Consider the following 56177-nt stretch of genomic DNA (forward strand, 5'->3'; position numbering starts at 1 on the left):
ACCCCCCCCCCCCCAACCCCCCCCCCGGGGGGGGCCCGGCGGGGGGGGGGCGGGCGGCCGGGGCCCCCCGCGGCCCCCCGGCGCCCCCCACCCCCGAGCGACGTGGCCATCCGCCCCACGGCGGCCACCACATCCGCCGCCGGGCAGCAGGGTGACCTCGGTGGGCTTGACGGCGAGGTAGTCGAACAGCCGCTCCTCGTCCGGATCGAGCCAGAGGAACATCGCCGGATCAGCACCTCGTCCCCCGGCTCCAGCGCGGGCGTTGAACGGCCCGCTCAGCCCCAGTTGCCGACCAGCGGCTGGTCCCCGGGGTTGCCGAAGACGCTGCCGTAGACGGTCAGCGTGCCCTCCCTGGCGGAGCCGTAGAAGGCCCGGTCGGCCCGCCGGTAGACGCCGACGGTGTCGATGCCGGTGCCGTCCCAGTCGCCCTTGATCGGGATGTCACCCGGGTTGCCGTAGCGGAAGGTGTGGTCCGCCTGGCCGCCCGGGGTGTTGGTGTCGCGCAGGTAGAAGGTCTGGGTCGCCGGGTCGTACGCCCCGATGGTGGTGCGCCCGCTGCCGCTCCAGTCGCCGACCAGCGGGGTCCAGCCCGGGTTGCCGTACGTCAGCGCGTAGGTGGGGTTGGCGTTGTCGTCGCTGAGGTAGAACGTCTGGTCGCCCGGCCGGTAGACGCCGATGGTGGTACGGCCGTGGCCGCTCCAGTCGCCGACCACCGGGATGTCGCCCGGAACGCCGAACACATACGAGGTGGTGGTGCCGTCGGCGCCCGGCAGGACGAAGGTCGCCGTGGCCGGGTGGTAGACGCCGACGGTGTCGGTGCCGGGGCCGTTCCAGTGGCCGGCCAGCGGGACGTCGTCGGGGCCGGTGAACAGCGGCGAGCTGCCGGAGGTGCCGATCACCACGTCGTTGTGGCTGTTCTCGGTGACGCTGTGATCGCCGGGCCGGTAGATGCCGACCCCGGCCCGGGCGGGCTGCGGGGTGGCGTTGACGACCGCCGTGCCGATGGCCTGCTGGCGCTGGGTGGTGAGCGGCATGGTGCTCCCCTGCTGGGCGTTGAGCCAGCGGAAGTTCTGTAGGTAGACGACCCTCGGGTGCTGCGCGGCGATGGCGCGGTAGTCGGTGTTGTTGCCGGCGATGACCGCGTCGGTGGCCGACTCGCAGCCGTTGACCCCCGGGATGATCGACTCCGGGAACAGCACCAGGTGCTGGTCGGGCGAGGCCAGCGCACCCTGGAGGGTGGCCAGGTCCTGTTCGACAACGGCGCGGCCCGGGCAGTAGTTGTCGAAGCCGACCAGGTCGACGCCGCTCGGTACGGGCGCGGTCAGGCGGTAGGCGTCCGTGGTGTAGGCGAGCATCTTGCCGGGGAAGGCGCCGTGCACCTGGTTGACCTGGGTCTGCACCTGGCCGGCGTCGAAGCCCTGGTAGTACGGCTCGTCGAGGGTGTAGATCGCGGAGAGCTTGTCCAGGTTCCCGCCGATCCGGGTGACCAGCCCGGCCAGCGCCGCCGGGGCGTCCGGGTTGGGCTTGTTCTTGCCCGGCCGGGTCGGGTCCGGCACCGCGACCTGCTTGCTGACGTCGATGACGCAGGAGGCGGGGCGGCAGTAGTCCAGGAACCCGGCGTAGCGCGGGTCGGTGAGGTCCTGGAGGACGAAGTTGTTCATGTTCGTCCAGGCCGCCACATCGGCGCTGTGGTCGACGCTGTTGTTGGTCGAGTCCGGGTCCATGATGTCGAAGTAGCCGTAGTAGTCGAGCCCTCCGAGCATGCTGACCCGCAGGTCGTCGGCCGTGGTGACGGTGCCGGGGGTGGCGCGCTGGGCGCCGAGGTGCACGTAGCCGTCGCGCGGCAGGGCGGCGGGCGTCGCACCGGTGAAGACCGTACTGCCGTTGACCGTCACGGTGGCCTGCCGGGCGGTGCCGCCCGTGAGGGCGAGCGAGACGTCGAAGCTGCCGCCCCCGGGCGCGACGGCGGCGGTGAGCAACGGCAGCGGCTGCCCGGCCTGGTAGAGCTTCAGCGAGCCGTCGGCCTGGACCTTGAGGCCGAGCGCGACGTCCTCGGCGTCCACCGCGCCGGTCGCGCCGGAGGCGTTGCTGACCAGCAGGGTGGCCGCGTCCGTACCGGAGGTGCGGCCGACGGCCGGGGTGAGCCGGGCGTGCACCGTGTACGAGCCGGACAGGTCGGCGGTGGCGGGCTTGGTCAGCCGCACGGCCGCGGTGCCCTGCGGGAAGGACAGCACGTTCGGCGCGGCCGGGCTGTTGACCTGCACCGAGCCCTCCGGGGGCGTCGCCGCCAGGCCCCTCCTGCCGGACACCGCCGAGTAGCCGGCCGACACCAGCGTGGGCTGGCGGGCGCTCAGATCGTCGTTCAGACCGTTGTCGGTACCCGCCGGGGCACCGTCGAAGGTGTCGACGAAGGGCTTGGCACCCGCCGTCGCGGCGGCGTCGATCCGGCTCACGTCGACGCCCGTGCCGTTGCCGTCACCGAAGGTCGTCAGCTCACCCGGAGCGGAGAGGTAGGCCCCGAGGTAGAGGAACGCGCTGCTCGGCCAACGGTTGACCGACGCCGGGCCCTTCACGGTGAAGGCCGTGCCGTTGACGGTCAGGGTGACGGCCTTGTCGGCGCCGGTCGACACCTTCAGCGCGACCGCGTACCGGTCGGCCGGCGCCACCGACCCCTGCCAGAACGGGGTTTCACCACCCCCGCCGTGGAAGAGCGACAACTTCCCGCCCGAGGTGACGGTCAGCCCCAGGTCGACGTCCCCGTTGGTCACGTACCCGGTCGCGCGGTGGCTGCGGCCGAGCACCACCGAGGCCCAGTCGTTGCCGGTGCTCTCCCCCACCGCCGGGTCGACCACGGTGGAGACGGTGTACGTGCCGTCGGCGTCGGCGATCACGGGCGCGCCGAGCATGACGGCCGAGACGCCCTGGGTGAACACCAGCCGGTCGGGCTGGTCGGCCGTGCTGACCTGCGCGGCCGCGGAGTCCGGGGGTGCCTGGGTGTCCCAACGGCCGGACGTCCTGGTCCAGGACACCGTCCGGGCGCTGCCCTGCTGGCGGGCGTCCAGGCCGACGTTGAGGCCGTGCAGCGGAACGGTGTTCAGCGACGGACTCTGCCGGAAGGAGTCCGCGAACGGGCCGGCGGCGGTCAGGTTCACGGGCGTCGGGGCGGACGGGGCCGACGGCGACGGCGCGTCGGCCGCCGCGGCCGGCCCGGCGGCGAGTCCGGCCGGGACGGCGGTGAGGGCGATCAGGGCGGCGGACAGCAGTCCGCGGCCCAGGCGGTGGGCGAGCATCACGGGATCAGCTCCGGATCGGAACGCAGGGACGGCACGGTTGTCTCCCCTTCGGGGCGTGGGCGGGCCTTCGGGGCGTGGACGGGCCTTCGGGGCGTGGACGGGCCGGTCAGCACCGGAGCGTGACGGTGCATCCGTCGAGCCCGATCCCCGACGCGGCCAGCGCGTCGGCCACGAGCAGTCGCGCCCTGGCCCGCGCGGTCTCGGTCGTGGCGGCACGGAGGTAGCAGACGATCCCGATCGCCGTCGAGTCGGCCCGCACCCGGAGGTGTTCCAGGGCGGTCTCGGGTCTCGCGTGGGCCCACAGGATGTCCTCCAGGGCGTGGGCCACGTCCTCCGTGGGTGGGCGCGGTCCCGTCAGCACCAGGGTGAGATGGACGGGGACCACCGGATCAGTCCCAGCCGATGCCGTACGGGGTCTGCGGGCCGACGGCGACGGACAGCAGGAACGCCCCGGTTCCGGACAGGGTGACGGCGGTGAACGCGACGGTGATCAGTCGGACGGCCTTGGACATGGCTTCCCCCCGGAAGACGGATGACGGATGACAGGTGCCGGGTGGCGGTCGGAGCCGGCTGCTCCGCACCGGTCGGGGCTCGGCGCCCGCGCCGCCCTCCCGGTGATCACCATCCTGCTGACCGGCGGCCGGGGGCGGAAGTTCCGGCCGCCGTCCGCATCCGGACCGGCCGGATCCGGACGGCGGCGGCCGCTCGCCGCCGCCGTGCGGAGTGGTCAGCGGAGTGGTCAGGCGGGCAGCGGCTTGACCCAGCGGCTCCACTGGGGTTGCGGGTGGTAGCCGGCCGCCTGCCAGGTGCGGTGACCGAGGGCGTTGTCGTCCAGCACCATCGCGTCGACCCGCCGGCCGCCGAGGGCGGCGAAGCGCTCCTCGGCGGCGGCCAGCAGGGCGGCGCCGATGCCGCGGCGGCGGTGCTCGGGGTCGACGGCGAGGCGGTAGAGGTGGCACCGCCAGCCGTCCCAGCCGGCGATCACGGTGCCGAGCGGGGTGCCCGGGTCCTCGGCCGCGGCGGCCACGAGGAGGCAGTCCCGGTCCCGGGCGAGCAGGGCGGCGACGCCCGCCGCGTCGTCGGTGATGCTGGTGCCCTTGGCGGCCCGGGCCCAGAGGGCGAGCAGGGCGGGGATCTCCTCCGGTACGGCGGTGCGCACCACGATCTTTTCGGTCATGTCGGCCTGTCTAGCGGGTTGCCCGGCGGCGCCGCCGGGAATTCCGCGCTGCGGACGGTCAGCCGAGCCGCCACACCGTGGTGGTCTTGACCGAGGTGTCCTCCAGGTCCGCCACCACCGGCACCTGGTACGCGGCCACCGCGGTGAACCGCTCCCGGGGCAGGTAGGCGCGGCCCGGGTCGCCGACGATCACGGTGGCGCCGCGGGCGGCGGCCCGTTCCAGGAAGGGCAGGAAGCGGGCGGCCATGGCGCGTTCGTAGAAGACGTCGCCTGCCAGCACCACCTCGGCGGGCGCGCCGTCGCCGTCCACCAGGTCGACCAGTGCACCGGCCACCCGTACGCCGTTGGCCTCGGCGTTGAGTCCGATCGCGGCGACGGCGTAGGCGTCGATCTCGGCGGCCCGGACGTCCTTCGCGCCGCGCAGCGCGGCCGCCACCCCGACCAGTCCGGATCCGGCCGCGATGTCCAGCACCGCCCGCCCGTCGACCAGTTCGGGGTGGTCCAGCACGTAGCGGGCGACCGCGACCCCGCCGGCCCAGGCGAACGCCCAGAACGGCGGCGGCAGTCCGGCCAGTCCGCGGTCGCGCTCGGTCGTCTCCCACAGGGCGATGGCGTCCTGCGCCATCTGGAGGCGGATCTCGGGCACGAAGGGCACGGGCGTCAGTTCGGTCTCCCGCAGGATGAACGCCTGATCGGTGTCTGGTCGATGAACTCGCAGCTCACTCGGCATGCCCGCAGCATAGGGCAGGCGTCAGGACCACCGGGCGCCGCTCACGCCCGGCCGCCCGCCCACCGGGCACCGCTCACGCCCGGCCGGCCGCCCGCTGGGTGCGCCGGGCCAGCGAGTCGATCACGACGGCGGCCAGCAGCACCGCGCCGGTGATCATGAACTGGATGGCGTTGCTCAGGCCCTGGATGTTCATCCCGGACTGGATCGAGCCGATCACCAGCGCACCGAGCAGCGCCGACCAGGTCTTGCCGCGCCCGCCGAACAGGCTGGTGCCGCCGATGACGGCCGCCGCGATGGCGTTCATCAGCAGGTTGCCGCCGCCGGAGGTCTGGCTCGCGGACTGGATCTGGGCGGCCAGGAAGAGGCCGCCGATCCCGGCCATGGTGGAGCAGATCGCGAAGACGCTGATCCGGATCCAGGAGATGTTGATGCCGGCCCGGCGGGCGCCCTCGATGTTGCCGCCGAGCGCGAACACCTGCCGCCCGTAGGAGGTGCGGCGCAGCACGAAGTCCAGCACCACGATGAAGATCAGGAAGATCAGCAGGGCCAGCGGCAGCCCCTTGTACTGGTTGAGCGTGTAGGCGGCGAGGAAGGCGATGACGGCCAGCAGCACGGTGCGCAGCACGATGTCGGCGGCCGGCCGGGAGGGGACGCCCGCGGCCTGCCGTCGGCGGGCGTCGATCAGCGAGGCGACCAGGAACAGCGCGACGCCGACCGCGGCGGTGCCGTAGGCGGCGATCTGCTGGCCGTAGATGGTGCTGTAGAGCCGGGAGACGATGTCCTTGCCGGAGAGGTTGACGGTGCCGCTGGCGCCGAGTACCTGGAGCATCAGGCCGTTCCAGCCGAGGTTGCCGGCCAGGGTGACGACGAAGGCGGGGACGCCGACCTTGGCGAAGAAGAAGCCCTGGATCGTGCCGACGATCGCGCCGCCGACGAGCGCGGTGATCAGGGCGACCCACTGGTTGACGCCGTTGCTGACGTTCAGCACGGCGAAGATCGCCGCGCACAGTCCGCTGACCGAGCCGACCGAGAGGTCGATCTCGCCGAGCAGCAGCACGAAGACCACGCCGATCGCGATCATCCCGGTGCCGACGATCTGCTGGGACAGGTTGGAGAGGTTCTGGGCGGACAGGAAGCTGCTGTTGAGGCTGCCGAACACCGCCCAGATCACGATCAGCGCCAGCACCACGGGCAGCGAGCCCAGTTCGCCGCTGCTCATCCGGCGGCGGAACTCGCCCAGGTAGCCCTTGACGCCCTCCTGGCGGACGATCAGCCGGGGGTCGACCGCGGGGATGGCCTCCGGGGCCACCGGGACGGGCGCGTTGACGCCGCCGGTGGGCATGCTCTCCTCCGGCAGCGGCGGGCGGTGGTGGCGTCCGGGTTCGTCGCCGGGGGCGTTCCCGGGGGTGTGGTCGCTCACTGGGAACCCTCCTGGCCGCGGGCCCTGCGGCGGGTCACGGCGTTGTCCGTGGCGCCGGTGATGGCCGAGATGATCTCTTCCTGGTTGGTGTGGCGCTTGTCGAAGACGCCGTTGTTGCGGCCGAGGCGCAGCACCGCGACGGTGTCCGCGACGGCCATCACGTCCGCCATGTTGTGGCTGATCAGGATCACGCCGTGGTCCTGCTCGCGCAGCCGCTCGACCAGGTCGAGCACCTGGGCGGTCTGTTCGACGCCCAGGGCCGCGGTCGGCTCGTCCAGCATCACGACCTTGGGCGAGCCGATCAGCGCGCGGGCGATCGCGACGACCTGGCGCTGGCCGCCGGAGAGCGAGGCGACCGGGATCCGCACGCTGGGGATGCGGATGGACAGGGTGTCCAGCAGCGTCCGGGAGCGCTTCTCCATCGCGACCTCGTCGAGGATGCCGAAGCGGCGGATCTCGCGGCCGAGGAAGAGGTTCCCGACCACGTCGAGGTTGTCGCACAGCGCGAGGTCCTGGTAGACCGTGGCGATGCCCAACTGCTGGGCGTCCTGCGGCCGGTGGATGCCCACCGGCCGGCCCTGCCACTCGATGGCGCCCTCGTCGGGCTGGTGTACTCCGGCGATCGCCTTGACCAGGGTGGACTTGCCGGCGCCGTTGTCGCCGACCAGGGCCAGCACCTCGCCGGTGTGCACCTCCAGTTCGATGTCGGTGAGCGCCTGGACGGCGCCGAACCGTTTGGAGACCCCGCGCAGGGCCAGTACGGTCTCACCTGCCACAGTGACCAACTTCCTTGCCCCGCCCCGGTGGTGGGGGCGGGGCGGTTCGGCTTCGGAGGGTGCTGCCGGCTTCGGAGGGCCGCCGGCGGCCGCGGTGCGGCCGACTACTGGAGGCCGGCGCTCTTGCAGGCGTCGGCGTAGTCCGGCGTGCAGATCTGGGCGACGGTGTAGAGGCCGTCCTGGACCACGGTGGTCTTGATGTTGTTCTTGTCGACGACGACCGGGGTGATCAGGTTGGCCGGCATCTTGTGGCCGCTGCCGTTGGTGACCGTGGTCGGCGCCAGGGTGGAGTCCAGGGACTTGCCCGCGGCCAGCGCGACGGCCATCTGCCCGGCGATGTCGGTCTCCGGCTTGAACGGCTTGTAGATCGTCATGGTCTGGGTGCCGGCCACGATCCGCTGGATGCCGTCGAGCTGGGCGTCCTGGCCGGTGAGCGGGACGCTCAGGCCGGCCGCCTTGAGGGCGGTCGCGACGCCCGCGGCCATGCCGTCGTTGGCCGAGTAGGCGCCGACCACATTGGCCCCGCCGATCGCGGTGATGGCGGCGGCGGCCTCCTGGTTGGCGGTGTTCGGGTCCCACTGGGGGGTGTCGTACTCCTTGCCGATCTTCAGCTTGCCGTCGATCGCGCTGTGCGCACCGGCCTTGAAGTCGGCCGCGTTGGGGTCGGTGGGCGAGCCGTTGATCATGAAGATCTCGCCCGAGCCCGACTTGCCTCCGACCGCCGCCACCAGGGCCTGGCCCTGGAGTTCGCCGACCTTGTGGTTGTCGAAGGACACGTACGCGTCGGCCGGGCCCTGGGCGAGCCGGTCGTAGGCGAGCACCTTGACGCCCGCGTCGTGAGCCTTCTGGACGGAGGACTGGATCGACTTGGCGTCCACCGCGTCCAGGATCAGCACCTTGTCGCCCTTGGTGAGGGCGGTGTCCACCTGGGTCTGCTGGAGGGTCGCGTCCTGGTTGGCGTTGTAGTAGTCGATCTGCGCCTCGGGTGCCAGCTGCTTGATCTTCTGCTCGATCAGCGGGCGGTCGAACTGCTCGTAGCGGGTGGTCTTGCTCTCGGGCAGCAGCAGGCCGATCCGCACCGCCCCCACCGCCACGGTGCCGCTCGCCCCGGCGCCCGCGGCGGCGGAGCCCGACGAACCGCCGCCCGACGAGGACTGCTTGGCGCTGCCGCAGGACGCGGCGCCCAGGCCGAGGGAGACCACTGCGGTCACCGCGAGGATGCGACGAAGCCCGATGCTCATGAAGATGCCTCTCCGGTCGAGTCCACCCCCTCGTCCTCCGAGTCTGGGAAGCATCGGCCGCCACCACGATCCCTGCTGCGCCGAACGGGTCCCGGGGCCGCTCGGGCGTCGGCCGCTCGGACATCGGCCGCTCGGCCGTCAGCCGTTCGGGCATCGGCCGCCGGGGGGCCGCTCAGGCGTCCGCCGCCGGGTCGGCCGCAAGGGGGATCGCGGCGGTGAGCCGGGCGCCGGCCGCGCTGGGGGTGACGGTGAGGGTGCCGTGGTGGTGGCGGGCGATGTCGCGGGCGATCGACAGGCCCAGGCCGGTGCCGCCGTGGTCGCGGGAGCGGGCGTCGTCCAGCCGGGTGAAGCGTTCGAAGACGCGCTCCCGGTCCGCGGGCGGGATGCCGGGGCCGTCGTCCTCGACGTCCAGCAGGGCCAGGCCGCGCGCCGGGTCGGTGGACAGCCGGACGTGCACGGTGCCGGCCGCGTGCCGCTCGGCGTTGTCCAGCAGGTTGGTGAGCAGCCGGCCGAGCCAGAGCGGGATGCCCTCGACGGTGACGTCCGGGGCGAGGTCGGTGGTGCGGCGGTGCGGGCCGAACGGGCGGGCCGGCACGGTGGTGGCGACCAGGTCGGTGAGGTCGATCCGCTGACGGGGGCGCTCGTCGGCGCCGCCGGCGTCGAGGCGGGCGAGCAGCAGCAGGTCGGTGGCGAGGTTCTGCAGCCGGTCGGTGTCGGCCAGGGCGCCGTGCACCAGTTCGGCGCGAACGGCCTGGTCGGGGTGGGTGTCGGCGACCTCCAGCTGGGTGCGCAGCACCGCGAGCGGGCTGCGCAGTTCGTGCGAGGCGTCGGCGATGAACTGCCGCTGCCGGCGGCCGGAGGCCTCCAGCCGGTCGAGCATCGCGTTCATGGTGGCGGCGAGCCGGGCGATCTCGTCGGCGGTGCCGGGTTCGGGGACGCGCCGGTGCAGGTCCTGGCCGGTGATGGCGTCGACCTCGGCGCGGATCGCCTCCACCGGCCGCAGCGCCTGCCCGGTGACCTTCCAGGTGACCACCACGCCGGTGAGCAGCAGCAGCGGGCAGGCGACGGCCAGCCCGGCCTGGGTGATGTCCATCGCCTCGTCGGCGGCGCGCAGCGAGGCGCCCGCGTAGACGGTGACCGGCCCGCCGGGGGTGTCGGCGGCGACGACGGTGAGCCGCTGGCGGTGGTGGTCGTAGAGCGGGTCGACCTGGTCGGTGGTGAGCGAGCCGGTGCGCGGTTCGGTGGCGAGGGCGGCGCGGCCGGCCAGGTTGGGGCTGGCCGCCAGCACGGTGCCGCGGGCGTCGACGACCTGGAGGAAGTCGGTACCGTGCCCGGTGTGCAGGACGGCCGGCAGCCGTCCCTGGAGGGCGAGTTGGGCGACCGATTCGGCCTGCTGTCGGGTGGCGGAGGCGGCCGAGGCGACCAGCTCGGCGTGGACCGCGGCGAGCAGTCCGGCCCCGGCCAGGGCAAGCGCGGCGGCCAGCACGGTTCCGGCCGCCGCGGTGGCCCGGGCGCGCACCGTACGGGGCACGAACCGGCTCGCCCAGTGCGGGAGTCGGCGCATCTCAGCCGCCGTCCGGGTCGAGCCGGTAGCCGGCGCCGCGCATGGTCTGCAGGGCGGAGCGGCCGAAGGGGGCGTCGATCTTGCGGCGCAGGGCGTGGACGTGCACCTCGACGATGCTCGGGTCGGCGTCGTGGCCGGCGTCCCAGACGTGGTCGAGGATCTCGCGCTTGGAGACGACCGTCCCGGCGCGGGCGGCCAGGTGCTCCAGGATCGCGAACTCGCGGGCGGTCAGGTGGGTCGGGGTGCCGGCCCGGGTGCAGGTGCGGGCGTTGGCGTCCAGCACGAGGTCGCCGAGGGTGTGCAGCCGGGGGCGCTGCTGGTCGACCCGCCGGTGCAGGGCGCGCAGCCGGGCGAGCAGGACGACGAAGGAGAACGGCTTGGAGAGGTAGTCGTCGGCGCCGGTGTCCAGGGCCTCGGCCTCGTCCCACTCGCCGTCCTTGGCGGTGAGCATCAGGATGCCGGCCCGGCAGCCGCCCGCGCGCAGCCGGGCGCAGACCCGGTAGCCGTTGAGGCCGGGCAGCATGATGTCGAGGACGATCACGTCGTAGGGGTGGCGCTCGGCGAGGGCGAGTCCCTCGGGGCCGTTGTGGGCGGCGTCGACGGTGTGGCCGTCGGCCTCCAGTCCGCGCCGCAGCGCGGTGGCCATCCGCTGTTCGTCCTCCACGACGAGTATGTGCATCCGCTCAGGGTGCCAGGTGATCGTGAGCGATCTCGTCCGGGCTCGGATCGCCGCTCACCATTTGCCGGTCGGGCTTAAGCGGGGGTTCAGGTACGGTCCGCCATGATCGCCGGGCGCGGAGCGCAGCGCAGCACTTCCAGGCAAGGAGTACGCCCGATGACCGATCCCCTGTCTCCCGGCACCCCGTCGACCGGCGAGGAGCCGGAGCTCCCCGAGGTGCCGCCGCTGACGGCCCGGCGCCGTCGCGCGGCCCGGCTGCGGGCCTGGGCGGACGGGCGGGAGCGCCGGCTGGCGGCCGGGGTGGTGACGGTGGCGCTGCTCGGTGCGGGCGGGCTGGCGGTCGCCGCGGCGGCCCACGAGGGGCACGGGGAGGGCGGGCGCGGGCACCGCGAGGCGGCGGCCCGGTCCGAGGACGGCCACGGGTACGGGCACGCGGACGGGTCCCGGCGCACGGACGGGCCGGGGCGCGAGCAGGGGCACGGGCACGACCGTCAGCACGGGCACGGGCAGGGGCACGGTGTGGCCCCGGCCGCGCTGCCCTCGCTGGGCGCCTCCGCCGCCCTGGAGAAGGCCCAGGCCGCCGTCCCCGGCGGCCGCGCCGAGTCGCTGCGCCGGGTCACCGAGCAGGGCGGTGGCGCCGCCTGGGCCGTGACGGTCGTCGGCCGGGACGGCGTGCGCCACCTGGTGACGGTGGACGGCACCAGCGGCGAGCTGACGTCCAACACCACCGACCCGGGCCGCGCGTCAGCCGGCGCCTCGGCCGGCTCCGACACCTCCGACGGCTCCGAGGGCTGACATGGCGCACGCGACGACGACCCGCCCCGCCCCCGGCCGCACCGCCCGCCCCGGCGCCAGCAAGGTCCCGTCCGTGGACGGCTGGTTCTGGCTGGTGAAGGTGCTGACCACCGGCTTGGGCGAGACCCTCTCCGACTTCCTCGCCAAGACCTTCGACCCGGTCCTGGCGGTGGCCGCCGCCGGGCTGCTGCTCGTCGTGACCCTCCTGGTCCAGCTGCGGACCCGCCGCTGCGTGACCGGGCTGTACTGGGCCGTGGTGGTCATGGTCAGCGTGTTCGGCACGATGGTCGCCGACGTGGCGCACGTCGCCCTGGGCGTCCCGTACGCGCTGTCGGCGGGTTCGCTGGCGGTGGCGCTGGCGGCGCTGTTCCTGCTCTGGCACCGGGTGGAGGGCTCGCTGGCGATCGACCGGGTGACCGGGCTGCGCCGGGAGCTGTTCTACTGGGCGGCCGTGCTGCTGACCTTCGCGCTGGGCACGGCGCTGGGCGACCTGACGGCGGCCACCCTGCACCTGGGCTACCTGGTGGCCGGGCTGGGCTTCGCGGTGTTGATCTCGATCCCGGCGGTGGCCTCGCGGGCCCGCTGGGTGGGCCCGGTGGCCGGGTTCTGGTGGGCGTACGTGCTGACCCGCCCGCTGGGCGCCTCGTTCGCGGACTGGCTGGGCGTCGGCGCCGACCGCGGCGGCATCGGACTGGGCACCGGCCCGGTCAGCCTGGCGCTCGCGGTGCTGATGGGGGTGGCGCTGGCGCTGTCCGCGCGTGCGCACCGCCGGACGGCTGGACTCACCACCCACTGAGCGTCTACATTTCTGTAGACGTCGGAGGCGCACGGCATCACCCCCCGGACAGCCGTGCGCCTCCGCCGTCCCTCAGCGCGGCCGAGGGCCCGACGCGGTCGCCTCAGCGCGGCCGCTCGTCCACCACCCGCTTGATCTTCCCGACCGAGCGCTCCAGCGTGTACGGGTCCACCACCTCGACCGCGACCGTCACGCCCACCCCGTCCTTCACCGCCCGGACGATCTCCGTCCGGGCCGCCTCACGCAGTTCGGCGGACGCCTCCGGGCGGGCCTCCACCCGGACGGCCAGCCGGTCCAGCCGCCCCTCCCGGGTCAGCCGCAGCTGGAAGTGCGGGGCGACGCCCGGGGTGCGCAGCAGGATCTCCTCGATCTGGGTCGGGAAGAGGTTGACCCCGCGCAGGATGATCATGTCGTCGCTGCGCCCGGTCACCTTCTCCATCCGCCGGAAGCCCGGCCGCGCGGTACCCGGCAGCAGCCGGCTGAGGTCGCGGGTGCGGTAGCGGACGACCGGCAGCGCCTCCTTGGTGAGCGAGGTGAAGACCAGTTCGCCGCCCTCCCCCTCGGGCAGCACCTCATCCGTGAACGGGTCCACCACCTCCGGGTAGAAGTGGTCCTCCCAGATGTGCAGCCCGTCCTTGGTCTCCACGCACTCCTGGGCGATGCCGGGGCCGACCACCTCGGAGAGGCCGTAGATGTCGACGGCGTGCAGGTCGAGCCGCTCCTCGATCTCGCGCCGCATCTCCTCCGTCCAGGGCTCGGCGCCGAAGATGCCGATCCGCAGCGAGCTGGCGCGCGGATCCAGGCCCTGCCTCTCGAACTCGTCCAGCAGGGTCAGCAGGTAGGAGGGGGTGACCATGATGATCTCGGGGCGGAAGTCCTGGATCAGCTGCACCTGGCGGGCGGTCATCCCGCCGGACGCCGGGATGACGGTGCAGCCGGCCCGCTCGGCGCCGTAGTGGGCACCCAGGCCGCCGGTGAACAGCCCGTAGCCGTAGGCGATGTGCACCTTGTGGCCGGGCCGGCCGCCGGCCGCGCGGATCGAGCGGGCGACCACGTCGGCCCACATGGACAGGTCGTTCTCGGTGTAGCCGACCACGGTCGGACGCCCGGTGGTGCCGCTGGAGGCGTGGATCCGGCGGACCCGCTCCATCGGGACGGCGAACATGCCGAAGGGGTAGCCCTCGCGCAGGTCGGCCTTGGTCGTGAAGGGGAAGCGGGCGAGGTCCGCCAGGGTGCGGCAGTCCTCCGGGTGCACCCCGGCGGCGTCGAACTTGCGGCGGTAGAGCTCGACGTGGTCGTAGGCGTGCCGCAGGGTGGCCCGCAGCCGGTCGAGCTGGTGGGCCCGCAGTTCGTCGACGCCCATCCGCTCGCCGGCGTCCAGCAGGGCGGGTGGAATCGGCTCGCCCAGGCGTCGGTCCGGGTCGGGTGCGCTGCCGGTCATCGTCGCTCCTCCGCAGGTCGGCCGAGGCTCGGAGCCCAACCGATCGTTCGGTCAGGGCAAGCCCAGGCCAAGTAATCCAGCACCCGAACCACCTGTCAAGGGATCGCGCAGCGGTTCCGGAATGTGCAGTTCCGGCGTGTTCGTGCCGGGATCGCTGCCACCGCTTGGCTGGCCGATATGAAAATCATTACGGAATTATTACCCGTAGGCCCCGCTCACCGGCCCGGACCCATGGTTCAGTGGTGCGGCTTCTCCCCCGCACCCCGGAGTGATCACCTTGGCCCCGACCCCTGCGCTGGTCAGCGCGCTGCGCGAGTTCGGCGACCGGCCCGCCGTCGTCGCCGACGGACGCGCGATCAGCGGCATCGGCCTGCTGCTCGGCGTCTCCCCGCCGGGCGGCCTGCCCCGGGCCCTCGCCGAGCGCGTCGCCGAACACGCCGCCCTGCCGCCCTCCACCGCCCGCGCCGCCGAGGAACGGCTCCGGCACTGGGCCGGCGTCCTCGGCCCGCCGCCCATCCGGCACACCGTGCTGCACCCCGCCACCGACCTCGCCGTCGAACTCGCCCTCGCCACCCTGCTGGCCGGCGGCACCGTGCACTGCGCCGACCCCGACCAGCGGCCCGACGAGCAGCTCACCGCCCTCGCCGCCAACGGCACCACCCACCTCAGCCTGCCCTCCGCCCTGCTCTGGCGGCTCAGCAGGCAACCGGGCCTCGCCGACCACGACCTCGGCGCCCTCCGACTCGTCCTGCACGTCGGCCCCGAACCCCGGCAGGACGACGTCTACGCCGCCGTCGACGCCCTCGGCGCCGTCCTCGCCCACCTGCGCGCCCCGGACAGCCGCTCCGAAGCCGCCGACCGCCGGCTGCGCGCCGACACCGAGGCCGCCACCGCCGCCGCCTGGAAGCACAGCATCGGCATCACCGCCGCGCAGCTCACCGAGTTCGGCGCCCATCTCGACCGGGCCGTCCTCACCGCGCTGCTGCACACCCTCCAGCAGGCCGGAGTGCTCACCGACCCCGGACACGGCCGCTCCGAGGCCGAACTCCTCGCCACCGCCCTGGTCACCCCCGCCCAGCGCCCCCGGGTCGGCCACTGGCTCGACGCCCTCGCCCGGCACGGCCTGATCACCCGCCGGGACGGCGGCGCCCAGGGCCCGATCTACCACGGCGCCCCCGAACTCAGCTCCGCCGAGGTCCGGGAGGCCTGGCGGCCCGCCGTCGACAGCTGGACCGACGGCCTCGGCACCGCCGCCGTCCTCGACCGGGTCCGGCGCGGCGCCCTACGGCTGCCCAAGCTGCTCACCGGCGAAGAGGACCCCCGCCCGGCCGCCGCCCCGGTCCGCTGGTCCGCCGCCCGTGGCTACCTCGGCACCGCCCTCGGCACCCTCGTCCGCGCCACCGTCGAGGCCCACCCGGGGCCGCAGCCGCCGCGGATCCTCGAACTCGACCGCGACGGCAGCGAGACGGCCGTCGCCCGCGCCCTCGCCGCCCGCCCCCGGCAGAACGCCGAACACCACCTCGCCCCCGACGGCGGACGCTACGACATCGTCGTCGCCACCGCCGTCGGCCGGCCCGAGGAGGAGGTCCCGGCGCTGGTCGACCAGCTCGCCCCGGGCGGCCGGCTGCTGCTGCTCGCCCCCGTCGCCGAACAGCTCGACCTGCTGATCACCGGCGCCCACCGGGGCTTCACCGGCCACCCGGCCCCGCAGTGGCGGGCCGCCCTCACCACCGCGGGTTGCCCGACGGTGCTCACCCTTCCTGCGGACGGGCACCCGATGGGGCTGCTCGGGCAGGGGCTGTTCGTCGCGCGGGTGGACTGACGGCGGGTGGACTGACGGCGCGTGGGCTGACCGCAGGTGGCCTGACCGCAGGTGGCCTGACGGCACCGGCGCTACGATCGGGCACATGGCCGCTCCCGCTCCCGTGCGCTCGATCCGCTCCCGGGCCTCGCTCGGTTCCATCGCCTCCCTCGGCTCCATCGGCTCGCTGCTGTCCGTCGGCTCGGTCGGCTCCGTCCTCTCGATCGGCTCGGTCGGCAGCGTGCTGTCCATCGGTTCGGCCGGCTCGGTGGTCAGCGCGTTCTCGGCGTGCTCCTGGCTGAGCGTCGGCTCGCTGCTGTCGGTGCGCTCCCGCTGGGCCGTACGGGGGCTGCGCCCGGTGTGCGGGCCATCCGTGCCCGAGGGGTGAAGCCCCGGGTCACGTACCGCCACCCGATCCGTACCATTTCGATACCGAAGCCCGGGTGAGCTGCGGGAATCCTCGCCGCCCGGCACGGTCCCCGGGTAGGCTCCCCACTGCTTCCCCCGGCCCTGGTGCAGGCGGCCCAGCGTCGCCCGTACCGCACGTCGGGGACAGACCCCCGCGGGCCATTCGGTGGGCTCCGCGCACTCGACACCGCGCGCCAGGGCAGTCGCGCGAACGGCGAAGGGCATCGCATTGGCGGATCGGCTCACCGGAGGAGACTCCTCGCTGCTGCGGCGGATCAACGCCGCGGTCACGCTTCGGGCGCTGCGGACCGGCCACTCGGTGACCCTCACCCAACTCGTCGGCGAGACCGGGCTCTCCCGGCCGACCGTCGAGGGCGTGATCGAGGGCCTGGTCGAGACCGGCCTCGTCGCCGAGGTCGAGCAGCCCCGGGAGGACGGCCAGCCGGGTACCGGCCGCCGCGGCCGCCCGGCCCGCTGGTTCCGCTTCCGCGCCGAGGCCGGGCACATCCTCGGCATCGAGATCGGCGTCCACGACGTCCGGGTCATCCTCGCCGACCTCACCGGTGAGGTGGTGGGCAGTCACTTCAAGCCGGTCGACGAGACCCTGGAGGCCGAGGACCGGCTCACCGCCGTCCGCACCGCCGTCGCCGAGGTCCTGCGCAAGGCGGGCATCTCCCGGGACAACCTGTGGGCCGTCGGCATCGGCACCCCCGGCATCGTCGACCGCGAGGGCACCATCCGGCTCGGCACCGCGATGCCCGGCTGGACCGGCCTCGACCTCGGCGCCCGGCTGCGCCGCTCCTTCCGCTGCCCCGTCCTGATCGAGAACGACGCCAACCTCGCCGCCATCGCCGAACACTGGCAGGGCGCGGCGGTCGGCGCCGACGACGTGGTCTTCGTGATGGCCGGCCTCAGCCCCGGCGCCGGCTCCCTGATCAACGGCAGACTGCACCGCGGCTACGGCGGCGCCGCCGGCGAGATCGGTGCCCTGCACCTGCTCGGCCAGGAGGTCACCCCCGAGCGGCTGCTCTCCACCACCGGCAAGCCGCTCAACCCGCTGGACGAGGCCGCCGTCGCCCGGGTCCTGCGGCTGGCCCGGGAGGGCGACGAGGTCGCCAAGGTCGCCATGGACCGCTTCCTCACCCGGCTCGTCCAGGGCGTCGCCGCCCTGGTCCTGGCCATCGACCCCCAGCTGGTGGTCATCGGCGGCTGGGCGGCCGGCCTGGACGGCGTGCTGGAACCGCTGCGCGAACGCCTCGCCCAGTTCACCCTCCGCGCCCCCGAGGTGGCACTGGCCGCCCTCGGCTCCGAGGTCGTCTCGATGGGCGCCCTGCGGGTCGCCCTGGACCACGTCGAGGACCAGCTCTTCGCGGTCGACCCGCCCCGGGTGTGAGGCGTACCGCCCGGCCGTCGACGACAGTGGCCCGGACGCCAGTCGGGCGTCCGGGCCGTTCTCCGAGGGTGGGTGCGAAACGGTTCAGGAGGCGGTGCGGACCTCGGTGGTCGCGCCGACCGGGGTGACCTCGACCAGGCCGGTCTCGCCGAAGGTCAGCTTGCAGGTGTCCGCCCGGTAGGTGGAGACGGCGAGCGCCACCAGACGGCCGCCGGCGGCGTACTGGGTGGTCATGACCAACACCGGGGTGCCCGGGGGGCGCTCCAGCAGCACGGCCTCGTCGGCCTCGGCGACGCCCAGCTCGACGGCCCGGGACTCACCGTCGACCTCCAGGCGCTCCAGCTGGCGCAGCACCGAACGGGCGCGGTCGCCCTCGGCACGGAAGCCGGGCAGGTGCGGCAGGGCGGAGGCCGGGACGTGCAGCGACTCGCTGGCCATCGCGCGGCCCTCGACCAGCCGGACCCGGCGGACGGTGTGCACGGTGGCGCCCTCGGCGATGCCGAGGCCCTTGGCCAGCTGCGCGGACGCGGGGGCGGTGGTGCAGTCGACCGTGCGCCAGGACTGGCTGCGGCCGGCGCCGGGCCAGCCCTCCTCCTGCCGGTTCACGGGGACGCCGACCCGCGGGGCGGCGATCAGGGTGCCGATTCCCCGGCGACGGACCAGTCGGCCCTCCAGCTCCAGCTGGTCCAGGGCCTGCCGCAGCGTCGCCCGGGCCACCCCGAAGCGGGCGGACAGCTCGCGCTCGTTGGGCAGGACCTGGCCGGTGGAGAACTCCGTGTCGATGGCCCGCAGCAGCACCGTGCGCAGGTGCCAGTACTTCGGTTCCGGCACCGCCGAAAGCTGTCCTGTCGTCCCCACCGCGTCCTCCACCTGGTCTTGTCCGCCCTACGACAAGGAGGGCGGATCCCGGGCCCACTGCCCGCTGTTGCGGCAGGTGGGAGAGCGGGCCTTTATCCGTCCTTCTTTATTAAAGGTCCTTGCAGTAAGCGACCCTAGGTGTTCCGTCCGGAGATGGTCAAGACCAATGACAGGGCTCGGTGCGACCGTCGCGAACATTCATGCCACGTTCACGACAGCCCTTCGGGACGGCCCGCGGCCGCGCGTCACGCTGCGGGGCGGGCTGGGCCAATGGGTAGGCTGCCCGGGTGATCGTGGTGACGAGTGTGAATGTGAACGGAATCCGGGCCGCCGCCAAGAAGGGCTTCGTGGAGTGGCTGGCCGGCACCGAGGCGGACGTGATCTGCCTCCAGGAGGTGCGATCCGAACCCGGGCAGCTGCCCGTCGAACTGCGCGACCTGGACGGCTGGCACGCGCTCTGGGCCCCGTCGGTCGCCAAGGGCCGGGCCGGCGTCGCCATCCTGTCCCGCCGGGAGCCGCAGCGCAGCACGATCGGATTCGGCTCCGAGGAATTCGACAATTCGGGCAGGTACCTGGAAATCGACCTGCCGGGCCTCACCGTCGCCAGCCTCTACCTGCCCTCCGGCGAAGTCGGCACCGAGCGCCAGGACGAGAAGGAACGCTTCATGGCGGAATTCCTCGTCCACCTCACCGCCCTGCGCGCCCGCGCCGCCGCCGACGGCCGCGAGGTCGTGGTCTGCGGCGACTGGAACATCGCCCACCGCCCCGAGGACCTCAAGAACTGGAAGGCCAACCAGAAGTCCGCCGGCTTCCTCCCCGAGGAACGCGCCTGGCTCTCCCGCGTCTACGACGAGGCCGGCTACGTCGACGTCGTCCGCGCCCTCCACCCCGACCGCACCGGCCCCTACTCCTGGTGGTCCTACCGCGGCCGCGCCTTCGACAACGACTCCGGCTGGCGCATCGACCTCCAGGTCGCCACCCCGGGCCTCGCCGCCAAGGCCGTCGAAGCCTACGTCGAGCGGGCGGCCACCCACGCCGACCGCTGGTCCGACCACGCACCCGTCACCGCCGTGTTCGATCTCGGCTGACTGGCTGACAGCCAGCGACAGCGCTCGCGCAGGGCCGTGAGGTCGGCCAGCGGACTCATCCTCGCCCACCTGGTCCAACCGGTAGCGCGTGTCACTGCGTCGCACGCCACCTGGCCGGCCGCGTGCCGGTGGCCGTGGCCTCGGTCAACGACGGCCAGGTCGTCCGAGCGGGCCTCGCCGCGGCCGGTCTCGCCGACCTGTTCGAGACCGTCATCGCCCGCGAGCACGTCGCCCGCCTCAAGCCCGACCCCGCTGCCCCTCTTGCGTCGCGGCGGCTCGGGCGGGCGGCTGGTGCCGGTGACGGCCACATTCGGGGACCGCGAAAGGGAAGGGAAAGAGCCCGGCCAGGGGCACCACTGGCACACCGGCGCTTTCACAGAGATCTCACAAGAATGCCTAGTACCGTGCCCGGACCTGCTGGGCGTGAGACGGCGGCGCTCACGTCTCGACACGGGTGAGGACAGGTGCGATGGAACCAGGGCACGTCCTGGGCGGGCGGTACACGGTCTTGGCGCTCTTGGGGCGCGGGGGTATGGCAGAGGTGCACCTGGCTCGAGACCGGCGTCTTGACCGCCTGGTGGCAGTGAAAGCCCTCCGACCGGATCTGGCCACCGACCCCACCTCGCTGCTCCGGTTCCGGCGGGAGGCCCTCTCCACGGCTTCGCTCAACCACTCCTCGATCGTTGCCGTCTTCGACAGCGGCGAGGAGGCGCTGGGTGAGGGGGTGCTGCCGTACCTGGTCATGGAGTACGTCCAGGGATGCACCCTTGACGAGATGCTGCGCCAGGGCCCGCCCTTGCCGGCCGCGCGGGCCCTGGAACTGACGCTCGGCGTGCTGGAGGCACTGGAACGCGCCCATGCCCAAGGCATCGTGCACCGTGACGTCAAACCCGCGAACGTGATGGTGACTTGGGACGGGCAGACCAAGGTCATGGACTTCGGCATCGCCCAATTCCTCGCGACGGACGCGATGGCGCTGACCCAGGGCTCCGTGGTCATCGGTACGGCGGCGTATCTGTCGCCCGAGCAGGCGCGCGGCGAGTCGGTAGACGTGCGCTCGGATCTGTACTCCGCGGGCTGCCTGCTCTACGAGCTGCTGACCGGGAGGCCGCCGTTCACCGGCGAAACGCCCGTCGCGGTGGCGTGGCAACACGTCAACGAGGAGCCGCGGCCGCCCTCGACATACGCGCCGGAGCTGCCGGACGTGTGCGACGGTCTCGTACTGCCGGCTTTGGCGAAGGACCGTCACCGTCGCTACCAGACCGCCGCCGAGATGCGCATCGCCGTAGCCCACACGCTGGCCGCCGTCGTCGCCCGCACGCACGCGAGCGACGTGCTCACGACCTGTCGGACTCCGCCTGCCTCGGACCATGCCTCGGCACCGGTTGAGCCCGCGCCCGGTCGGGTCCAGCGCACCCGCGGTCCGCAGCGTGGCGGACGGGCGAGACGTGTCGTCCTTGCCGTGGTGCTGTGCGCAGCCGTGTGCGCGGCCGCCGGGGCGTACTCGGCGGACGGCTCGCCATCCGGGGGGCGAGCCGTCCGAGTGCCGGATCTGGCAGGCAAAAGTGTCGCCGAGGCCAGACTGAGCGTGCAGAGCTCCGGACTGCGGGTGTCCAGGGTGGTGGAGGGCGCCTGCCCCACACCGGGGCCGCCCGTTCGTCGCGTTTGTGGCCAACTGCCCGCCTCCGGCGACGCGGTCACCCGGGGCAGCGCCGTCGTGATCGACGTCCCGGCGCCGTCGAACCCGCCCGCACAACGGTGAACCGGGCAGGACGTCGCCCGAGTAGGTATTTCACGTAGGAGCAGCAGGCCGGCCGACACACGGCTTGGAACCCAACTACCACGAAGGAAAAGGCACACGACGATGCCGACCCACACCTTTCGGAGGCGGATCGCAGCCCGCGAGGCGGCAATCCGGCGCTGGCTGCCGATGGCGTTCCATACGGCGGGTGTCCTGCTGATGCCATGGATCGTCGTGCTCGCGATGTCGGTGAAGGGGCGCTTCGGCGCACGAAACCTCTCCAACTCCTGGGTGTGGCTGGACGTCATGGAGGTCGCGGCGCTGTTCCTGCTGGCCCGGCTGGTGCGTCGCCGCCACCCGGCCACCAGTCCGATGGCCTCGGCCACCGCCGTCCTGCTGGGCCTGGACGCGTTCTTCGACCTGTGGTCGGCACATCGCGGCTCCGACTACCAGCTCGCGCAACTGCTCGCCTACGTCGCCGAGTTGCCGAGCGCAGCCGTTCTCGCCGTGCTCTCCTGGTACGCGCTGCCGTGGGCCGCGTCCGCCACACCGGCCGCAGGCCCCGGCGTTCCGACGCCGCCCCAGCGTGCTGCGGTGTGGTGACATGCACAGCGCCGACGGTCGCAGTCGCGGCCAAGACCCATCACACCGGCCGAGAGGAGTCGAGCTCAGCGACCACCCGTCCTCGACCAGCCCGCTGCCGCCCATCCCGCCGGCACCACCCCACACACTCACACGGGCCCCGACTTCGATGAGAAAACTCTCATCAGCCCGTGCCATCGTGGGGCCCGGCAAACGGCCGGGCGGCAGCGAGGAGAGGGCCGATGGCGGTCGGTGACAGCACCGGGACCGTGCTGGTGGTGGACGACGACAACACGATCCGCCGGTCGCTGGAGCGCGGCCTGCGGCTGAGCGGCTTCACCGTGCGCTCGGCGGACGGCGGGCGGGCGGCGCTGGAGCTGGTTGCCACCGAGCCGCCGGACGTGCTGGTGCTCGACGTCTCGATGCCCGACCTGACCGGCACCGAGGTCTGCCGCCGACTGCGCGACCAGGGCGTCGACACGCCCGTGCTGATGCTCTCCGCACTGGACGAACTGGCCGACCGGGTGGCCGGCCTGCAGGCGGGCGCCGACGACTACCTGATCAAGCCGTTCGCACTGGAGGAACTGGTGCTGCGGCTGCACGCCCTGCTGCGCCGCCGCCCGCCGGCCGGCGCGGGTGCGCGCGACCGACTCGACGGACCGGGCGGAGAGGTGCTGCGGGTCGGACCGCTGGAGATCGAGCCCGCCGCCCGCGAGGCGCGCCGGGACGGCCGACCGGTGCGGCTGACCCGCCGCGAGTTCGAGCTGCTGGAGTACCTCGCCCGCAACGCCGGCCTGGTACTGACCCGCGACCAGTTGCTGGAGCGGGTCTGGGGTTACGACTTCGAGGTCCGCACCGATGCCGTCGACACCTTCGTCAGCTACCTGCGCCGCAAGCTGGAGGAGGGCGGCCGACCCCGACTGATCCACACCGTGCGCGGCGTCGGCTTCGTGCTGCGGATGCCGGAGGCGGACCAGTGACCGGCGCGACCCCCGCCCCGCGCTCGATGAGCCTTGCCACCCGGATCGCGATCGGCGCCGCGCTGCTCGTCCCGCTGCTGGTGCTGGGCACGGGCGCGCTGCTGCTCGGCCTGGTCACCCACGACCTGCGCGCCCAGCAGGACTCCAAGCTGCGCGACCGCGCCGACGCCGTGCTGCCCGCCTCCCGGGCGCTGCTGAACGCGACGCAACAGGGCCGGCTCCGGGTCGAACAGAACCAGCGCCGCAACCTGCTGGACGACGCGCTGGACGTCGGCATCCGAGTGGCGGACGCGAACGGCAACCAGATCACCCAGGGCGGCCCGATGCCGGGCCCCGCCTCGGTGCTGCCGCAGCCCGCCCACGGGAACACCGGCGGCCCGGTCACCGTGCACGCACAGGGCCGCGCCTGGCGGGTGCTGGCGCGGCAGGTGACCGGCGCCGACCCCGGCACGCTCTGGGTCGCGGCGCCGGTGTCCGCGACGGACCCGCAAGTGGCCGCGGTACGCGGACGGATGCTGTGGGCCGCCGTGCTGGCCGCACCGGTCTCCGGCCTGCTCGCCTACGCCCTGGCCCGGCGTGCCACCGCCCCGCTCAGCCGGCTCGGCCGCCGGGCCGCCGCCTTGGACCCACGCGCCGGCGCCGCCGACTTCGGGCACCGGCGCAGCGGGATCCGCGAGGTGGACGAGCTCGCGGTCGCGCTGGAGAGCGCACTGGCCCGCTACGACGAGCAGGTCGCCCGCACCGGACAGGCGCTGGAGACCGCCCGCTCGTTCTCCGCCGCCGCCTCACACGAGCTGCGCACCCCACTGATGGGCCTGCAGACCAACCTGGACGTGCTCAGCGCGCACCCCGACCTGCCGCCGGGCGACCGCGCGGAGATCACCGCCGACCTGCGCGACGACCACCGACGGCTGCTCGACCTGCTGACCGCGCTGCGCACACTGGCCCGCGGCGACCTGGTCGAGGAGGAGGCGTTCGGACCACTGGACCTGGCCGAGCCGGCCGCGGCGGCGGTCGCCGAGCTTCGCCGACGGCGGCCGGAGCTGGCGGTTATCACCCTGGCCGCTCCCGACCTCGCCGGGCCGGACGGCGGCGGACTGCGGGTGCACGGCTGGGAGGCCGGGCTGCGGATCGTCTGCGACAACCTGCTGGCCAACGCCGCCGTGCACGGCCACCGACCCGGGTTGCCGGCCCGGATCGTGCTCGGACTGCACCGGGAGGCCGGGCAGGCGGTCCTGGCCGTGGATGACGACGGGCCGGGCATCCCGGTCGAGGACCGCGCGGCGGTCTTCGACCGGTTCCACCGCCGCCGGGACAGCCCCGGCTCGGGCCTGGGGCTGACCCTGGTCGCCCAGCAGGTGGCCCTGCACCGGGGCACGGTCACGGTCACCGAGCCGCCGAGCGGTAGCGGCTGCCGCATCGAGATCCGCCTGCCGCTGGTCGCCCCGGACGCCCCGACCCTGCCCCTGCCGACCCGCCGCCAGTGGATCAGGTCCACGGTGGCGAGCGGCTGAGCGGGCAACGGAGGCTCGCGGACCCGGCGACTCACAAGGAGTCCACGGCTCACAAGGAATCCACAAAGAGGCCCTCTACCGTCCTGCTCAGCCGGGCCGCCCGACGGTCCGGCCGGATCTGCCACCCCTGGCAACTGGAGGACTCACCATGCGCTCCTACCGCAAGGCCGCCGCCGCGGCCGGTGCTCTCGCCCTCGGCGGCACCCTGTTCGCGTTCGCCGGCCCCGCCCAGGCGGCGACCACCAACGCCACCCCGGTGGCCGCGGTGACCCCGAAGACCCTGCCCGCGCCCAAGGGCGACGGCGCGAAGGACATCTGCAAGCGCCTGCCCAAGACCGAGCAGCGGATCCAGAACGCGCTGAACCGCCTGAACGGCCCGAACACCGAGGTCGGCTCGGTCGCCCGTCTGGAGCAGCGGGTGGACAACGCCAAGGCCGCCGGGCACACCGCCGTCCACAGCTACCTCAACGACCGCCTGACCTATCGCAAGAGCCTGGTGCCCACGCTCACCCAGCGGCAGAACGACCTGAAGGACGTGGCCACCTGGTGCTCCTCGCAGGGCCTCGGCACCTCGACCGCGAAGTGACCGCTCGCACCATGACCGCCCGCGCAACGGCCGCACGTCCGGCCACCGCCCGCCCGCTGCGGCGGGCCGCCGGTCTCACCGCCGCAGTCCTGCTCGCCTCGCTCGCCCTCACAGCATGCGGCGGGAGCGGCAGCGGGAACACGGGCGGGACGGGCACCGCCTCCCAGCCTGCCGCCGCGCCCGCCACCACCGCGGCCAGCGGTGACCAACTCGGCGAGATGAAGCAGAAGGTGGACGCCGCCGACAGCGCGGCCACTGCCGCCGAATCGGACGCCGCCCAGGACCCCTCGGACACCCCCTCGCCCTGAACCCCGCGGGACCGACCGGGTGCCTAGTCCCCCTCCGCCACGCGCCGTCGGGCGCGCCTGGCCCGACAACGGGCCTGCGGCGGAGGGGGATTACTCAGGTTGAACTCGCAAGCGGGCCGAAGACCTCCTGACCACCTGCATCGACCTGGCCACCCGCGTGGTGGTCGGCTACGCGATGGCCGACCACCACCGCGCCGAACTGCCGGTGGCCGCGCTGCGGATGGCCGCCGGCCGAGGCGGTCCGGAGCGCGGCCGTGCCTTCCGCACGGACCGCGGCAGCGGATATACGTCGAGTGAATTCCGCAGCGAGATAGGCAAGTTGGACATGCGGCAGTCGATGGGAAGGGTCGGCTCCTGTTTCGATGACGCCGCCGCCGCCAGCTTCTTCGCCGTACTGAAGGAGGAGATCGGCACCCGGGTCTGGCCCGACCGCGCCACCGCCCGGGCGGAGGTCTTCTCTTTCATCGAGACCTTCTACAACCGCAGGCGCCTACGCAAACACCCCGAGTGGGGCTACCTCACGCCACTCGCGACCCGCCAGCGGCACCGGCAAGGTCACGCCCTCGCAGCGCAGACGGAGAGTGTCCAACCGCGGGATGGAACTTCACTACGGCGCTTTCCCCACCGGCCCGGGCCTTCTCACCACTCGACCAGCGCGAATCCCGCCGACATACCGCCGCCGAAGCCGGCCAGGAGGATCAGGTCGCCGGGGGTGAAGGCGCCAGCGCGGGCGGCCGCGTCCAGGGTGATCGGGATGGAGGCGGCTCCCGTGTTGGCGTAGTGCGTCAGGGTGCGGTGCATGGTCGCGCGGGGCAGTGCCAGGTCGGCGAAGACGCTGTCCAGCATGGTGCCGTTGGCCTGGTGCGGTACGAAGTGGTCGATGTCGTCGGGCGCGACACCGCATTCGTGCAGGAATCCCTTGACCAGCTGCGGCAGGTGGTCACCGACGAAGTTCCGCACGCCTCGCCCGTCCATCGCGAAGTACTGGAGCCCCGCGTCGAGGACCGTCCGGTCCACCGGCATGCGGCTGCCGCCGGCGGGCACCTCGATGAGCCCCGACAGTTCGCCGAACGAGTGCAGTGAGAGGTGCCGGACACGTGGTCCGTGGTCGACCGGCGCCCCCAGGACCACGGCTCCGGCGCCGTCCCCGAACAGGATCACGGTCCTGCGGTCGGCCCGGTTCAGGATGCGGGAGTACAGGTCCGCACCGATGACCAGCGCATGGCCGCCGGTGCGGGCGAGTACGCCCTCGGCCGCGGAGAGCGCGAACACCGTGCCGGAGCAGACCGCGTTGACGTCGAACGCGGCCGCGCCGCTCGCGCCGAGCCGCTGCTGGACGTAGGCGGCGGTGGGCGGTTGCGGCCGGTCGGGTGTGGACGTGGCGACCACGATCACGGACAGCTCCTCGGCGGAGATGGCGGCCGACCTCAGCGCGGCACGCCCCGCGGCGGTGGCCAGGTCCGAGGTGGCCTGGCCGTCGGCAGCCCATCGCCGTTCCCGGATGCCGGTCCTGTCGGTGATCCACGCGTCGTCGACCCCCGCCGCCGCCGCGGCCTCGTCATTGGACACGATTCGCTCCGGCACATAGGCACCCGTACCGAGAATCCTGACGTCGGTCATACGGCTGCCCTCCCCTCAAATGGATGGAGAACGGTGTGGGTAGAACTGGCCTGCGGCCGTGGCGGGCGCGTGCGGGAGCAGCCGCGGAGGCTGCCCCCGCACGCATGGGACCGCAGGTGTTCGGGATCGCAGGTGTTCTAGCGCGCCTGGTAGATGCGCTTGTGACCGCTGACGCCGGCCAGCCGGAAGGGCCCGGTGGTCTCCTGCGGGGTGGGGTGGTCCCCGCCGTCCGCCGGGAAGGACCGCTCGTGCAGCTCGCGGTAGCGGGCGTGGTCGACCGGCTTGCGCCTGGCTATCGCCGCCAGGTTCGCTGCGGTCCGCAGGTGTTCGCGGTAGCCGGGGACGGCCGTGCCCGCGAAGAACTCGGCGACGCTGCCGGAACCGTAGCTGAGGAAGCCGATGGGCCGGTCGGTCAGGTCGTCCGCCTGGTCGAGCAGCGCGGCGAGAGCGAGGTACACCGAGGCCGTGTAGCTGTTGCCGATGGAGGTGTTGTAGGCCACGGTCCGCCCGATGGCGTGCTCGATGTCAGCCTGGTCGGCGCTGTGGCCCGCGTGGTTGAGCAGGTGGCGGTGTGCCTTGTAGGCCATCTTTGTGAACGGCTGGTGGTAGCAGAACGCGGCGAACTCGTCGAGTCCGCGCCCGCCCTGCTCGCCGTAGTCCTTCCAGCTGCCTGCGACCGCCTGCAGGTACGCTTCGACGGATTCCTGCCCGTCGACGAGGGCGGTGGTGCGGTAGTTCGGCCGCCAGAAGTCCATCACGTCGGCGGTGAACAGGCCCGAGGCGTTCTCGATGGAGACCAGGGCGGGGTCGGCGCTGACCAGCATCGCCACCGCGGCGGCACCCTGGGTCGCCTCGCCGGGGCTGTCCAGTTCGTACTTGGAGACGTCGCTCGCGATCACCAGGACCTGCTGGTCGGGGTCGCGTCGTACGAGTCCGATGGCGAATTGCAGGGCGGCCGTGGCTCCGTAGCAGGCCTGCTTCAGTTCGACGACGCGGCAGGCCGATTGCAGGCCGAGCAGTGAATGCACGTAGATGCCGGCGGACTTCGCCTGGTCGATCGAGGATTCCGTCGCGAAGACCACCGTCCGGATCCGTTCGGAACCGTGCCGGGCGATGATCGGGGCCGCGGCGGCGGCCCCCAGGGTCACGATGTCCTCGTCCGCGGCGCACACGCTCATCGACCGCTGGCCGATGCCTATGTGGTACTTGCCGATCTCCGTGCCGTTGTACTCGGCGAGTGCCGCGTGCGACAGGACGTATTCGGTCGTCGCGAAGGACAGATCGTGGATTCCGAAGGAAGCGGCGTTGGACATGTTCAGGCACCGACCTTTGCTGTCTTGTTGTCGCGCTCCAGTTCGACGTGTGCACGCATGAGTTCACCCGGGTTGGTCTGCGCCGCGAGCAGCGAGAGCTCGCCGCAGAGGACCGTCGCCGCCGCGATGACGGCGAGCCGGCGCGCGTTCTCGCCGGGGGCGCGGTCCACGCGGCAGCCGAGGCGGGTCAGGTTCGTCTCCACGAACTCCAGGCCCTTGCCGTTGCCCACGGTGCCGACGATCAGGTTGGGCAGATTGCAGGAGAAGTAGAGGTCACCGTCGCGGTCCTCGGCCAGGGTGACGCCCTGGGAGCCCTCGACGATGTTGGCCGCGTCCTGGCCGGTGGCCAGGTAGAAGCCGAGCAGCATGTTGGCGTAGTGGGCGTTGGCCGAGCGGATGCCGCCGGCCAGCAGGGTCCCGAGCAGGTTCTTGCGGATGTTCAGCTGGACGATCCTGGCGGCAGTGGTGTGCAGGACGCCTTCCACCACGTCGCGCGGGACGAGCAGTTCCGTGACCACGTTCTTCCCGCGGCCGAGGATGCCGTTGATCGCGGTCGCCTTCTTGTCCGTGCAGTAGTTCCCGGAGATCGATCCGTAGGAGATTCCCGGAACGGTCCGCAGCAGGTGCGTCAGCAGATTGTCGGAGGCGAGCGTGGCCATGTTGTGGCCGGAGGCGTCGCCGGTGCTGAACTCGAACCGGATGAACAGCAGGTTGCCCGCGATCTCGTGCCGGACGGTGAGCAGCTCGGCGAACCGGCTACAGCTGCGGACCACGGCGCGCAGTTCCTCGATCTGCGCCTCGATGGCGCGGGCGGCCGTGTACGCGGTCTGGGCGTCGGTCGCCTCGACGAGCACCGAGCGGGTCATGCGCTCGTCAACGAGGGTGGCGACGATGCCCTGCTCGGTGAGCATGGACACCTTCGCGCCGCGGCCCACGGAGGGCCACAGCGGTGTCTCGTAGGTGGCGAGGGGAACGTGGGTCTCGGTGTTGGCGACGTTCCCGGAGACTCGAAGGGGTCCGACCCACTTCATGGGGACCCTGGCAATGGCGTGTGTGTCGGTCACTGTGCTTTTCCTGTCGCGTTGTGGAGGGTGTCGGCCGATCGGGAACGCCGGGCGAGTCGCCCCGTGTCGATGCCCCGGTCGGCGCAGAAGGAACGGAGGGTGCCGTGGATGATCAGGTCGTTGCTCGCGAGGTCCGCGGGAGTGCGCGCGCCGAGCATGGTCTGGAGGGCCGCGAGCTGGTCCAGCCAGTTCGTGAGCTGCTCGATCAGCGCCTCGGGACCGCCGTCGAGCAGGGTGCGCAGGAACACTCCGGAGGCCCCGACGCCGGAGGCGCCCAGGGCCAGGGCGCGGGCGACGTCGAGGGGATGGCGGACGCCGCCGGAGGCGAGCACGGGAAGACCGGCGCTCTGAGCGTCCAGGAGACAGGCGGCGGTGGACTGGCCCCAGCCGTGGAGGAACGCGTAGTCGCCGAGCGGTCGCCGGCCGTTCTCGATCCGGGCGAAGTCGGTGCCGCCCCGGCCGCCGACGTCCGCCGCGCGGACCCCCAGTTGTCGCAGCAGCAGGACGGTTTCCCGGCTCAGGCCGTTGCCGACCTCCTTGACGATCACGGGTACGTCAACGGCCGCCGCGATCTTCTCGATCTGCGGGACCCAGGACCCGAAGGACCGGTCGCCTTCCGGCATGGCCGTTTCCTGCGCCGTGTTGACGTGGATCTGCAGGGCGTCGGCCTCCAGCAGATCGAGGGCACGCCGGGTGTCGTCGACCGATGCCGTCGCGTTGACATTTGCCATGACAAAACCGTGGGGGTTCTCCTGGCGCAGGACGCGGAAGGTGTCGGCACACGTCGGGTCCTTCAGGTAGGCGTGCACCGAGCCCGACGCGATGGGCACCCCGGTCTCGCGGGCCGCTCTCGCCAGACCTCGGTTGATGACACCGGTCTTGGCGGTCCCGCCGGTCATCGCGTTGATGTAGAGCGGCACCTGCCAGGAGATCCCGGCGAAGGTCGTGTCCAGGGACACCTGCGGCCGGTCGATGCCGGCCAGGGCGTGATGGACGAAGGACACCTCGTCGAACTGGTTGATCCCGCTGCGGGTGTCCTGCTGCTCGATGGCGAGCCGGACGTGGTCGTCCTTGCGCTGAGCGCTCATTTCTCGGTCCCTTCCGGGGCGGGCCGGACGGACAGGGGCAGCACCCCGGCCGCGGCCCACCGCTGCCGTACATGTGAGATGTCGTGCATGGCCTCGGCATCGAGCAGCGCGATGCCGCAGTCGCCGCCGCCCGCGCCCGACGGCTTGGCGGCACCGCCGACGGTTTCGGCGACCGTGCACAGGGCCGTCAGCTCGGGTGTGAAGATGCCGAGCCCGACTTCGTCGTCGAGGCGGGCCAACTCCCGCCGGGCACGGCGGATCTGGTACAGCAGGCTTTGGTCGTCGCCGGCCTCGAGAGCGGTGATCGAGGCGCGTACGAAGTCGGTGGAGGTCTCCACGAACGCGCGGTGCGACGCGGTGCCGCGCCAGATCCGGCGGTGCAGACCGGACACGAGGGAGGCGGTGGAGGCCGGGTTGCCGGTCCAGCCGACTTCGAGGGCGAGGCCGCGCGGGGCCGGAAGCCTCCGGACCGAGTGGCCCGGCCAGGGCGTGCGCAACGCCTCCTCGACGCCGTACCGGCGGGTGAGGTCGAGCACGAAGGCCCGGTCGGGTGCCTGGTACGCGATCCAGCCGCCCCAGGTACTGGCGGCGAGGTCACCGCCGGAGCCCACGGGGTCGATCCCGACCGAGGAGATCACGGCCAGGCGGTACCGGGCGTCGGGTGAGAGGTCCAGTCCGCACAGGGACGTGATGGCGTCGATCGTGGCCACGGTCACCGCGCCGCTCGACCCCAGGCCGTACTTGCGGCCGTTGTCATGCAGCCGGCTGCCGATCGAGAGGTCCAGCCCGGGCATGGGCAGGCCGCGTTCGGCCAGCAGTCGTCCCACGGTCTCGACCGCTGCCACCACGTGCGTCAGTGCGCCCCGCGCGCCGTGTCCGTCGGCTTCCCCGTTCTCCGTGCCGGGAGCGTGGAGCCGGCCGTCGAGCCATCGCCAGTTCACCGCCCGGGGGACGAGATCGGAGGAGATCACGATGTCGGCCGTTTCGGAGAGGGTCACCGTGGCGGTGATCTCCCGGTCCACGGCCACCACGATGGCCGGTGTACCGGGCTCCACCACCGCGTACTCGCCCGTGACGAACAGCTTGCCGGGCGCACTGCGGACGACCGTTCGCCCGGAGGTCATCGTCCGCCCGCGTCAACCAGGCGGGCGCCCTGTCCGGGCCCGGCGATGTGCACGGTGCCGCCCGCGGCAGCGTCGCGCACGGCCTCGGCGACCCGGTCGGTGTCCGTACGACGGCAGAGCACCTTGACGTTCGGTCCGGCATCCATGGTCGCGTAGGCCGGTATGCCGTCGCGCCGCAGCCCCAGCACGCTGTCGAGGACGGTGAGCGAGGCGGGCGCGAGGTAGCGCACTGCAGGGCGCGCGCCCAGCATGGTCGCGTGCATGCCGAGAGAGTTGCGCTCAGCGATCTCACCCACCGCGTCGAGGTCGCCGCGCAGGAGCGCCGCCCTCATCTCGGTCAAGTCGTCCCGGCTCGACGCGGCCCAAGGCTCGAACAGGGGCGAGGTCTCGACGGTGCGACGCATCGCCGCGCGGCTGGACACCTCCTTGGGGCCGGCGTTGACCACCGCGATGACCAGTGCGGGGTCGAGGTCGCCCGTCCGTACCGGCTCGGCGTAGGAGCTGAGGTCGGCCTCCGCGGGCGGCGCCGTGGGGTTGCCGGCGTTCCAGACGGCGAAGCCGCCGAAGATCGACCGCGAGGCCGAGCCGGAACCGCGGCGGGCCAGGCGGGAGAGACCGGTGCCGTCGAGGTCCAGTCCGTACGCGGCGGCGGCGGCGACGGCGAGCGCGGCGAAGCCGCTGGCGGAGGACGCCAGGCCCGCCCCGGTGGGTACGGTGTTGCGGGTGTCGACGACGGCCCGGTGCGTGAGCCCGGCCCGCCGGCGCACCAGGTCGAGGAACCCGGCGATGCGCCGCCGCTCCTCGCCCGCCGCGGGTACGCCGTTGAAGGTCACTTCGTCGTCCGAAGCCTCGGCGTCGAGGTGGACCCGGGTGGTCGTGGGGAAGATGTCAAGAGTCATCGAGAGACTGCTGGTCCACGGCAGGAAGAGGCGCTCGTCGCGCTTCCCCCAGTACTTGATCAGCGCGATGTTCGGGTGCGCGACGGCGGTGGCCCCGTTCGCGTCCTGCCGGTCCTGCAGGCGGCGCACGGTGATCTGTTGCTCAGACATGCGTGACGAGCCTCCTCAGTGGGACGATCCACGTCTGCACGGCCCCCGCTTCGTGCAGCCGCCGGGTGACCTCTCTCGCCTGCTCGGGCTGGGTCAGAGCGAGGACGCAGCCGCCCAGTCCACCCCCGGTGATCTTGGCGCCGAGGCTTCCTGCGGCGAGCGCGGCACTCACCATCCCCTCGATCCGGTCAGTGCTCAGCCCGGCCTCGCGGAGCATTCCGTGGTACTCCGTCAGCAGGAGGCCGAGCTCCTCCGGCCGGCCGGCGGCGAGGGTGGTCACGGCTTCGCCGGTCAGTTCCGACGCCCGGCGGACGAACCGCTCCTGTGCTCCGGCGTGGAGTCGGAACCTCTCCCGCAGCTTGTCGACCGCTTCCTTGGTGCTGCCGACGGTGCCGCTGTCCGCGATGACAAACAGCGCGTCGCAGCCCACCAGCAGCGTGTGGGCCTCGCCCGCGTGGAACAGCAACGGCGCGCTCGCGCCGACGGTGATGGCGTCGACGCCGCTGGCCTTGCCGTGCACCACGTTCTCGGCGGTCTGCACCATGTCGAACACCGTCCGCTGCGAGACCTCGCGGCCGCAGAGGTCGGCCAGGGCGAGGACGACGGCACGGGCGCAGGCCGCGCTGGAGCCGAGCCCCCTGCCGAGCGGGATCGAACCGTCGATGATCACATCGAGATGCCGGCCGTCGTCGATGCCCGTGGATGCCCTGAAGTCGGTGGTCAGCCGACGCAGCCCCTCGGATGCCTGCGTTCCGACCTCCTTCCAGGCGGATCCGGTCATCGTGAAGGACACACCTGCCGGTTCTTCACCGCGGGTGGAGAACCCGACGCTGGCGGTGATCGACAGCTGCGGAACGGGCAGGGCGAGCGCCGGGGCTCCGTAGACGACCGCGTGTTCCCCCAGCAAAATGGCCTTGGCATGGGCGTGGCCGGTGCCGACCGAGCGAGCACGGCGGCTGTCCGCTGTCCCTGCCGCCGAGGCCGGTGGAGTCGACGTGCTCAGCTCCCCTTGTCGAAATTCCATTGAGATCGCGTCATCCAGATTTCTAGGAAGGAATGAAGTAAGCCCGTTCGACCGGGCGCCGCGTCATGCCGGGCCACCCCCGGACCACCGTGGCCGGCGGTCGCGGCCGCCGGCGCGAGCGATGTCATCGCGCAGGGCGGGCCAGGGCGTCGAGCCGCACCCGACGGTGCGTGCTCGCGGAACCGCCTCCCTGGCGGGTGCCGGGCCGGTTCTCCCCCGGTCGCCCCCCTGGCAGCGGGTTCCGGACGGGGTGGGCTCGCGAGGCGAGCGACGCGTGTGGCGGCGCCGGGACGGTGGCGACCCGCGCCGACGTGGTGCTCAGGTGGTCCGGAGTGTCGTGGTGGTGACGAAGGTTTCGAGGGTCTTCCTGACCTCGTCCGGGAACGGGGTCTCGTCCAGGACCCGCCGGGCACGCTGCACACGATCGGTGATCATCTGCTCCACCTTGTCGGCGGCGCCCGTGGCCCGCAGGATCCCGCGAACCGTCTCGGCGCCTGCCTCGTCCAGGTCCGGGTCGCCGACCAGGGACCTCAGCACCCGCGCCTGCTCGGCGCCGGCGGCGTGGAGGGCGTGTGCCATCAGAGCGGTCGCCTTGCCCTCCCGCAGGTCGTCCAGGACCGACTTGCCGGTCTCGGACGGGTCGCCGAAGACGCCGAGGAGGTCGTCGCGCAATTGGAAGGCCTCGCCGATCGGAAGGGCGTAGGCGGTGAAGACGTCCAGCAGGGCCTGGTCCGCTCCGGCAAGGACCGCGCCGATGTGCAGCGGCCGCTCCACGGTGTACTTCGCCGTCTTGTAGCGGATCACGGCCAGCGACCGTTCGACGTCCTCGTTGGGCTTCCCGGTGGCCAGCAGGTCCAGGTACTGACCGATCATCACCTCGGTGCGCATGGCGTCCAGCAGCGGTCGGACGGCGACCAATCGCTCGTGGTCGATGCCGCTGGAGTGCAGCAGCTCGTCCGACCACACCATGACCAGGTCGCCGAGCAGGATCGCGCTATTGGTGCCGAACCGCTCGGCGGTCGTGGCGTCCGCACCCGCCTCCAGCGTCCGGTGGAGGGTCGGACGGCCACGCCGGGTGTCGGAGGCGTCCATCACGTCGTCGTGGATGAGGGTGAAGGCGTGGAAGAGTTCGAGCGAGGCCGCCGCGCCGATGACGGGCCCCGTGTCGCCGTATCCGCCCGCCGCGTGCCAGCCCACCATGCACAGGAGCGGCCGGATGCGCTTGCCGCCGGCGGTCAGGAAGCCACGCAGGTGCTCGATGAGCGAGACCAGGTGGGGTTGCCTGTCGCAGTTGGCGTCGAGGAAGGCGTTCAACCGCTCGTCGATCAGGCCGCGCAGATGAATCGAGTCCAGGGCGTCGGCTCCCAGCTCGCGAAGGCTGGCGGTCGAGTTCATGTCGTTACTCCTGTTTGTCAAGACCATGTGGCCGCGTCCGCGAGGACGTGGCATGGGAGGGAAAGCGCCGAGAGGCATCACTTTCCGGCCGGGCGAAGGAGGGTCCCGGCAGTCGCCGGGCCGCACCGCAGGTGCGGGTCGCCGAGGGAGGGGCGCGTGGTGGGCGTTCGGGCCGCGCCGGATGGCATGCCCTCCGTACATGCGGGTTCACATGGTGGAGGGCATGCCGGGCAGGGGTGGGCCCGGTGCGGCACCCGCCGGGCCCCTGTCGGTCGAACGGAACGGGATCAGCTCGCGGCGGACTGCGGCTCGCGTGCCGGCTGCCGACGGGTCGGCACCACCGTGAGCTGGTCGGGACGCAGGCTCATCCGCACGAGGGCGCGCGTGGGGCGGGTGCCCGGCGCGCGGTCCAGCTTCCAGTACTGGGCCACGGTGGCCACGATGACCTGGGCCTCGGTGAGGGCGAACGCGTCACCGATGCACTTGCGGTTCCCGGCGCCGAAGGGCAGGTAGGCGCCCTTGCGCGGAGTGGTCGACATGGTGAGCCACCGGTCCGGCTCGAAGCTGTCGGGAGCGTCGAAGTAGCGGGCGTCCCGGTTCAGTAGGAAGGGGCTGTACGACAGCTCGGTGCCGGCCGGCACGGGCAGCCCGCCGAGCGTGGTGTCGACAGCGGCACGACGGCTGAGCAGCCAGGCCGGCGGGTAGAGGCGCAGACCCTCGGCGACGACGTTGCGGGTGTACGGCAGCTTCTTCAGGTCCTCGGCCGTCACCGGGCGGCCGGCCAGCACCTCGTCGAGCTCCGCGTGCAACTTGGCGGCGACCTGCGGGTTCTCGTGCAGCAGGTGGAAGATCCACGACATCAGGACGGCGGTGGTCTCCGCGCCTCCGAGGAGCAGGGTGATGGACTGGTCGTGCAGCTCCTGGTCGGTGAAGCGGTGCCCCTCCTCGTCGACCTCCGTCATCATCGTGCGCAACAGACCGCCGCCGTCGCCCGAGCGGCGGTAGCGGTCGATGGTCTCGTTCACCACCTGGTGCAGCTGCGCCTCCGCCCGCTTGTAGCGCTGGTTGCCGGGAGTGGGCAGGAAGGACAGCGCCGGCAGCGGGTTGAGCATGCGGAAGAACATGCCGTCGATCACGGTGTTCAGGGCCGTCGGGAGACCGTGGTGACCGCCCCGGCGCACCTCGCCCTCACCGGGCTCGGAGAAGAGGCAGCTCAGCGCCACGTCGGCGCTGAGGTTGCCCATCTGCATCAGGAGGTCGACGTTCTTGCCTTCCGGCCATTCATGAGCCGACACGGCTGCCTGCTTCTGCATGATGCCGACGTACTCGGCGATGCGCGCAGGGTGGAAGGACGGCTGGATCAGGCGTCGCTGCTTGCGATGGACGAGGCCGTCGACCGTGACCAGCCCGTCTCCGAGGACCGTGCGCACGCGGTCCATCACGGGACCGCCCTTGACGAAGTCCTTGACCTTGTCGGTCAGCATCTCGTGGACCAGATCGGGGTGGCACGCGATGTACATGGGGGTCGGCCCCACCATGATCTTCACGAGATCGCCCTGCTCCGGCAGTGATCGGAGGAAGGTGAGCGGGTCGCTGCGCAGCTGATTCGCGTGCCCGAGCACGGGCCGGGCATTCGGTGCGCTGCCCTTCGTGTAGCTGCGGGTTTCCTGGCCTGTCACGGAACAAACCTCCATGCGGTTGGTGGCGAACTTGTGGACCTGTCGGACTTTGCGTCGCCGCTGTCACTTCTCCAACTGGTCCCACCACCAGGCGATCTGTGGAATCGGCAGGGGCGCGGGGTTGGCGTCAGCCGGCTCGTCGGCCCAGACCAGGCCGTAGCCACCGAAGTCCTGTTCTTCGCCGGTCTCCGGGTCGACAGGCGCGCAGTAACGGGTGGTGAAGTCCGCCCAGATGATGTGCCCGCGAATCCAGTAGCCGATCTCGTGGACGTATCGCCGCAGTTCCGGGCGGGCGGTCGCGGAGACCTGGTCACGCAGATTCAGATAAAGGGACATGATTCGGTCGCGCAGCGCGCGGACCTCGGCGACCGCTTCCTCGGGCGTGCATTGCCGGTCGCGCACCATGATGCTGATGGCGTTCTGGTCGAACAAGCCCTGGAGATTCTCCCGGTGAATGGAGATCAGGTCGTTGTCGAGACCGACGATGACGGATACGGCTTCGGAGGCGGCGCGCACCCGGGGATCGAGGCGTTCGGCCGCGGTCAGTTCGTAGCCGCCGCCGATCGGAGTGAGTGCGGTCAGCCAGGGGCCGGCCACATCGTTGCCACGCATGATCAGGTAGTCGCCCAGTTCGGGGAGTTCACCGAGGCTCTGGTTCGCACATTTCCACAGCACGCCGTCGAAGTAGCTGCAGAAACCCTGGCGCAGGTGCTCGAGCTGGCCCGGGGTCGACACGGTGGAGATGTGGTTCCAGAAGTCCTGGAAGGAGGAGAGGTACGCGTCTCCGGGCGGCACGACGGACTTGGGCGAGGCGAGGATGTGCTTGAGACGGCTGACGTGGACCGTCAGCGGTGCGGGCTGGTCCAGCCCCGGGATGACGTCGAGGTCGTCGTCCCAGGCGCCGCCCCAGTACATGACATAGGTGATGATCTCGGCGCACCGGTCGAGGACGTACGGCATGCAGTGTGCGGTGTACGAACCCGCATTCATGCGCGGCAGCCAGTCACCCTCCTTGCGGAACCCTTGCCGGAACATCCAGGCGACGGCGCCGGCATCTATTTCCTCCGGCTTGTCGTACACGGCGTCGGGCAAAGGGCAGAAAAATGGCGGAACGCCAAGTGTGCGGCGCACGGTTGTCATGCCAAAAATCCCTTCGGGCAGGACTGGGCGGCAGGAATGTCACAGTAATGCTGGGGTGGCCCTCGGAATAAACCCGGAGCATTGGACGGCCTTGGGCGGTGGGGCTGTGTGCGACCCACTACGGCCCCCACATGGCGCGGACTCGAGGAACAGCGCTCAATGTCAGCGCCGCAACCCCCCGCGGCATTCATTGACGTCCCACTGCCGCACCCCTCGGCAGTCATCGATGCCTCACTGCCGTCAGAAACTAAACAGGACAGTTAGATTCGAACCATAGGGTGGCTTGATCCAGATCGAGCGATCAGGCGTTCGGAACATCCCAAGCGCGCCGCGATGTCCGATATTTGATTATTTCGCCTCCATGCTGGATGCGACCCCTATGGCGGGAATGTGGTGCGCGCGCCATAGGCCACTCACCTGAATATGTCTCCGGACCAGGAGGCTCCTTTTCCGGTTGAATGGAGCCCCCAGCGCATGACCCGCGTCACGTGGCCGGATTTCGATCATCACATGCCGGAACCGGGAATCCCGTCCGTCGGCTAGCCATCCGGGAGGTGGCGCCCCGGGGCCCCCGTGCGGTCCACGGACGAGCTGCCGTCCGATCACCGGCCGGACCGGAGATGTCCGGCGGGGCTCTCGTGAACGGGCGCGAGCTGGAAGAGTGAACCGCCGCCGAGGCGGTGGCCGTGCCCGCGAGGGCAGCGCGACGGTCATGACCAGGGCCGCGACGGCCGCGGCGCGGACGCGAAGGGGAATACGGACATTCGAGTCCTCCTGAGTCGTCCGCCGGCGGCCCCGTCCGGAAGCCACCGAGTCCGTGACCGGACCTGATATACGGTCAGGGATACTGGTAGACAGGCGATCAACGACCTCGTCGGCATACAGTCAACGCCCTGGTCAACACGGCCGCGGCACCCCGGGCAGCACCTGAGCCCAGCGTCCCGGCAGACGATCGATGGACAACGGGCCGGCAACAAGGCGCGGCCGTCAGCGTCGGCGGCGACGGCGACCACCGCTCGGACGTGGCGTACAGCTTCGTCTTCTCCCCGCCTGAGGACGGCCGCCAGAGCATCACCGTCCTGCAGGCCACGGGCGAGCAGGCCCGCTCCCACGAGGCCCTCGGCCAGGAGCTCTTCATCGACGTGCCGGTGAACCTCGGCGCCGAGACCACCGCGGCGCACTCCGGGCCGTACACGTTCTACGCCGGGTTCCGCAGCGACCCGTCCTTCGCCGACCTCGACGGCATCGTCGCCAAGTTCCAGTGGACCGGCGTGGCCTGGGGTGCCGACAAGAACGTCTTCGCCATCGTCCTGGAAGTGCCGAACGCCGAACTCGGCACACACCCCGAGATCGGCGTCTGGGGCCGGGTCAGCCTGCGCCAGAACGGGCAGCTGACGTCCGTGGACCGCGGCGCCCACCCCTCCCCGACCACGTACTTCACCGCGGAAGAGGTCAGGGACGCCTACAACGCCGGCGAGCCCGCCGACGACCGGGCCACCTACCGCGAACCCTGGTCCGCCGTCCTCCAGCACTTCGGGGACTACGCCCCGCAGGCCGCCGAACAGGCCCTACGCACCGTCCTGCCGGGCGTCGGGGCCGAGGCGGCTTCGTGCCGTGCCGACCCCGGAGCCCGGGGAGGACTGCGGGTGCCGTACTCGGCTTCCGCCATCAGTTCCTCAAGGGCGGCCCGACCATGCAGCCCCCGGGGCGGCGACCGGCCCCCGAGGGGCGCGGCACGGCCCCGGGGGCTGCTTGCGATTCAAGGCTGGAGGGACTTCGTGGAGCAGGTGTCACATGGCGACGGCCTTCACCGCGTCGGGGGACTTCTCCCGAACACCGGGACGGTACAGCGCGAAGGTCACGACGAGCCCGACGGCTGCGAGGCCGGCCGCCCACCAGTACGCGGTGGAGTAGCCGTGCAACGCCGCCCCGGCGATCACCTCGGGCGTGGCCTGCCGGCTGCTGAGATAGCTGCCCGCGGCGGTCGCCGCGAGCGTGTTGAGAACGGCGATCCCCAACGAACCACCGATCTGCTGCGAGGTGTTGACCGCCGCGGAGGCCACCCCGGCGTCGTCCTCGTGAACCCGGTAGGTGGCCAGGTCGATCGCCGGCGCGTAGACCAGGCCGAGACCGAGGCCCAGGACGAGCAGCGGCGGCAGAATGCCTCCCGTGTAGGTGCTGTCCAGATCCAGGCGGGTGAACCAGACCATGCCCACGCCCAGCAGCGCCATCCCGAGGGGAATCACGATCTTCGGCCCCACCCGGGGCATCAGGACCCCCACGGCCAGGGCGGAGGCAACGACCAGTGCGGCGGGGATGGGCAGGAAGGCGAGCCCCGCCTCGACCGGGGTGTACTTGAGCGTCTGCTGCATGTAGTAGGCGAGGAACAACGCGACCGCGTACATGCCTCCGGTGGCGACCAGAATGGCGATCTGGGAGGCGCCTCGATCCCTGTCGAGGAGGATGCGCAGGGGCAGCAGCGGCCCGGCCGTCGTCGACTGCCAGTACGCGAAGAGGGCGATCAGGGCGAGGCCTCCGACCAGCAGACCCCAGCTGGCGGGAGAACTCCACCCGCGCGACTCGGCGTTGGAGAACCCGTAGACCAGGCCGAAGAGCCCCAGGGTGACGAGTACCGCACCGGGGACGTCGAGCTTCGGGCGCCGCTCCGCCCGCGACTGACGTTCGATCAGCAGCAGACCGCCCAGGAGCGCCACCGCCGCGAACGCCAGGTTGATGTAGAGGGTCCAACGCCAGTTGAGGTACTCGGTCAGCAGGCCGCCGAGCAGGTTGCCGAGCGCGCCGCCGGCGCCCGCGATGGCACCGAAGATCGCGAAGGCCCGGCCCCGCTCCTTGACGTCGGTGAAGATGGTCGTCAGCAGGGAGAGGGCCGCCGGGGCCAGCAGGGCACCCGAGATGCCCTGGATCGCCCTGGCCAGCACCAGGAGTTCGAAGCTGCCGGCGGCTCCGCCGAGCGCCGAGGCGGCGGCGAATCCGATGACACCCGCGAGAAAGGCCTGCTTGCGGCCGAAGAGATCGGCGACACGCCCGCCGATCAGCAGCAAGCTGCCGAAGGTGAGTGCGTAGGCGGTGACGACCCACTGCCTGTCGTTGTCGGAGAAGCCCAGGTCGGCCTGGGCGGACGGCAGCGCGATGTTCACGATGGTGGCGTCCAGCATGATCATCAACTGGGCCAGGCCGATCACGGCCAGCGCCCACCACCGCAGCGAGGACCGCGGGGACGGGGGTCCTGATTCGGGCGGGATGCCGGTGAGCTCAGTGGTGGATGCCGACATGGCGGTGCCACTCCGTTCGAAATAGATTGACTAACTGGATGGTTAACATTTCAAGGCAAGGCTGCCCGAGATCCGACGGCCCGTCAACACGACTTCGGGCAAAGGGCGATGGCCGGATGCGACGGAGGTCCGCGAGGGTCACTCCACGAGTCGGATCCGGATGCCCACCGCGCGGTACCCGGACCCCTTCAGTCGGCTGCCCAGCAAGCCGACCCGCGCGACGAGGCCGTACTTGCGCTTCATCAGGTCGAGGTAGTGGACGGTGTCCCGGTCGGCGGGCAACTCGGCGACACCGGGCACGGATTCCCCCTTCGGGACTCCCCGCCAGTCGCAGGGGGCGACGGTCACCCGACCGCTGTTGCGGATCCGTTTGACCTTGCCGGCGTCGGCCGCGCTCCACACGGCCAGGCAGTCCCCGTCCCCCATCACCCACACCGGAGTGGGCACGGCCCGCCCATCCCGGCGGAACGTCGTGAGAAGTACGTACCTGGATGCCGCCAGTCGTTCAACCGAACTGCCCGGCAAGGATGCTGAGGCGGATGGTGAGGTGGTCACCGCGATAGCATAACTGGTTAGTTAACTCACTGTCGCCGCGAACCGACGTGGCGCCCGCCCCCAGGACGAGGAGTGCTGCGTGCTGAACTTCGCCTTGACCGTGCTCGCCGGATTCGCCCTGGGCACCCCGGCCGTACCCTTCGGCCTCTCCTCCCTCCCCCCGCCCTTCGCGCTCGTCGCCGTACTCCTCGGCGCGGCCGGATGCCTGCTGTCCGCCGTCTTCGCGGCCGGGTGGCTGCGTACCCGCTGGCTGCTCCGGCGCTCGAAGCAGCGGCCCGTCACCGCCGGGCCGCCGCCCGAGAACCGCCGCAACCGCCGGAACCGCCTTGACGGCCCCACCGGCCGACGGGCCCGGCGCCTGGTGAACCGGTACGGCGTGATCGGCTTCGGCATCATCGGGCCTGCGCTCTTCGGCACCTGGGGATCGGCCATGCTTGGCACGGCGCTGGGCCTGCCCCGGTGGCGACTGATCGGCTGGCTGATGGCCGGTGTCACCCTGTGGTGCACCGTCATGCTGCTCGCCTCCGAGGCAGTGATCGACGCCTTCGGACTGCGGTGACGACACACGCCGCGCACCGGTCCCTGATCGCGAGGAGCACGTCGCCGCGGCCCCCCGGCCTGCCTCGTCGTGGGTCTGCGCATCGCGCCGACCGTCGGCCCGGTCACCGCCGGGTGGTGGCAACTCACCGTTCCGGCGGGGCACTTCTCCCCCTCACCGGTTCACCCGGAGCAAGACCACCGACGGGACTCCCGAACGAATCGCCTCATGCCTCAAACGGATCCACCGTGGCTCCAGCGGCGAACGCGCTCACCTGGCGAGGGCACCGGGTCCTACGCCCCGGCAAGATCCAATAGGCGCTGTTAGCATGACTCCCATGTCCCGAGCCGAGGCCACGAAGGCGCGCATCCTCCACGCAGCGACCCAGGAGTTCGCGGCGTACGGGATCGCGGGAGCCCGCGTCGACCGGATCGCCAAGATCGCCTCGGCGAACAAGAACCTCATCTACGTCTACTTCTGCAACAAGGACGGGCTCTTCGACGCCGTCTTCGACGCACACCTCGGGCGCGGCCTCGACATGGTGCCCTTCACGCCTGACGACCTGCCGGGCTACGCCGGGCGGCTGTTCGACTTCTACCAGAAGCACCCCGAGGTGCTCCGCCTGGCGACCTGGCACCGGCTGGAACGCGGCACTGCCGTGGAACGGGACCCTGCCGTCGCCAAGCAGACCCACGACGACAAGCTCGCCTCCTTGGAAGCGGCTCGGAAGAGCGGAGTGGGCACACCGGGCTTCACCCCGGCCACACTTCTCACCCTCGTCCTGGCCATCGCCTCGGCCTGGAGCCCGACGAATGCCGCGAGCATGCCGGCGACGACTGTCCTGACGTCGGACCCGGAGGACTGCCGGAACGCGATCATGGAGGCCGTGCGGCGCCTCCTGTGAGGGGCGGCGTGCATCACTCGCCTCCGCCACGTACCGCGGTGACCGCACACGTTCGCCGGGTTGCCGGGTCACGCGGCGGGGATGGATCGGGATGCGCACACCTGACCCGCTACGGCCAGGTCTCCTACCGCATCCCGATTTCAGGGACCCCGGCGCCCGCGAGCGGTGCGCCGGGAAGACACCGCCGTGATGTCTGATGCCACCGGCGGGTGCCGCGCACGGAGAGCAGCCCCGGGGCGACTACCGGGCCGGGCCTGTCGTCGGCCGGCTGCCAGAGGTCGTGTTCCCCGGGGGCTGTCGGTCGCGGCCGTTGGTCTCGGCCAGTGACCTGCTCAGGTGACACCTCACGGAGCCGTCGGCCAGGCCTCCGAACGGCGGCGGCGCCAGCGCCGCAGGTACCACGCCCCGCAGGCGACGGTGGAGAGCGCGATCAGCGCGATCGCGAGTACCGGATACTGGCTGCCCGCCAGCCGGACATCGGCGGCGACCAGGACCACCACCGCCCCGATCGGCACCACCAGCGAAAGCAGCACGCTGAGGATGCCACCCACAAGCGCCGGCTGGACCTCGGCGGTGCTACTGGGCGCCCCGGGGGAACCGTCTCCCGAGTAGTACGCGGAGGCGCGGTCACCGAGTTCCTGCGTCGCGCGGTGGTAGGAGTAGCCGAGGTAGGGCAGCCAGACCAATGGGGCGACGAGACCGACGAGCAGGACCGCCACGACCAGCACCCACCGCCGGACGTGCACGGCCACCGACACCGGCCGCTGGTCGGGCGTGGCCACGCCGAGCAGGTACGCCATCCGCTTCACCACGCTCCACAGCGCGGCAATGCGGCCGGGAGGGACGGGACGGGCCGCTGCCGCTGCCTCCAGCGCGGCGGCGGCCCGCTCCTCGTCCGGGTACACACCCTGGATCACCAGCAGCTCGGCCGCGCGGGCCGGGGCGGTGGGCTCCCGTCCGGCCACCGCGCCCAGCTCCAGCATCATCCGGCTCTGGGTCAGCAGCGCCGTGCAGAACGCGAACGGGGCGAGCACGATCAACGGGCCTCCCACGAAAGCGCCCTCGCTCTGGCTGACCCGCCGACCCCGTGTGATCACCATGGCACGCAGCTCGGCGTCACCGGCCTCGGGGTGCCGCTCACGGGCGCGGGCGACCGAGGCAGCGGCGCGACGGCCTAGGTGGTGGACGGCGAAGTTGGCGAGCAGTTCGGGCAGGTGGGCGGGGTCGGCCGCGGCCGCGCGCAGCACGAAGCGGGTCAGGGCGGACTCCGGGGCGTCGGCAGGGGGTTCCTCTACGGTGGCCACCCTCTTATCGTGGCCCTCGGGCTGGAACGAGGCCCGTTGACTGCGGCCACGGTCCGAACCGCCACCCGGTCGGGGCACGGAGTTCCGGGCACGGCCCTGACGATCAACTACGGGCGATCCCGAAATGTTGATCAGAGCCACTCCTCGTGGCCGCTGCCGCCCCTCCTCCGACGGCTTGTCCGGCTACCGGCAGGTCTTGATCCCGGCCCGGTCGCGAGGCAAGCGCAGCGCGGCCTCTCGCGAGCGTGTTCTCCACCACCGATCCGCACGCCTGGTCGAGAGAGTGGCAGCCCGGGACGCGTGGGCGCTCTCCGAAGCCCACGTTCGGCGGGATCACGATGGGTAACGTACGGGAAGGACCGAGTGGGACCATGACGGCCGGTCCCACCCGCGGCGACAGCCCCAGCGCCTTCGCGGACCGTGACCGGGCCGCTGGGGCGACGGTCCTTCTCCCGTTCGATCGGCGGGCAACCTGCACGCTCTGCCGCCCGCCGCCGGACATGTCCGGGGACCAGCCGGACGTAGCGCACCGGTCCCCAGATCGTCAGGAGCACTGGGTGCCGATTCCCCTCCGCTGCCGACTCGTGGCTCTCGGCTTCGGGCCCGGCCCCACGCCGTCCGCCCTGGTGGCCCGGCCGTTGCCGGCCGGGCCAGGACGACACCGGCCGCGGTCAGGCGTGGGCCGGTGGCGGTCCGCCCGGGGCCGTCGTCGGTGGTGTCCGATCGCCGCCCGGCCCGGTGTCGAGGAACTCCCGGATGGCGAAGGCCAGCGCCACGAAGAAGGTGATCCACAGGACCACGGCCCAGGTCGGGTAGGACCAGGTCGCCAGGATCAGGGCCGCGACGAGCAGGATCACCGCGCCGATCCAGCGCTTGAAGCGGTGCACGAACGGGCCGACGGGGCCGAGCTTCATGCCGAGCGAGTACAGCGCGTCGCGCAGGGAAGTGATGATGCGCCGACAGGCGGTGCGGACGGCGACGGCGGGCTTGGAGGGGCCGATCAGGAAGGCACCGACGGCGGTGACCACGGCCACCGCGCCGACCGCACGGATCGTGGCGCGCATGAAGCGGATGAGGGTGTCGTAGAGCGTTCCCGCGGCCGCCTGGTTCGCGCCCGGCGGCAGGTGGTCGAGGTAGATCGCGCGGAAGACCGTGAGCACGATGCCGAGCAGCAGCATGGCCAGCGCCACCCCGACAGCGGCGCCGACGAGCGCGCGGCGCCGGTTGACGGCCAGGAAGACGCCGCCCGCGGCGATCAGCACGGTGACGACCGGCAGCCAGGCGCCCATGATCTCCAGCAGCCGGAAGTACGTCTTGACCTTGCCGACGTCCTGCGACTGGAAGACCACGAAGTTGGTGTGGACGTCCGGAATCTTCGCGGCCGGGCCCAGACCGGCGTCGACCAGTTCGGTCTTCACCTTCGCGACGATCGGCGCGATGTCGATGGCGACCTGGTTGTTCTCGAGTTTGACGGCGCCACCGCCCTTGCCGGTGAGGGCCTTGTCGAGGGCGGTGTGGACGGCCCGGTTGGCGTCGACCCAGATGGTGGCGAACTGGTCGCTGGTGACGACCTTGTTGACGACCGTGCTCACCAGCTGGGTGAGTCCGCTCTTGATCGGCCCGGTCAGGTTGCCGATCAGACTCGCGGCGTTCGGTGGCACGCCCTGCTCGGCCGCCGCGTCCGAGAGCTGTTTGACCAGCGCGTCGACGTCGATCTGCTCGAGGACGACCTGGGTGACGCGGTTCGTCACGGCCTGCTGGATGTCGGGTTCGGTGGCGAGCGGAGCCATGGTCTGGACGTAGCGGTCGGTATTGCCGACGAAGCCGGATGTCCACACCGCCACCACGGACAGCAAGGACAGCAGGGAGGCGATCACGATCAGCACCGTGGCCCCGGAGGTCCGCCAACGGTGGTGCTCCCGCTCCTTCGGCGCTGCTTCCAGCGCGGCGATGCGGGCGTGCAGCCGGGCGATCTCGGTCCCTTCTGAGCCGGTCCCGGCGGGCGGGGAGGGTGTCGCAGGGCTGCCGGCCGGCGGGGACACCGGGGGCTGCTCGTGCGGTCTCCCTCGGCCCGCACCGCCACTGCTCCCACCGCCGCCTTCGGGGCCTTCGGGATCGGGTTCTGATGGGGTCGACGCCATCGCTTCCTCCTCGAGTGGGTGGCCATCGACCACCGCACGTGCTTCCAGGAGAAGCGAGGTGTCGTGCACGCACCACCCGGATTCGGCCTACGGGTGGATGGTGGGCGCCCGTCCCGTCCCGGGGAACGGCCGGCTGACTCACCGGGCGAAGACGAGGGCGACGCGCGACGAACCCGGGCCGCGGGCGCGGCGCCCGGTCGGGTGGGCGCAGGGCCGGTGGGGTCCGGCCCTGCCGTCACCCGCGCTCTAGGTTCGCACCTCCTCCCGGTGCGTCCCTGCCGTCAGTGCCCAGATGACGGCGACGTCGACGGCGATCAGGACGATGGCCCAGAAGGGGTAGTAGGGCAGCCACAGGAAGTTCGCGATCATGTTCAGGCCTGCGACGATCACGCCGAGTATCCGCGCCCACATCGCGCCGCCGAGGAGCGCGAAGCCCGCCACCAGGATCACGATGCCCAGGATGAGGTGCAGCCAGCCCCATCCGGTGGTGTCGAACTTGTAGACGTAGTTGCCGGTGATGACGTAGCGCTCGTCGTTGACGATGGCACCGATCCCCTCGAAGAGCGCCATCGTGCCACCGAAGATCATCATGCAGGCGGCGAAGAGCGTCCAACCCGTTGCGAACCGCTTCCGACTGACTTCAGTACCAGCCTGTGCTCTGCTGACGTTGCCGGCCATGCTCGGGCTCCTTCGGAGAAAGATGTCGCCCGTTTCCGTGCGACCCGGTCGGAGGCCTCTCCCACCAAGCTGCCACGACCGCGAGACGGCTGCTACTTCGCCGCTCGCCGGTCATGGTCGCAAGGCCTTCCACTCGGGCGGCTCACTCTCCGCGCGCGCGGTCCGGCACCTGCCTACCGTCGGACGGGGCGGCCGAAGGACGCCCCGTCTGGGCGGGAAGCTCAGACCGAGCAGAGCGACACCTGGAGATGTCATGCCCACCACATCGGAAACTCCCGTTCTCGACACCCTCATGGCCATGACCGCCGATTCGATCGAGCGTTGCGGCCTGGCCCCCGACATGCTGATCCCCATCCGGATCGCGGCCCTGGCCGCGATGGACGCACCAGCCGTCTCGTACCTCGCGCACCTCGAACCGGCTCTGCGCGAGCACATGACTGCCAGTCAGCTGCAGGACGTACTGGTCGCGATCGCGCCGATCGTCGGCACGGCCCGGGTGATGTCGGCGGCGACCCACATCACGGAGGCGCTCGGGATCGCCATCGCGGTGGCCGACGCGGGCATCGAGAGCCAGAGCGACAGGTAGGGCGCCGCCTGCGGCGAGTGGGGGTGGCGGGAGGTTGGCGGCGCCCAGGAGGGCGGGGATTCGGCGGAACCGCGGACGGACGCCGACGAGCTGGAATCCGGCCTGGCGCGGGGGGGGCGGCCCGGCGGGCGTCCCGATCGGGCTCCAGCGGGCGCATGTCATCCGGAGTGCGCTCCCTGCGGCGCCGTTTCCGCATCCCGGGCCGGCACCGGGCGGAGTCCGAGCGTGGCCACATGGGCGACCACGACGACCGGCCGCCGAGCCGGTGGACGCGCCGCCGCCGCGCAGTCGGCCCGGGAGCCGGAGCGCCGGGGCGCCACGGGTGAACACCCGCCCGGGCGTCCGCGCGGGCGAGCGAAGGAGTTCGGTCACGAACCGTCGGAGTCCGGCCAGTTCGGGGCGCGGCCGGAGGCGCAGGTGTGACACGCCGGGGGCGCCGGGCACCCTGCGGCCGGACCGACTCGCAGGCACGACGCCAGGAGTGAGAGATGTTCAGCACCGTCCGCGCCGCCCGGATCACCGCCTCCGCCGCCGCCACCGCCCTCGCCGTTAGCCTGGGCGTGGTGGCCGCGCCCGCCGCCTCGGCGGCCGACAACTGCTGGCCCGGGGAGAGCAACCGGTGGTACTGCCACAACGTGCCCGGCGCCGCGGTCTACGGCACCGTCGGCGACAACCACCTCTACCCGGACCCGAACACCGTCGTCGGCTACCTGAACACCGACCCCAGCTGGTTCTACTGCAAGGAGGACAACCAGGCCTGGGTCGGCGGCCCGCACCCGACCCGCTGGCTGATGACCGTCGCGGACAACGGGCGGCTCGGCTTCGTGAAGGACACCGACATCTCCAGCGAGACGGATCCCGTCCCGGACTGCTGAGCGCTCCCGCCGCCGGCTCAGCCCAGCAGTTGGTCCACCAGGTGGGCCACCGCGTGCTCGTCGTTGCTCGGCAGCAGCCGGTCGGCGGCGCTCCGGACGGCCTCGGGGGCGTTGGCCGGGGCGGCGCCGAGGCCCGCGAGCCGGATCATCCCGCAGTCGTTCAGGCCGTCGCCGACGGCGGCGGTCTGGGCGAGGTCCAGGCCGAGGTCGGCCGCGATCCAGGCCAGCACCCCGTGCTTGCCCGTGCCGCGCGGACCGAGCTCCAGGAAGTGCGGTCCGGACGCGGTGACTTCGGCGTCGATACCCACCAACTCCTGTACCGCGCGTACGAGTTCGATACCGAATTGGGCGAACGGGTAGGCCAGCAGCTTCACCACCGGCCGCGCCGACTCCACGCCGCCGCGCCACTCGACGCCGTTCCAGTGCCGGGCCAGTTCCTCCGGGAAGCCTGGCTGGACGACCGTCCCGTCCAGCAGGTCGAAGGCCAGCGCCCAGTCCGGCCACGCCTCCCCGAGGGCAGCCGCGAGCCGGTGCGGCACCGCCGGGTCGAAGACCAGCTGCCGGCTCGGCCGGTGTTCGCCCGGCCGGAACACCAACGCCCCGTTGCCGTGCGCCCAGTAGGCCGAGGGCGGGATGCCCGCCCGGATCGCGGCCGGCACGTCGCGCGGGGGGCGGGCGGTGATCACCGCGACGGTGAGGCCGGCCGCGACCGCCCGGCCGAGCGCGTCCGACACCGCACCGGGAAGCGCGCCGGCGGAGTCCAGCAGGGTGCCGTCGAGGTCGCAGGCGAGCAGGCGGTAACCGTCGGCCATGGTCAGCCCTCCGGGGTTTCCGGGACGAAGGTCAGGGTGAGCCGGGCCAGGCCCGCGCCGGTCACCACGGCCGCCACGTCGGCGGTGCCCGCGTGCCGGCGGGCCGTCGGCTCCTTGCCGAACGGCACCCAGAGCCACTGGGTGTCGACGACCGAGCGCCCGAGGACGTCATCGCCCTCCACCCGGGGGATCCGGTCGGAGAGCCGGGCCGGGATGTCGTGGACGTCGACCGAGGTGACCGCTCCGGACGCGCCGAACCCGACCCACACCACCGTCCGGAAGGACATCAGGGCCGCGTCCGGCCCGTCCGCGTCGGGCAGCAGGTCGGCGGAGAACCGCCGTCGCCCCTCGTCCCATTCGGGCTCGGCCGTGCAGGGTCCGGCCGTGCAGAGTCCGGCCGTGCCGGTATGCGGTTCCACGGTTCCACTCCTGTCGGTCGCAGTTCTTGCACCTTCAGACGTGCGGTCAGACGTACTGGAGGCGATCGAGCCCGACGACAGGTGGGGTGTCCAGCCTGCCGGGTCGGAGTTCGATCTCCCCGAGGACGGTGTCGCGCGGCGTGGACGCCGCCCAGGACACCACTTCGGCGACGGACTCCACGCTCATCTTGTACGCGGAGTGGTCGTCGTCGAAGTTCCGGATCGCTCCGGGGCTGAGCAGGGTGGTGCGCACCCCGTGCCGGCGCTCCTCCATCAGCAGCACCTCGGCCACCTGCTTGAGCGCGGCCTTGGTCGCGCAGTAGGCGACCCCGCCCTCGAACGGCCGGGAGCCCGCGTGCGAGCCCATCAGCACGATGTGCCCCTGGCTGCGGCGCAGCAGCGGCAGCGCGGCCTGGACGAGCCGCAGCGGCGCGGTGAGGTTGACCGCGACGGCCTCGTCCCAGTCCTGCGCGGTGACGTCCGCGACGGCGCCGAAGCCGCGGGCGACGGCGTTGACGACCAGCAGGTCCAGCCGCGGGGCGTCGACCAGCACCCGCTCGGCGGCCAGGGCGACGGCGGCCGGGTCGGCGAAGTCGACGGTGACGGCGTCCTCGTGGTCGTCGCAGGGGGTGCGGTTGAGGCAGCGGACGTGGTACCCGTCGGCGATCAGCCGGCTGCGGACGGCCCGTCCGGTGCCCCGGTTGCTGCCGGTCACCAGGGCGACCGGCGGCCCCGAGGCCTCACCCACCGGAGACCATCTTGATCAGTTCGGCCCAGCGGGCGAGGATGTCCTCCCGGCCGGCGCCCTGCCGGAACATGTCCTTGTCGTAGGGCATGCCGTCGACGGTCTTGAGGCGCATGCAGTCCGGCGAGATCTCGGAGTTGACGACCAGTCCGTGCTCGTCGTCGGACGCGATGACGAGGCAGAAGTCCCAGAGGTCGAGCGGCGCGAGCAGGTCGCGCAGGGCCGCGTTGCAGTCGAGCGCGAGCTGTCGGTGGTGTTCCACGTCGACGCCGAGCAGCCGGAGGTAGTCCTCGCCGATCGGCTGGTCCTCCGGGTCGGTCCGGTAGTCGAACTTGACGACCGGGTGGTCCAGGACCTGCCCCTCCTCGAAGAGGCCGGGGTACTTGCGGATGGTCGAACCGGTCGCCCGGTTCTTGACGATGACCTCGAACGGCGGGGCCGGCCGGTAGTCGGCGAGGTAACTGGTCGGCCCCACCCGCTCACGGAAGACGGTGAGGACACCGCGTTCGGCGAGCCGCGCCGAAACGAATTCGAAGAAGTCGAGACGCAACTCAGCTGTTCCGTCGATGAGTTCGTCACGATCGAAGGTGAAACTCCGGAGCGAGGGAATCATCTCGATCAGGCAGAGGCCCTCGTCGACATGCCAGAGTTTCTTACTCCGCCCCTGGATGTCCGGAGTGCGGGAAGTCACGGAAACCGCGTCTAAGGAGGCCACAGGTCACTCTCAGGAGGTCGGGCACACAACGGTGCCTAGGACTTAAATGATCAGCGGTGCGGCAAGTCTGGCACGGGTGTGACCGGAAAGAAAGGGCCTCCGGTAGGTTTAGAGGAGGCCATGTCATGATCGGGGGGGCTTGGCTCAGAAGTGTTCCAGCAACTCCGCGAAGGTGCGCAGCACGAGCGTCGCCTCCTCGGGCCGGAACTCGTCGTGTTCCAGCACCCAGGTGTGCTCGTGCGGAATGTAGACGGCCTTCAGACCGGCCCGGAGTGCGGGCAGGATGTCGGACTTCGGCGAGTTCCCGATCATCCAGGTGCGCCCGGCCTCCAGGCCCAGATCGGCGGTGAGCTGCCGGTACGTGTCCACGTTCTTCTCGGGCACGATGTGGATGCTGCGGAAGTGGTGGGCGATCCGGGAGGCGTCCACCTTCCGCTGCTGCTCCTCCAGGTTCCCCTTGGTGAGCAGCAGGAGTTCGTGCTCCCCGGAGAGGGTGAGGAGGGTTTCCGCGACGCCCTCGATCAGCTCGACCTGGCGATTGGTCAGAGGGGTGAGGAGTTCCTCCACCCGGTCGTTCTCGGCGTCCGTCGGGATTCGCCCGTTGAGGGACTCCAGGCAGTCCCGCAGGCTCTGCCGGAACATCTCCGCGCCGTACCCGAGGGTGACGGCGTTCTTCGCCTCGATCTCGTCCAGCAACACCCTGGTACGGGTGCGATCCTCGGGCGCGGAGGCCCAGTTCAGAAAGCCGTCGATGACGCGCTCGAAGAGAACGTTGTTCTCCCACAGCGTGTCGTCGGCGTCGAAGACGAGCGTCTGGCCCTTGAGCATCACTGATCCACCTCGAAGTACGTACCGATGACTTGTGCCGACGACCGCTCCGGAGACCGCCCCGGGACCGTGCCGGGGACTGCGCCGGGGAGCCGGTCCCGCGGTTCGGACGTGAGCCGACCGGGCGGACTCCGAACGGGTCCGGAAGCAGTCGTGCAGAATGGTCATCATGCCAGAGCAGCACCGGATTCGCGGGCGTCGAGCCACCGAGATCGCCGCCGACGTCGAGCAGGCGGTCGCCGCCGGACACCTCGCCCCGGGCAGCCCCCTGCCCCCGCTCCGCCGGCTCGCCACCGAGTTGGGCGTGAACCCCAACACCGCCGCGGCGGCCTACCGGCTGCTGCGCGACCGCGGCGTCATCGAGACCGGCGGCCGACGCGGCACCCGGGTGCTGCCCCGGCCCACCCACACCCCGCGCGACCAGCGGCAGTTCGAAGTGCCGGACGGGGTCCGGGACCTGACGGACGGCAACCCCAACGCCGCGCTGCTCCCGCCGCTCGCCGACGCCCTGGCCTTCGCGGCCGACGAGCAGCTGCGCGACCCGGTGCTGTACGGCCGCCCGGCGATGGACCCCGGCCTGCTGGCCATCGCCCGGCGGGAGTTCACCGCCGACGGCCTGCCCGCCGGGTCCACCGCCGTCGCCTCGGGCGCGCTGGACGCGATCGAGCGGGTGCTGCAGACCCGGCTGCGCCCGGGCGACCTGGTCGCCGTCGAGGACCCGGGCTGGGGCAGCCTGCACGACCTGCTCCCGGCCCTCGGCCTGCGGATGACCGGGGTCGGGGTGGACGACGACGGCCCCCGCCCGCAGGACGTCGCGGAGGCGCTGGCGGCCGGCGCCGCCGCCCTGGTGATCACCTCGCGCGCCCAGAACCCCACCGGCGCGACGGTCGGCGCCGCCCGGGCCGCCGAGCTGCGCGCGGTGCTGGCGGACCACCCCGACGTACTGCTGATCGAGGACGACTTCGGGCACGCCATCGCCGACACCCCCTACCACCCGGTGTGCGCGGCGGACGGGCGCCCGATCACGCGGCACTGGACGGTGGTCCGCTCGGTCACCAAACTCCTCGGCCCCGACATGCGGTTGGCCGTGCTGACCGGCGACGCCGACACCGTGGACCGGCTGCGCGGCCGCCAGCGGCTGGGCACCGGCTGGGTCAGCCACGTGCTCCAGCGGGCCGCCGCCCGGCTGCTGGCGGACGCCTCGGTGGACCGCGCCCGGGTGGCCGCCCACTACACCGAGCGGCGCGACGCACTGATCCGCGCGCTGGCCGCGGAGGGCGTGCCGGCGCTGGGGCGCAGCGGCTTCAACGTCTGGATCCCGGTGCGGGACGAGACCTCGGCCGTGGTGGCACTGCTCCAGCGGGGCTGGGCGGTGGCCCCGGGGGCGACCTTCCGGCTGCGCTCCGGCCCCGGACTGCGGCTGACCGTCTCGGGCCTCGCCCTGACGGAGATCCCGGCGCTGGCGGCGGACCTCGCCGCCGCGTTCCGGGTCGATCCGGAGCGCGGGCGGCTGACCTGACGGGGCGCCGGGAGACCCGTAGGCGTTCTTGACAGGGTGGATCGGTGCGAACGATCCTGACGGGCGGATCCGGAGAGAAGTCGGCCGTTCCGCCTCTCCACCGATCCGTTCCCACCGGCCCCGCCCGACCGGACGCCCGGCAGCACCCGCCGGCCGCGCTCGGGCAGGCCGCTCCACGCCCACCCAGCACGGACCGAGGAGTCCGAAGGCCGTGACGTCGATATTCGAGCGCCTGCACGACCACACCCTCGCCGACCTGGGCGCGCTCGACGCGCCCTACGACACCGGCCACCTCTCCCGGACCGCCGTGCTGGCGGGCCGGATCGCCGAGGAGTCGGGGCTCGCCGCGGGCACCGCCCACTGCGCCGCCTACCTGTACCACCGCTTCCGGCTGCCCGGCGCGCGGGACGCCCCGGGCGGCGCCCGGGACACCGCCCTGGACTTCCTGACCCGCTCGGGGGTGCCCGGAAAGCTGCACCCGGAGCTGCTCACGGTGGTCGGGCCGGGCGCCCGGCCCGCCGAAAGCCCGTACGGCGCGGCCGTGCTGGACGCCGAGCGGATCGACGCGATGGGCGCCGCCGGGCTCCAGCGGGCGCTGACCGGGGAGGGCCCGCCCTGGCACCCGGACGACCCGGACCCGGCCGCGGGCCGCCCCCGGCCGGCCCCGCCGGAGCTGTACGAGACGCTGCTCCGGGCCGAGCGCGAGCTGCTGACCGCGCCGGCCCGCCGACTGGCCGCCGACCGGATGGACCTGGTGCACCGGCTGGCCGCCGACTACCGGACGGAGGCCGGGCTGGGCCTCCCGGCGGGCGGGCCCGGCCCCGGCCCGGCGGCCGTGCCCCGGGTGGACTGGGACCCGAAGTCGGGCTTCCTGCAGGCCGTGTTCGACGCCCCGGCGACCGGCCCGCTGGTGCGGATCGGCTACCGCGGCGAGGTCTGGCTGACCTTCGACGAGCGCGACCGGCTGCTCGGCGTCGACCTGCGCGACGCCCCGCCCGCCCTCCTCGCCCTGTTCCCGCCCGGACACCAGCACCGCTACTTCTGGCACAGCACGGCCCGCGGCGACGGGGTGGCGTGCTGGGCGGACCGCCCCACCGGGCACGCCTGGGTCACCGCCGCGCCGGGCCTGGCGCACCACCGCGCGACCGCCGTCACGGACATCGAGGTGGGGGTGCGTACGGACCGTCCGGCGGTGCTCCGTCTTCATGTCCCGGCCAATCCCTGAATCGGTGGGTACACGCGCGTAGATCCCCCTAAGGTGGTGCTCATGAGCTTCCTCGTCTTACTCCGGTCCCCCTCCGTCACCCGTCTGCTGCTGGGCAGTTGGGTGGGGAGGCTGCCCTCCGCGATGGCCGCGCTGACCATCCCGCTGGCGCTGCGCGAGGCCGGGGCGGGGTACGGCTTCGTCGGCGCCGCGGCCGGCTCCTACGCCATCTCGGCGGCGGTCGGCTCACCGCTGCTGGGCCGGCTGGTCGACCGCTGGGGGCAGACCCGCGTCCTGGTGCCGACCGCGCTGCTCGCCGCGGCGGGCTTCCTCGCCATCGCGCTGGCGCCGCACCAGCCCGCCGCCGTGCTGGTCGGCGCCGTGCTCGCGGGCTCCATGACGCCCCCGCTGGAGCCCTGCCTGCGGGTGCTCTGGCCGGCGATCGCCCCCGCCGAGAAGCTGGAGTCGGCCTACGCGCTGGACTCCAGCGCCCAGGAACTCGTCTTCGTGGCGGGCCCCCTGGTGGTCACCGGCAGCGTCGCGATCTGGTCGCCGACGGCCGCGCTGTACGTCCAGGCGCTGCTGGGGCTGTTCGGGGTCGCGGTGGTGGCCAGCGCCCGGCCGTCCCGGGAGTGGCGGGCCGAGGCGCGCTCGACCGACTGGCTCGGCCCGCTGCGCAGCGGCCGGCTGGTCACCCTGCTCAGCGCGCTGACCGGGGTGGGCTTCGCGATCGGCACCCTGAACGTGCTGGTGGTCTCGTACGCGGAGCGCTGGGACGTGCCCGGTGGCGCGCCCTCGCTGCTGGCCCTGAACGCCTTCGGCTCGCTGGCCGGTGTGCTGGTCTACGGCTCGCGCCGCTGGCCGGGCACGCTCGCCAACCGCGGGGTGCTGTTCGCCGCCGGCCTGGTGGTCGGGTACGGGCTGCTGGTGCTGGTGCCGCCGCCGGGCTACATGGTGGTGCTGATGCTGCTCACCGGCGCGTTCCTGGCCCCGATGCTGACCGTCACCTTCGTGCTGGTCGGCGAGTTGGCGCCGCCGGGCACCACCACCGAGGCCTTCGCCTGGCTGGTGACGCTGTTCGCGGCCGGCACCTCGCTGGGTTCGGCGGCCGTCGGCAACGTGCTGGCGCACACCAACGAGCACTGGGCGGCGCTGTGCGGCACCGCGGGCGCCCTGGTCACCCTGACCATCCTGGCGCTCGGCCGCAAGGGCTTCGCCACCGCCCCGGCGGCCGCCCCGGCCCCGGCCGCCGCGGAGGCCGCCCAGCACTGAGGCCGACCGGCACTGAGACCGACCGGCACGTGGTGAGTGGTCGCGACGCCGTTCACCACGTGCCGGTCGGTCTGAACCACGGCGACGACGAACGACGGTGGGCCTCCGGGATTCCGGAGGCC

General features: G+C 72.3%; 51 protein-coding genes and 2 pseudogenes. 21 read left to right on the forward strand and 32 right to left on the reverse strand.

Features of this window, described 5'->3' with window-relative positions; translation table 11 throughout:
* Positions 1–275 precede the first annotated feature (275 nt).
* The 10 genes from ACFWIS_RS28530 to ACFWIS_RS28575 all read right to left on the reverse strand — a co-directional run bounded on the left by ACFWIS_RS28530 (position 276) and on the right by ACFWIS_RS28575 (position 10880).
* On the reverse strand, positions 276–3293 hold the full coding sequence (locus ACFWIS_RS28530) for a hypothetical protein (protein ID WP_380524031.1): 3018 nt from the start codon (positions 3291–3293) through the stop codon (positions 276–278).
* 106 nt (positions 3294–3399) lie between these two features.
* The gene (locus ACFWIS_RS28535) at positions 3400–3678 is read right to left on the reverse strand and encodes a hypothetical protein (RefSeq protein WP_380454529.1); all 279 of its coding nucleotides are present in this window, start codon (positions 3676–3678) and stop codon (positions 3400–3402) included.
* Positions 3679–3682: 4 nt separating this feature from the next.
* The gene (locus ACFWIS_RS28540) at positions 3683–3805 is read right to left on the reverse strand and encodes a hypothetical protein (RefSeq protein ID WP_380454527.1); all 123 of its coding nucleotides are present in this window, start codon (positions 3803–3805) and stop codon (positions 3683–3685) included.
* A gap of 227 nt (positions 3806–4032) precedes the next feature.
* Entirely contained in the window at positions 4033–4470 is a 438-nt protein-coding gene (locus tag ACFWIS_RS28545) for a GNAT family N-acetyltransferase (RefSeq protein ID WP_380454525.1), read from the reverse strand.
* A gap of 58 nt (positions 4471–4528) precedes the next feature.
* Positions 4529–5200, reverse strand: a complete 672-nt coding sequence (locus ACFWIS_RS28550; RefSeq protein ID WP_380454523.1) for a class I SAM-dependent methyltransferase — start codon at positions 5198–5200, stop codon at positions 4529–4531.
* A 73-nt stretch (positions 5201–5273) separates the two neighbouring features.
* A complete protein-coding gene (locus ACFWIS_RS28555; RefSeq protein WP_380454577.1) occupies positions 5274–6542 on the reverse strand; it encodes a sugar ABC transporter permease in 1269 nt (422 codons plus the stop codon).
* Positions 6543–6616: 74 nt separating this feature from the next.
* Complete coding sequence (locus tag ACFWIS_RS28560) at positions 6617–7396, reverse strand: ATP-binding cassette domain-containing protein (RefSeq protein WP_380454521.1); 780 nt, start codon at positions 7394–7396, stop codon at positions 6617–6619.
* A 104-nt stretch (positions 7397–7500) separates the two neighbouring features.
* Positions 7501–8637: a sugar ABC transporter substrate-binding protein gene (locus tag ACFWIS_RS28565; RefSeq protein WP_380454519.1), complete on the reverse strand. Its 1137-nt coding sequence runs from the start codon at positions 8635–8637 to the stop codon at positions 7501–7503.
* Between the two features lie 172 nt (positions 8638–8809).
* A complete protein-coding gene (locus ACFWIS_RS28570) occupies positions 8810–10201 on the reverse strand; it encodes a sensor histidine kinase (RefSeq protein WP_380524033.1) in 1392 nt (463 codons plus the stop codon).
* Between the two features lies 1 nt (position 10202).
* Positions 10203–10880, reverse strand: coding sequence for a response regulator transcription factor (locus tag ACFWIS_RS28575; RefSeq protein ID WP_380454516.1), 678 nt, complete (start codon positions 10878–10880; stop codon positions 10203–10205).
* Between the two features lie 156 nt (positions 10881–11036).
* Here ACFWIS_RS28575 and ACFWIS_RS28580 point away from each other — a divergent pair, with 156 nt between their 5' ends.
* Positions 11037–11675 carry a PepSY domain-containing protein gene (locus ACFWIS_RS28580; RefSeq protein ID WP_380454514.1) on the forward strand — a complete coding sequence of 213 codons (639 nt, stop codon included), beginning with the start codon at positions 11037–11039 and terminating at the stop codon, positions 11673–11675.
* A 1-nt stretch (position 11676) separates the two neighbouring features.
* Positions 11677–12471, forward strand: a complete 795-nt coding sequence (locus ACFWIS_RS28585; RefSeq protein ID WP_380454512.1) for a hypothetical protein — start codon at positions 11677–11679, stop codon at positions 12469–12471.
* A gap of 103 nt (positions 12472–12574) precedes the next feature.
* On the opposite strand, the gene paaK is transcribed toward ACFWIS_RS28585, so the two are convergent.
* Entirely contained in the window at positions 12575–13912 is a 1338-nt protein-coding gene (gene paaK, locus ACFWIS_RS28590; RefSeq protein ID WP_380454510.1) for a phenylacetate--CoA ligase PaaK, read from the reverse strand.
* A gap of 277 nt (positions 13913–14189) precedes the next feature.
* Here paaK and ACFWIS_RS28595 point away from each other — a divergent pair, with 277 nt between their 5' ends.
* From ACFWIS_RS28595 to ACFWIS_RS28605, 3 genes are all read left to right on the forward strand, one after another.
* Positions 14190–15734 (forward strand): hypothetical protein, encoded by a 1545-nt coding sequence (locus ACFWIS_RS28595; protein WP_380454507.1) that lies wholly within the window; start codon positions 14190–14192, stop codon positions 15732–15734.
* An 85-nt stretch (positions 15735–15819) separates the two neighbouring features.
* Positions 15820–16101 (forward strand): hypothetical protein, encoded by a 282-nt coding sequence (locus ACFWIS_RS28600; protein WP_380454505.1) that lies wholly within the window; start codon positions 15820–15822, stop codon positions 16099–16101.
* 249 nt (positions 16102–16350) lie between these two features.
* Positions 16351–17514, forward strand: a complete 1164-nt coding sequence (locus ACFWIS_RS28605) for an ROK family protein (protein WP_380454503.1) — start codon at positions 16351–16353, stop codon at positions 17512–17514.
* Between the two features lie 84 nt (positions 17515–17598).
* On the opposite strand, the gene ACFWIS_RS28610 is transcribed toward ACFWIS_RS28605, so the two are convergent.
* Positions 17599–18372: a GntR family transcriptional regulator gene (locus tag ACFWIS_RS28610; RefSeq protein ID WP_380454501.1), complete on the reverse strand. Its 774-nt coding sequence runs from the start codon at positions 18370–18372 to the stop codon at positions 17599–17601.
* Positions 18373–18668: 296 nt separating this feature from the next.
* Here ACFWIS_RS28610 and ACFWIS_RS28615 point away from each other — a divergent pair, with 296 nt between their 5' ends.
* From ACFWIS_RS28615 to ACFWIS_RS28650, 8 genes and pseudogenes are all read left to right on the forward strand, one after another.
* Positions 18669–19460, forward strand: a complete 792-nt coding sequence (locus tag ACFWIS_RS28615; RefSeq protein ID WP_380454575.1) for an exodeoxyribonuclease III — start codon at positions 18669–18671, stop codon at positions 19458–19460.
* Positions 19461–19929: 469 nt separating this feature from the next.
* The gene (locus ACFWIS_RS28620) at positions 19930–21222 is read left to right on the forward strand and encodes a protein kinase (RefSeq protein ID WP_380454499.1); all 1293 of its coding nucleotides are present in this window, start codon (positions 19930–19932) and stop codon (positions 21220–21222) included.
* Positions 21223–21420: 198 nt separating this feature from the next.
* On the forward strand, positions 21421–21804 hold the full coding sequence (locus ACFWIS_RS28625; RefSeq protein ID WP_380454497.1) for a hypothetical protein: 384 nt from the start codon (positions 21421–21423) through the stop codon (positions 21802–21804).
* Between the two features lie 221 nt (positions 21805–22025).
* Positions 22026–22763, forward strand: coding sequence for a response regulator transcription factor (locus tag ACFWIS_RS28630; RefSeq protein ID WP_380454496.1), 738 nt, complete (start codon positions 22026–22028; stop codon positions 22761–22763).
* Positions 22760–24277 carry a sensor histidine kinase gene (locus ACFWIS_RS28635; protein ID WP_380454494.1) on the forward strand — a complete coding sequence of 506 codons (1518 nt, stop codon included), beginning with the start codon at positions 22760–22762 and terminating at the stop codon, positions 24275–24277. The genes ACFWIS_RS28630 and ACFWIS_RS28635 overlap by 4 nt, the downstream gene beginning before the upstream one ends.
* A 148-nt stretch (positions 24278–24425) precedes the next feature.
* A complete protein-coding gene (locus tag ACFWIS_RS28640; protein ID WP_380454492.1) occupies positions 24426–24863 on the forward strand; it encodes a hypothetical protein in 438 nt (145 codons plus the stop codon).
* 11 nt (positions 24864–24874) lie between these two features.
* Positions 24875–25171 (forward strand): hypothetical protein, encoded by a 297-nt coding sequence (locus tag ACFWIS_RS28645; RefSeq protein ID WP_380454491.1) that lies wholly within the window; start codon positions 24875–24877, stop codon positions 25169–25171.
* 175 nt (positions 25172–25346) lie between these two features.
* Positions 25347–25469: pseudogene (locus tag ACFWIS_RS28650) on the forward strand (IS3 family transposase); the annotation flags it as partial.
* Between the two features lie 341 nt (positions 25470–25810).
* On the opposite strand, the gene ACFWIS_RS28655 reads toward ACFWIS_RS28650, so the two are convergent.
* The 10 genes from ACFWIS_RS28655 to ACFWIS_RS28700 form a co-directional block, all read right to left on the reverse strand.
* A complete protein-coding gene (locus ACFWIS_RS28655) occupies positions 25811–26791 on the reverse strand; it encodes a 3-oxoacyl-ACP synthase III family protein (RefSeq protein WP_380454489.1) in 981 nt (326 codons plus the stop codon).
* Between the two features lie 137 nt (positions 26792–26928).
* A complete protein-coding gene (locus ACFWIS_RS28660; protein ID WP_380454487.1) occupies positions 26929–28104 on the reverse strand; it encodes a hydroxymethylglutaryl-CoA synthase in 1176 nt (391 codons plus the stop codon).
* A 2-nt stretch (positions 28105–28106) separates the two neighbouring features.
* Positions 28107–29168 carry a hydroxymethylglutaryl-CoA reductase gene (locus tag ACFWIS_RS28665; RefSeq protein WP_380524035.1) on the reverse strand — a complete coding sequence of 354 codons (1062 nt, stop codon included), beginning with the start codon at positions 29166–29168 and terminating at the stop codon, positions 28107–28109.
* Positions 29165–30256 (reverse strand): type 2 isopentenyl-diphosphate Delta-isomerase, encoded by a 1092-nt coding sequence (gene fni, locus ACFWIS_RS28670; RefSeq protein ID WP_380454485.1) that lies wholly within the window; start codon positions 30254–30256, stop codon positions 29165–29167. Before fni ends, ACFWIS_RS28665 begins: the two co-directional genes overlap by 4 nt.
* Positions 30253–31380 carry a phosphomevalonate kinase gene (locus ACFWIS_RS28675; protein WP_380454483.1) on the reverse strand — a complete coding sequence of 376 codons (1128 nt, stop codon included), beginning with the start codon at positions 31378–31380 and terminating at the stop codon, positions 30253–30255. Before ACFWIS_RS28675 ends, fni begins: the two co-directional genes overlap by 4 nt.
* Complete coding sequence (mvaD, locus tag ACFWIS_RS28680) at positions 31377–32429, reverse strand: diphosphomevalonate decarboxylase (protein ID WP_380454481.1); 1053 nt, start codon at positions 32427–32429, stop codon at positions 31377–31379. Before mvaD ends, ACFWIS_RS28675 begins: the two co-directional genes overlap by 4 nt.
* On the reverse strand, positions 32422–33453 hold the full coding sequence (mvk, locus tag ACFWIS_RS28685) for a mevalonate kinase (RefSeq protein ID WP_380454479.1): 1032 nt from the start codon (positions 33451–33453) through the stop codon (positions 32422–32424). The genes mvaD and mvk overlap by 8 nt, the downstream gene beginning before the upstream one ends.
* Before the next feature lie 318 nt (positions 33454–33771).
* Positions 33772–34848 carry a polyprenyl synthetase family protein gene (locus ACFWIS_RS28690; protein WP_380454477.1) on the reverse strand — a complete coding sequence of 359 codons (1077 nt, stop codon included), beginning with the start codon at positions 34846–34848 and terminating at the stop codon, positions 33772–33774.
* Between the two features lie 287 nt (positions 34849–35135).
* Positions 35136–36527 (reverse strand): cytochrome P450, encoded by a 1392-nt coding sequence (locus ACFWIS_RS28695; protein ID WP_380454475.1) that lies wholly within the window; start codon positions 36525–36527, stop codon positions 35136–35138.
* Between the two features lie 63 nt (positions 36528–36590).
* The gene (locus tag ACFWIS_RS28700; protein ID WP_380454473.1) at positions 36591–37667 is read right to left on the reverse strand and encodes a terpene synthase family protein; all 1077 of its coding nucleotides are present in this window, start codon (positions 37665–37667) and stop codon (positions 36591–36593) included.
* 1148 nt (positions 37668–38815) lie between these two features.
* Here ACFWIS_RS28700 and ACFWIS_RS28705 point away from each other — a divergent pair.
* Positions 38816–39175 (forward strand): annotated as a pseudogene (locus ACFWIS_RS28705) (DUF4331 family protein); the annotation flags it as partial.
* A gap of 282 nt (positions 39176–39457) precedes the next feature.
* On the opposite strand, the gene ACFWIS_RS28710 reads toward ACFWIS_RS28705, so the two are convergent.
* Both ACFWIS_RS28710 and ACFWIS_RS28715 read right to left on the reverse strand, forming a co-directional pair.
* A complete protein-coding gene (locus tag ACFWIS_RS28710; RefSeq protein ID WP_380454471.1) occupies positions 39458–40960 on the reverse strand; it encodes an MFS transporter in 1503 nt (500 codons plus the stop codon).
* A gap of 138 nt (positions 40961–41098) precedes the next feature.
* A complete protein-coding gene (locus ACFWIS_RS28715; RefSeq protein WP_380454469.1) occupies positions 41099–41515 on the reverse strand; it encodes a PPOX class F420-dependent oxidoreductase in 417 nt (138 codons plus the stop codon).
* A gap of 79 nt (positions 41516–41594) precedes the next feature.
* Between ACFWIS_RS28715 and ACFWIS_RS28720 the strand changes: the two genes are divergently transcribed.
* Both ACFWIS_RS28720 and ACFWIS_RS28725 read left to right on the forward strand, forming a co-directional pair.
* The gene (locus ACFWIS_RS28720; protein WP_380454468.1) at positions 41595–42074 is read left to right on the forward strand and encodes a hypothetical protein; all 480 of its coding nucleotides are present in this window, start codon (positions 41595–41597) and stop codon (positions 42072–42074) included.
* Between the two features lie 316 nt (positions 42075–42390).
* Positions 42391–42957 (forward strand): TetR family transcriptional regulator, encoded by a 567-nt coding sequence (locus ACFWIS_RS28725; RefSeq protein ID WP_380454467.1) that lies wholly within the window; start codon positions 42391–42393, stop codon positions 42955–42957.
* A 344-nt stretch (positions 42958–43301) separates the two neighbouring features.
* On the opposite strand, the gene ACFWIS_RS28730 is transcribed toward ACFWIS_RS28725, so the two are convergent.
* The 3 genes from ACFWIS_RS28730 to ACFWIS_RS28740 all read right to left on the reverse strand — a co-directional run bounded on the left by ACFWIS_RS28730 (position 43302) and on the right by ACFWIS_RS28740 (position 47080).
* The gene (locus ACFWIS_RS28730; protein WP_380454465.1) at positions 43302–44261 is read right to left on the reverse strand and encodes a hypothetical protein; all 960 of its coding nucleotides are present in this window, start codon (positions 44259–44261) and stop codon (positions 43302–43304) included.
* Between the two features lie 671 nt (positions 44262–44932).
* Positions 44933–46303, reverse strand: coding sequence for a hypothetical protein (locus ACFWIS_RS28735; protein WP_380454463.1), 1371 nt, complete (start codon positions 46301–46303; stop codon positions 44933–44935).
* Between the two features lie 345 nt (positions 46304–46648).
* Complete coding sequence (locus tag ACFWIS_RS28740) at positions 46649–47080, reverse strand: hypothetical protein (protein ID WP_380454461.1); 432 nt, start codon at positions 47078–47080, stop codon at positions 46649–46651.
* Positions 47081–47333: 253 nt separating this feature from the next.
* Between ACFWIS_RS28740 and ACFWIS_RS28745 the strand changes: the two genes are divergently transcribed.
* Positions 47334–47666 carry a carboxymuconolactone decarboxylase gene (locus ACFWIS_RS28745; RefSeq protein ID WP_380454459.1) on the forward strand — a complete coding sequence of 111 codons (333 nt, stop codon included), beginning with the start codon at positions 47334–47336 and terminating at the stop codon, positions 47664–47666.
* 488 nt (positions 47667–48154) lie between these two features.
* Positions 48155–48541 (forward strand): hypothetical protein, encoded by a 387-nt coding sequence (locus tag ACFWIS_RS28750; protein ID WP_380454457.1) that lies wholly within the window; start codon positions 48155–48157, stop codon positions 48539–48541.
* Between the two features lie 17 nt (positions 48542–48558).
* Here ACFWIS_RS28750 and ACFWIS_RS28755 read toward each other — a convergent pair whose 3' ends face one another.
* The 5 genes from ACFWIS_RS28755 to ACFWIS_RS28775 all read right to left on the reverse strand — a co-directional run bounded on the left by ACFWIS_RS28755 (position 48559) and on the right by ACFWIS_RS28775 (position 52060).
* On the reverse strand, positions 48559–49353 hold the full coding sequence (locus ACFWIS_RS28755) for an HAD hydrolase family protein (RefSeq protein ID WP_380454455.1): 795 nt from the start codon (positions 49351–49353) through the stop codon (positions 48559–48561).
* A gap of 2 nt (positions 49354–49355) precedes the next feature.
* Positions 49356–49772 carry a hypothetical protein gene (locus ACFWIS_RS28760; RefSeq protein WP_380454453.1) on the reverse strand — a complete coding sequence of 139 codons (417 nt, stop codon included), beginning with the start codon at positions 49770–49772 and terminating at the stop codon, positions 49356–49358.
* A gap of 46 nt (positions 49773–49818) precedes the next feature.
* Positions 49819–50520: an SDR family oxidoreductase gene (locus ACFWIS_RS28765; protein ID WP_380454451.1), complete on the reverse strand. Its 702-nt coding sequence runs from the start codon at positions 50518–50520 to the stop codon at positions 49819–49821.
* Positions 50513–51208 (reverse strand): phosphoribosylaminoimidazolesuccinocarboxamide synthase, encoded by a 696-nt coding sequence (locus ACFWIS_RS28770; protein ID WP_380454449.1) that lies wholly within the window; start codon positions 51206–51208, stop codon positions 50513–50515. The genes ACFWIS_RS28765 and ACFWIS_RS28770 overlap by 8 nt, the downstream gene beginning before the upstream one ends.
* 168 nt (positions 51209–51376) lie before the next feature.
* Positions 51377–52060, reverse strand: a complete 684-nt coding sequence (locus ACFWIS_RS28775; protein WP_380454447.1) for an HAD family hydrolase — start codon at positions 52058–52060, stop codon at positions 51377–51379.
* Between the two features lie 169 nt (positions 52061–52229).
* Here ACFWIS_RS28775 and ACFWIS_RS28780 point away from each other — a divergent pair, with 169 nt between their 5' ends.
* The 3 genes from ACFWIS_RS28780 (at position 52230) to ACFWIS_RS28790 (ending at position 56055) form a co-directional block, all read left to right on the forward strand.
* Positions 52230–53579: an aminotransferase class I/II-fold pyridoxal phosphate-dependent enzyme gene (locus ACFWIS_RS28780; RefSeq protein ID WP_380454445.1), complete on the forward strand. Its 1350-nt coding sequence runs from the start codon at positions 52230–52232 to the stop codon at positions 53577–53579.
* 211 nt (positions 53580–53790) lie between these two features.
* On the forward strand, positions 53791–54804 hold the full coding sequence (locus ACFWIS_RS28785) for a hypothetical protein (protein WP_380454443.1): 1014 nt from the start codon (positions 53791–53793) through the stop codon (positions 54802–54804).
* 42 nt (positions 54805–54846) lie between these two features.
* The gene (locus ACFWIS_RS28790) at positions 54847–56055 is read left to right on the forward strand and encodes an MFS transporter (RefSeq protein ID WP_380454441.1); all 1209 of its coding nucleotides are present in this window, start codon (positions 54847–54849) and stop codon (positions 56053–56055) included.
* The last annotated feature ends 122 nt before the right edge of the window (positions 56056–56177 follow it).

Source organism: Kitasatospora sp. NPDC127060, assembly GCF_042724935.1.
Classification (GTDB): Bacteria; Actinomycetota; Actinomycetes; order Streptomycetales; family Streptomycetaceae; genus Kitasatospora.

Coding starts and splice junctions, on each gene's coding strand:
- ACFWIS_RS28540 (WP_380454527.1), bottom strand. CDS start 3,805: ATGTCCAAGGCCGTCCGACTGATCACCGTCGCGTTCACCGCCGTCACC.
- ACFWIS_RS28545 (WP_380454525.1), bottom strand. CDS start 4,470: ATGACCGAAAAGATCGTGGTGCGCACCGCCGTACCGGAGGAGATCCCC.
- ACFWIS_RS28550 (WP_380454523.1), bottom strand. CDS start 5,200: ATGCCGAGTGAGCTGCGAGTTCATCGACCAGACACCGATCAGGCGTTC.
- ACFWIS_RS28555 (WP_380454577.1), bottom strand. CDS start 6,542: ATGCCCACCGGCGGCGTCAACGCGCCCGTCCCGGTGGCCCCGGAGGCC.
- ACFWIS_RS28565 (WP_380454519.1), bottom strand. CDS start 8,637: ATGAGCATCGGGCTTCGTCGCATCCTCGCGGTGACCGCAGTGGTCTCC.
- ACFWIS_RS28570 (WP_380524033.1), bottom strand. CDS start 10,201: ATGCGCCGACTCCCGCACTGGGCGAGCCGGTTCGTGCCCCGTACGGTG.
- ACFWIS_RS28575 (WP_380454516.1), bottom strand. CDS start 10,880: ATGCACATACTCGTCGTGGAGGACGAACAGCGGATGGCCACCGCGCTG.
- ACFWIS_RS28580 (WP_380454514.1), top strand. CDS start 11,037: ATGACCGATCCCCTGTCTCCCGGCACCCCGTCGACCGGCGAGGAGCCG.
- ACFWIS_RS28585 (WP_380454512.1), top strand. CDS start 11,677: ATGGCGCACGCGACGACGACCCGCCCCGCCCCCGGCCGCACCGCCCGC.
- paaK (WP_380454510.1), bottom strand. CDS start 13,912: ATGACCGGCAGCGCACCCGACCCGGACCGACGCCTGGGCGAGCCGATT.
- ACFWIS_RS28600 (WP_380454505.1), top strand. CDS start 15,820: ATGGCCGCTCCCGCTCCCGTGCGCTCGATCCGCTCCCGGGCCTCGCTC.
- ACFWIS_RS28620 (WP_380454499.1), top strand. CDS start 19,930: ATGGAACCAGGGCACGTCCTGGGCGGGCGGTACACGGTCTTGGCGCTC.
- ACFWIS_RS28625 (WP_380454497.1), top strand. CDS start 21,421: ATGCCATGGATCGTCGTGCTCGCGATGTCGGTGAAGGGGCGCTTCGGC.
- ACFWIS_RS28630 (WP_380454496.1), top strand. CDS start 22,026: ATGGCGGTCGGTGACAGCACCGGGACCGTGCTGGTGGTGGACGACGAC.
- ACFWIS_RS28640 (WP_380454492.1), top strand. CDS start 24,426: ATGCGCTCCTACCGCAAGGCCGCCGCCGCGGCCGGTGCTCTCGCCCTC.
- ACFWIS_RS28645 (WP_380454491.1), top strand. CDS start 24,875: ATGACCGCCCGCGCAACGGCCGCACGTCCGGCCACCGCCCGCCCGCTG.
- ACFWIS_RS28655 (WP_380454489.1), bottom strand. CDS start 26,791: ATGACCGACGTCAGGATTCTCGGTACGGGTGCCTATGTGCCGGAGCGA.
- ACFWIS_RS28660 (WP_380454487.1), bottom strand. CDS start 28,104: ATGTCCAACGCCGCTTCCTTCGGAATCCACGATCTGTCCTTCGCGACG.
- fni (WP_380454485.1), bottom strand. CDS start 30,256: ATGAGCGCTCAGCGCAAGGACGACCACGTCCGGCTCGCCATCGAGCAG.
- ACFWIS_RS28675 (WP_380454483.1), bottom strand. CDS start 31,380: ATGACCTCCGGGCGAACGGTCGTCCGCAGTGCGCCCGGCAAGCTGTTC.
- mvaD (WP_380454481.1), bottom strand. CDS start 32,429: ATGTCTGAGCAACAGATCACCGTGCGCCGCCTGCAGGACCGGCAGGAC.
- mvk (WP_380454479.1), bottom strand. CDS start 33,453: ATGGAATTTCGACAAGGGGAGCTGAGCACGTCGACTCCACCGGCCTCG.
- ACFWIS_RS28690 (WP_380454477.1), bottom strand. CDS start 34,848: ATGAACTCGACCGCCAGCCTTCGCGAGCTGGGAGCCGACGCCCTGGAC.
- ACFWIS_RS28700 (WP_380454473.1), bottom strand. CDS start 37,667: ATGACAACCGTGCGCCGCACACTTGGCGTTCCGCCATTTTTCTGCCCT.
- ACFWIS_RS28710 (WP_380454471.1), bottom strand. CDS start 40,960: ATGTCGGCATCCACCACTGAGCTCACCGGCATCCCGCCCGAATCAGGA.
- ACFWIS_RS28725 (WP_380454467.1), top strand. CDS start 42,391: ATGTCCCGAGCCGAGGCCACGAAGGCGCGCATCCTCCACGCAGCGACC.
- ACFWIS_RS28740 (WP_380454461.1), bottom strand. CDS start 47,080: ATGGCCGGCAACGTCAGCAGAGCACAGGCTGGTACTGAAGTCAGTCGG.
- ACFWIS_RS28745 (WP_380454459.1), top strand. CDS start 47,334: ATGCCCACCACATCGGAAACTCCCGTTCTCGACACCCTCATGGCCATG.
- ACFWIS_RS28750 (WP_380454457.1), top strand. CDS start 48,155: ATGTTCAGCACCGTCCGCGCCGCCCGGATCACCGCCTCCGCCGCCGCC.
- ACFWIS_RS28755 (WP_380454455.1), bottom strand. CDS start 49,353: ATGGCCGACGGTTACCGCCTGCTCGCCTGCGACCTCGACGGCACCCTG.
- ACFWIS_RS28775 (WP_380454447.1), bottom strand. CDS start 52,060: ATGCTCAAGGGCCAGACGCTCGTCTTCGACGCCGACGACACGCTGTGG.
- ACFWIS_RS28780 (WP_380454445.1), top strand. CDS start 52,230: ATGCCAGAGCAGCACCGGATTCGCGGGCGTCGAGCCACCGAGATCGCC.
- ACFWIS_RS28790 (WP_380454441.1), top strand. CDS start 54,847: ATGAGCTTCCTCGTCTTACTCCGGTCCCCCTCCGTCACCCGTCTGCTG.